Source organism: Acinetobacter higginsii, assembly GCF_000369525.1.
GTDB classification, from domain to species: domain Bacteria; phylum Pseudomonadota; class Gammaproteobacteria; order Pseudomonadales; family Moraxellaceae; genus Acinetobacter; species Acinetobacter higginsii.
Genome location: NZ_KB850073.1, coordinates 115344 through 173014 on the forward strand (window position 1 = coordinate 115344; position 57671 = coordinate 173014).

Below are 57671 nucleotides of genomic sequence, written 5' to 3' on the forward strand. Positions count from 1 at the left end.
CAAGAAGCAAATCAGGACGCTGATAATGGTGATAAACATCCTTGCTCGCATCGCCACGATAAGCACGGTGACCACAAAGATTAAAGCCAGTTCACTATAACCAATAAAATGATCACTCACCGTTGCCGCAATCAATCCCAATAGAACAATCAAAATACTTTCGATCATCTCTCGTGGGTTAAATGCCAAGCCTTGTTCTAACCAAGAAGAATAAGCCCGGTCTGTCTGTGGCTTAGCCTCATTATTGTTTTTAGCTTTTAGGGGTTGAACAAAAGTGATCTCAAATGGATGCTGTTTTTCTAAAAGTTGGTCGGCAATATGGTCTGAAAACAGACGCTGCCAGAGTGACTTTTTAGGACTTTTACCGAGTAAAATATTGGACGCACCATAATCATAAGCTGCTTGTAAAATGGTCGATGCAATATGATTACTATGTAACAAATAGGTATCTGCACCTAGCTTACGTGCCAAATTGAATGCTTTGGTCACGGCTAATGTCTGTGTTGTGGTTTTCTGGCTCTTTTGAATCGAAATCACACTCCAGATTGCATTGCGTCTTTCAGCAATACGATGTGCCCGTCGGACTAAATCTTCCGAAAACTCCGAACCATCAATCGCCAACATCACATGATTCTGGATCGGGATAATCTGCCCTTGTGCAACAAACTTTTCCCGATAATCAATTTCAACTTGCCCTGCAACGGTTTGAATTGCTAAATCACGTAAAGCAGTTAAATGTGCGGGCTTAAAAAAACCTTGCAGTGCATGTGGTGCAACATCGGCTAAATAAATTTTGCCATGGTTCATGCGTTCTAATAATTCAGGAACAGGCAAATCAACCAGACGGATATCTTTCAATCGTTTTAATAATGCATCGGGAACTGTTTCACTGACCCGAATCCCTGTAATTTGATAAACCACATCATTCAGACTTTCTAGATGCTGAATGTTTAAAGTGCTATAAACATCAATGCCTGCATCCAGTAATTCATTGACATCTTGCCAGCGATATTCATGCCGGCTATTCGGAATATTACGATGTGCGAGTTCATCTACCAACACAATTTCAGGCTTTAATTTAAGAATTTGATCAAGATCCATCTCTTCCAAAATACGGCCTTGATACTCCACTGCCTTTCTTGGAATCACATTGAGGCCTTGAATCAAGCGCTCGGTATCAGATCGACCGTGAGTTTCTACGATCCCAACCACCACATGTTGCCCTTGCTGCATCAATTCATGTGCTCGAGTCAGCATGGCATAGGTTTTACCAACCCCCGGTGCTGCACCCAAGAAAATGGTCAAACGTCCAGACTGTTCACGCTGGCTATGTGCCAGCCATGCATCTGCTTTGTGATTACGGTCGATCTGCATAAGTGGACTCTACTAACGAGGTGTAGATGACAATTGGTCTAAGGCTAGATTCAACTGCAGTACATTGACTCGTGCTTGCCCATATAAACTAAGCTGTGCAGGCTGAATCTGTTGTTGCACTAAATCTCGCAATTGCTGCTCTGCTAAATGGCGTTGTTGTGCCACTCGTTTCACTTGTAATAATGCACTCTCAGGTGAAATATCAGGATCAATCCCACTGCCTGATGCCGTAACCATATCGTTCGGTACCTGCTGTTCTGAAATGTGATTATTGTGAGCAAATTGCACTGTTCTTTCCTTCATTTGTTTTTGTAAGTCAGGATTAGAAACCGCCAAATTACTGCCTGCCATCCCATCAACATTGTAACTTACCGCACTGGGGCGGCCATGGAAATATTGTTCAGCAACAAAATTTTGCCCCACCAAACTTGAACCAACAATTCTGCCATCAAGTTGGATTAAGCTACCATTGGCCTGCTTCGGAAAAATTAACTGGGCAATCGATACACTCACAGCAGAATATAAGACACCTGCGACAAGGAAGCCCACCAAGATCAAACCAAGGCTTGGACGTAACATCGAATGTACTGGATTGGATAATGGTAGGTCCTGTTTATTCAATTGCTCATGATTCAATAAAGTATTCATCTCTCACTCCTAAATCCACAATGACACAATAAGGTCAATCAACTTGATCGCAATAAACGGAAAGATCACGCCACCTACACCGTAAATCAGCATATTACGGCGTAACAATTGCAATGCACTGGCGGGTTTGAATTGCACCCCTCTCAATGCCAATGGGATCAACATCGGAATAATCAGTGCATTAAAAATCAAGGCCGAAATTACTGCACTGCTTGGACTACTGAGTTGCAGAATATTCAACGCCCCAAGTTGTGGAATTGCTACTGCAAACAATGCAGGTAAGATCACAAAGTATTTGGAGACATCATTTGCCAAGGAAAAAGTAGTTAAGGCACCACGGGTAATCAATTGTTGCTTCCCAATTTCCACCACATCCAGCAGTTTAGTTGGATCGGAATCCAAGTCCACCATATTGCCTGCTTCTTTTGCGGCTTGAGTACCTGAATTCATGGCTAAGCCAATATCAGCCTGAGCCAATGCAGGTGCATCATTAGTACCGTCACCCACCATTGCCACCAGTTTACCTGCGGCTTGTTCTTTACGGATGCAAGCCAATTTATCTTCAGGTTTGGCCTCTGCAATATAATCATCCACACCCGCTTCTGCGGCAATCGCTGCTGCAGTCAACGGATTGTCTCCTGTAACCATAATGGTTTTAATACCCATCTCACGTAACAGTGCAAAACGTTCTTTAATCCCAGACTTGATTACATCCGAGAGCTCAATCACCCCTAAAATGCTGTGATTCGAAGCCACCACAAGCGGGGTTGCACCTTTTGATGCCACTTGTTCGACACGAGTCTTAAGCTCAACGTTATCCTTGATTTCTTGGTTGGTAAATTTAAGAATCGCGTCCACGGCACCTTTACGAATCTTTTGCCCCGTGACTAAGTCCACCCCAGATAAACGTGTCGAGGCACTAAACTGAATGAATTCGGCATCTTGAGGCTCACGAATGCTCTCTCCCATTTCTTTACCCAAACTCACCACGGATTTACCTTCAGGAGTTGGATCAGCAAAAGAAGTTAGCATGGCTGCTTGGCGCAATTCACTTGGGCTCACGCCCGCCAATGGATAAAAAGCAGTCGCTTGGCGGTCGCCATAGGTGATCGTGCCGGTCTTATCCAACAACAACACATCAATATCACCCGCAACTTCCACGGCTTTCCCTGATTTAGCCAAGACATTGGCTTTTAAAGCACGGTTCATCCCCGCAATCCCAATTGCAGGCAACAGGCCTCCAATCGTGGTTGGAATCAAACATACCAACAGTGCAATCAACAAGACGATGCTGATTTTGATCCCCACCATGGAACCAATAAAAGGTAAGCTTGCCACCACCACAATAAAGGTAATAGTCATGATGTTAAGCAAAATACTCAGTGCGATCTCATTGGGCGTTTTTTGGCGGTTGGCGCCTTCCACCAAGGCAATCATACGGTCCAAAAAGCTATGACCTGCTTCATTACTGACCCGAATAATAATTTCATCGGACAAAACTTTGGTGCCGCCAATCACCCCCGAACGATCGGTATGAGCTTCACGTAATACAGGCGCAGACTCCCCTGTAACAGCTGATTCATTGATGGTGGCAAAGCCTTGAATAATCTCCCCATCCGCTGGGACTATCTCACCTGCTTTAACAACGACAAGATCATCTTTTTTAAGTAGATTGGCAGAAATCGTATTCGGTACCGCATTTAAATCGAGGATACGATTTGCGGTTAAGTTTTCACGGGCCTGACGCAATGATGCTGCTTGTCCTCGACCTTTGGCTTCTGCAACCGCTTCTGCATAATTGGCGAATAAGACCGTCACCAATAGAATCAAGCTCAGTACCAAACCAAAACCTAAACTGGCACTGCCCATCAAGGTTGCAATAATCGTTAAGATTGTTCCCACCCAGACACAGGCCATCACTGGGTTTTTAAAAGCATACTGTGGCAACAGTTTATGAAAGGTTTGTTGAATAATTTCTTTATTCAAAATATCCATTTGTTGTGTCGCATTTGAATGTTTCATTGTGCTTGCTCCACACTTAAACTTTTATAGACAAGTAGTCAGCAATTGGCCCAATCACCAACACTGGCATGAATTGCAATAAGGTGAGAATTAACACGATCCCGATTAAGGTCAGTGCAAATGTCGGTGACTCAATATGTAAAGAACCTTTGCTTTCTGTTGCTTGAGCTTTGGTAGCCAAACTGACTGCAATCAACACAGGGATGATCAGTACGCTGTAACGACCTGCCAATAACGCGACACTGGCACTCAGATTCCACCACAGAGTGTTATCGCCTAAACCTTCAAAACCAGAACCATTGTTGGCATAAGCAGAGACATACTCATAAAACACTTGGCTGATGCCGTGAAATGCTGGATTTGAATTCCCGGTCATGGATGGGAAAGCAATGGCGATGGCTGTTAAGCCAAGAATCACCACAGGCTGTAATAGAATCACCAGTGCTAACAACTTAATTTCAGTCACTTCAATTTTTCGGCCAAATAACTCAGGAGTACGCCCCGTCATCAAGCCCGCGATAAAGACAGCAAGAAACAGGTAAATAAAGAACTGCAATAAGCCACAACCAATCCCGCCCCAAATGGCATTGATCAACATATTGCATAGTTCAACCAATCCTGTCAGTGGTGAGGCAGAATCATGCATCATATTGACCGAACCGTTATTCACTTGCGTGGTCAAACTTCCCCATAATGCAGATGCATCCGCACCGAAACGAAGCTCTTTCCCTTCCATCAACGCGGCATTAACACTTAAAGATGATTTTTCAGTCCACAACGTTAATGAGGTTGAAGCCAATGACATGAGTAGCATGGTGCCAAAAATCATCCACATCAATTTCTTACGTTGGATAAAGCGTCCCACCATAAACACCACAGACAATGGAATCAGTAAAATCGCGATCATCTCGATCACATTGGATAACGGCGTTGGATTTTCTAAAGGCACACTACTATTTGGACCATACCAGCCACCACCATTGCTCCCCAATTGTTTAATCGCCACCATCGGCGCAACAGGACCCAATGGAATATGTTGGTTTTTTACTTCTGTGCTTTGATCCAAGACCTGTGCGGTTGGACCGGCAGATAGTGTTGCAGGCACGCCTTGAAAAGTGAGTAGCAAAGAAAAAATAAGACCTAATGGAATAAAGAATCGAAATAATGGTCGGACGATATCCATCCAGTAATTACCTAAATTAATCGTATTCCAATTTTTTTTATCCGAGCCTTCTTCTCGACCTGATTGCAAAAATAAAGCTCGCAACATTGCCACCAACAAAGCCAGCCCAATAATTGGCGATAAATATTGCAATCCAACAATGACTGTCATTTGCGATAGATAAGACAGTTGAGCCTGTCCTGAATAGTGTTGTTGGTTGGTATTGGTCAGAAATGAAATGCTGGTATGTAAAGCCAGATCCCAATTCATATTTGGAATATGATCAGGGTTGAGTGGTAACCATGCTTGAGTCATTAAAATAGTGACACTTGCAGCGAGCAGTAAAATATTACTGAGCACAAATGCCGTTAAATATTGCCGCCAATTCATTCCACTACGCTTAACGCCCAACACAGCATAAATGGGTTGTTCAATCCATTTAAACAACGCGTCACTTTTCATTGGCTTTGCTTGCATCACATCTGCAAGATAAGCACCGAGCGGATAAGCCAGCAGTAATGAAAGGACAAATACAGAGATAAATTCCCACATAGCATATGCCATTTAAAAATAGGTTAGCGTTAGTATGGAAATGAAGGACGTAAATTCTCTATATTGAAAAAACCAGTAGACGTAAATTCTGCGTAAAATTATTCAACGATGTTCTAATGCGCTGAAATTTTTACCTAAAAAGAAAATATGGAGAAATAAATCTCATTTTTTACAAAAAATCTTTGACCAAATAAAAAACTTTTTTGGGAAAAATGCAAAAAAGAACGATTACTATTTTAAAATAATAATTTATATTTATCATTATTTTACAAATAAAAACACATATGTATATAAATTTTTTAAGATTTATTTTTATCCATTTTCATCTAATCCAGCGTACTGCTTAGTTCATTTAGAACATTTACTCTTATTTTAATTATGGTATTTTTGTTACATGAAGTTATAGCCAATCACGATAGATAACTTTTTTGTTGTCAGATCATAGCTTCTTAACACTTAAGAATCTTGAAGTTCAAGGAAAGATTACAATGAAATTAAAACATCTTAGCACTGCCATGATCTTAGCAACGCTACCTGCAACTGGAGTTTTTGCAGCAGCGTTAGACCGTTCAGGTCAATCTATGTCTGCATTTTTACAGCCGGGTAACTATTTTGAAGCTGGTCTTTCGGTTCTAGACCCAACAGTTAAAGGTCAGGAAGCTGGTACATCATCGACCACTCGTAAAATTGGCGATATGGGTGATGATTATTATTTCCCTAGCGCAGCATTAAAACTGCAACTGACTGACAACATTTCTTTTGGTCTTATTTATGATCAACCATTTGGTGCTGATGCAAAATATACTGGTAACAATGTATTCGTTTCTAGCCCAACTGACGGTGTTTTAAATCAAAAATCTCTAAACGATTTATCAACCAAATCTGTTGGTCAGTTAGTTCAAGCTGCTGGTTCTTCATTCGGACCAGCTCTTCAACAAGTTGCAAAAGACCCAACAAATCCTACTCAACAAGAAATTTTAGGTGCATTACAACGAGTTGCACTAGGTGGTAATGCTGCCGTAGGTGCTGGTCTTCAAAAACTACAACAAACTCAAGCAGCGTTAAATGCAGCAAAAGGCTACCTTGGCTCAAGCACAGGTTCAAATAGCACACAAGTTGAAGTTGATACTCAAAACCTTTCTATGGTTTTTGGATTCCAACCAAATAAAAACCTGAATTTCTATGCGGGTCCAGTGCTTCAAACTGTAAAAGGTAATGTTAGCCTTCGTGGTGAAGCTTACAGCGTTTACAATGGTTATGATGCAAATATTAAAGAAACAACTGGTGTGGGTTGGTTAGCAGGTGCTGCATACCAAATTCCTGAAATTGCGTTAAAAGCTTCTTTAACTTACCGTTCAGAAATCGATCACGATGTGAACATCAAAGAAGATTTATCTTTATTAGCTTTTCCTGGTTTAACAAACGTACTTACAGGTTTAGGTGTTGATCCAACTAAACTTGCAGGATTAAATGCTGATAAGAAAACAAAAATTACGACTCCTCAATCTGTTAACTTAGATTTCCAGACTGGTATCATGGCGAACACTGTTGCATTTGCAAACGTTCGTTGGGTGAACTGGAAAGACTTCTCTATTCAACCATATAAATTTGGCGAGTTATCTAAAGTATTAGGTGGTGCAGGCCTAGTACCAGGTAAAGCAAATGGTTTTAACCTAGTTGAATATTCGGATGACCAATGGTCTGTAAACGCTGGTGTTGGTCGTAAACTGAGTGAACAGTGGGCTGGTAACGTTTCTGTGGGTTGGGATTCTGGCGCAGGTAACCCTGTAACAACTTTAGGCCCAACAGAAGGCTACTGGAACGTTGGTGTTGGTGTTCAATATAGCCCAACCCCTGCTACATTCATCGCTGGTGGTGTAAAATACTTCTGGTTAGGTGATGCTAAGGCACAAACTGGTGCTCAAGCAGGTAGCAATGATTACGTTGCGAAGTTTGAAGACAACAATGCACTCGCATATGGCTTAAAAATTGGTTATAAATTCTAATCAATTTTTAGAAAAGAGAAGGTCATCTTAGGATGACCTTTTTTATTATGTTTTAATCAACAAAATCAAATTAATAGATCAATAAACACACACCCTCTTGTACGTTTAGATGCATCAATAGAAAACATGAATGCTCAAGCATTTTTCGTGACTTTATCAGTTCATTTATTGACATTTGTAAAATATTTAAGCGCATAAAAATTATGATACTTTTCGCGCCATTCTGTTACAAAGTGATTTGAGAGAACATATTAATGAAGCTGAATGCTATTCAAACGGCTCTTCTACTTAGCTTAGTTCCAACAACGACAACATTTGCCGCAGCACTGGATCGCTCAGGTCAATCAATTGCAGCATTTTTACAGCCAAATAACTATTTTGAAGCAGGTCTTACTGTTCTTGATCCCAATGTATCAGGTAAGGACACATCTCAAAACAATACAGGGAATATGGCGAATCATTATTACTCGCCAAATGCTGCCCTAAAAATTCAAGCAACGGATAAATTCTCGATTGGTTTGATCTATGATCAGCCTTATGGGGCGGATGCAGAATACACAGGCAAAAGTAACTTTATCGAAAGCCGCCCTTTACCTTTTAAAGGTGGTACATCAGTTACGGTCGATACTGAAAACTTAAACTTGTTATTCGGTTATCAACCAACACAAAACTGGAACCTTTATGCGGGTGCGGTTTATCAAACTTTAGACAGCACCGTGTTATTACGTGGTCAGAGCTATAGTGCCTATAGTGGTTATGATTTTAAAACAGGCCGTGATGAAGCAGTCGGTTGGTTAGCAGGGGTTGCTTATCAAATTCCTGAAATCGCACTCAAAACCTCTTTGACCTATCGTGCCAAAATCAAGCATGAAATGAATGCTTATGAAACACATGGCATCGCAGGTATGACTGGTAATGCGGGTTTTGATGCGATTTTAAATAAAATCAATCATTCAACAGGCACAACTGAAATCACCACCCCTCAATCGGTTAACCTTGATTTCCAAACAGGGATTATGGAAAACACCGTTGCGTTTGCGAATTTACGCTGGGTGAACTGGAAAGATTTTGCCATTCGTCCATATAAATTTGGTGCTGCTTCAACATTACCTCCAATCGTTGCTTCAACAGGTAAAAAAGACGGTTTTGATCTGGTTGCATATACCGAAGATCAATACTCAATTACCGCAGGCGTTGGTCGTAAACTGAATGATCAATGGGCAGGAAATGTATCTGTGGGTTGGGATTCTGGTGCAGGTAACCCTGTAACTACACTGGGTCCAACTGAAGGTTATTGGAATGTCGGTATCGGTGTTCAATATAGTCCTACACCTGCAACCTTTATTGCGGGTGGCGTGAAATATTTCTGGCTCGGCGATGCCAAAGCTCAATCAGGTTCACAATTCAACACACCTGGTTATGTGGCTGAATTTGAAAATAATGATGCCATCGCTTATGGTTTAAAGATTGGTTATAAATTCTAACTATCGACCCAAGATAAAAGGCGCTATTTAGGCGCCTTTTATCTTTTAATTTTCTCCAACATACTTAAAAGAAAGCTGGAGAAAATTCATTATTCAGGAATATCACGTTGCGATACCGAACGAATCGCCTGTTTTAATGCCTCATAACCATGCAATGGTGGGAACTGTGGAAATTCTGCAATCACATTGGCTGGTGCATCAAATAAGAAACCATGATCAGCTTCACCCAGCATCGTGGTATCGTTATAAGAATCACCTGCTGCAATGACACGGAAGTTCAAACCATGTAATGCTTTTACCGCCTGACGCTTTTGATCAGGTTGACGTAATTTATACGCAGTAATCATGCCATTTTCATCAGTTTCAAGCTTATGACAGAAAATCGTTGGCCATCCCAATTGCTTCATGAGTGGATGCGCAAACTCATAAAAAGTATCAGATAAAATAATCAATTGGAAATGAGTACGTACCCATTCAACAAATTCTTTCGCGCCTTCAAATGGTCCCATATCAGCAATCACAGCTTGAATATCATTCAATCCCAAGCCATGTTGTTTTAAGATATTCAAACGTTGTGTCATCAGTACATCGTAATCTGGAATGTCACGTGTAGTTGCTTCGAGTTCTTTAATCCCTGTTTTTTTTGCAAAGTTAATCCAGATTTCTGGAACTAACACCCCTTCAAGATCTAGGCATACGATTTCCATGAATGCTTCCAATGTTGGTTAAAAATTGCTGTATCATAGCACTAAGATTATTCAATTTTTGCGCTGTTGTTGAATAAAATCATTTTATTCTGCAAGATTAAAATCAATGACAAGCACACTGCTTTGCTTCGATTGATTTACAATTGTGCCCAAGCCTATCGCCAGGAACATCCATGACTGTTATTCCGACTATTGACCTTGTAGATGCGCTCGCTGCTGAATATGCAGATAAATCGCCACGAGAAATTTTAGCACTTGCGTTAAGCCAGCAAGGTGAAATCGCAATTTCATTTTCAGGCGCAGAAGATGTTGTTTTAATTGATATTGCTTCTCGTCTTGGCAAACCCTTCCGTGTTTTTAGTTTGGATACGGGGCGTTTACATGCAGAGACTTACCAATTCATTGAAACTGTTCGTAAGCACTATAAAATCGATATTGAAATTTGCTTCCCTGAGTCTGCTGCTGTTCAGCAATTCGTGACTGAAAAAGGCTTGTTTAGCTTTTTTGAAGATGGACATCAGGAATGTTGTGGAATCCGTAAAGTACAACCTCTGCGCAAGAAACTGGCAACATTGGATGGATGGATTACTGGCCAACGTAAGGATCAAAGTCCAACCCGTAGCGAAGTACCTGTGGTTCAAGCTGATGCTGGTTTTTCGGGTGAAGGCAAGCAATTGATCAAATATAACCCGCTTGCAAATTGGAGCAGTGCCGATGTCTGGAGTTATATCCGCATGATGGAAATTCCATATAACCCATTGCACGAACGCGGTTTTACTTCAATTGGTTGCGAACCATGTACACGTGCGGTGCTGCCAAATCAACATGAACGCGAAGGTCGTTGGTGGTGGGAAGAGGCCACGCATAAAGAATGTGGTTTGCACGCAGGCAACCTAAAAAAATAATCAATTACAGATTTGGTATATTAAAACCACTGATTCGTCAGTGGTTTTATTTTTCCTGACTCGCCTGTCTAAAGTCATATTTTAACCAGAACAAACAGTATATACTGCGCAGAACGGTTCCAATAATTCTAATAAGAGCTCTTCGAGAGTATCTTAGAAAAAATGCGATGAGAGGCTAGATCTGCTATGCGCCCACTACACCCCATTGATTTTATCTTTCTCTCGCTAGAGAAAAGGCAACAGCCTATGCATGTAGGCGGATTGTTTTTATTCGAGCTTCCAGAGAATGCATCACCCACGTTTGTGCACGATCTCGTCAATGAAATTCGCCAATCAAAAAGTATTCCTGTCCCGCCATTTAACAATCAACTGAATGGTTTGTTCTGGGGCGAAGACAGCGAATTTGATCTGGATCACCACTTCCGCCATATTGCGCTGCCAAATCCTGGACGTATCCGTGAATTACTGGTTTATATTTCACAGCAGCATAGCTCCTTGATTGATCGCGCCAAGCCTCTTTGGACCTGCGACATTATTGAAGGCATTGAAGGCAACCGTTTTGCCATGTATTTCAAAATTCACCATGCCATGGTGGACGGCGTCGCAGGTATGCGTCTGATTGAAAAATCACTTTCGCAAGATCCAAATGAAAAGCATGTAGTGCCACTCTGGTGTGTAGAAGGTAAACGAACCAAACGCCTCAAAGCACCAAAGCCGCCGACTGTCAGCAAAATCAAAGGTGTGATGGAAGGGATTAAATCTCAGCTTGAAGTTGCCCCTAAAGTCATGCAAGAGCTGTCGCAAACCATTTTTAAAGAGATGGGCAAAAATCCAGATTATGTCTCAACCTTTCAAGCACCACCTTCTATTCTGAACCAACGCGTGAGTTCTTCACGTCGTTTTGCCGCACAATCCTTTGAACTCGGTCGTTTCCGTCGTATTGCCAAATCTTTGGGTGTAACGCTCAATGACGTGATTCTACCGGTATGTTCAGGTGCTTTACGTGAATACCTAATCAGCCATAACAGCTTGCCAAAGAAACCTTTAATTGCGATGGTTCCTGCATCACTGCGTACCGATGATTCTGATGTCAGCAATCGTATCACCATGATTTTGGCCAATCTTGCGACCCATATTGAAGACCCAATTGAGCGTTTAGAAGTTATTCGCCGTAGCGTACAGAACTCGAAACAGCGTTTTAGCCGTATGACTGCCAATGAGATTTTGAATTATAGTGCAGTTGTGTATGGTCCAGCCGGTTTGAATATTGCATCAGGCATGTTACCTAAGCGTCAAGCCTTTAACCTTGTCATCTCAAACGTACCAGGTCCGCGTGAACCTTTATATTGGAATGGTGCAAAGTTAGATGCGCTCTACCCTGCATCGATTGTGATGGATGGACAGGCTTTGAATATCACCATGACCAGTTATTTAGATAAACTGGAAGTGGGTTTGATTGCATGTCGTAATGCTTTGCCAAAAATGCAAAATTTACTAACCCATTTAGAAGAAGAAATTCAACGCTTTGAGCAAGCGATTCAAGATTTACCACAGAAAGTGGCGAATTAAGGATTGAGAAAAAATTAAGGGGCTTTCAGTAGCCCCTTATTTTTTGATTGTGCGACAACGTTGTAGCAGTTGATGGCAGGCTGAACGAATCATCGCCGTAGTAATCTGAACTTCTTTACCTTGGCTGTCTACCATATAGCATGTATTTACAGGGTTACTGTCTAAAACATGCTTGAAACCGTGGTTCACTAATCTTTCACTCACATTCATCGTTATATACCTCATATTATTTGCTAAGGGACCCAAAAGTACCTATGGCTCATTTTATGGTTCTAGTATTTAAAATTCGTGATAGAAAGTAAAATTTCAGTTGTAACAAGGCTTAAGCGAAATCTTGTTACAACTTTAGGTCAAAATGATATCGTATTGCTCTTGCGTATATAGATTTTCCACTTGGAATTTGATCACACGTTTCACAAAATGTTCTAAATCCGCGACAGCTGGGGCTTCTGCTGTTAATAGCCGATCGATCACAGCTGGATGCGCAACGACAGTAAAGCCACCCTTGGAATCAAATGCACGCGCATAACGCATGATCTCTCGAAATATTTCGTAACATACTGTCTCTGCTGTCTTCACATAGCCCCGCCCTTGACAGGTTGGACATGATTCACAAAGCAAATGCTCCAATGATTCACGGGTCCGTTTACGTGTCATTTCAACTAAGCCCAGCTCCGAAACTTGGGTAATTTTAGTTTTCGCATGATCGCGTTCCAGCATCCGTTCAAACTGGCGCATCACTTCTTCACGATGCTCAGCTTCCTGCATGTCGATAAAATCAATAATCAGAATTCCCCCCAAATTACGCAGACGCAGTTGTCTTGCAATCACTTGAGTTGCTTCCATATTGGTTTTAAATACCGTGTCTTCTAAGCTACGCCCACCCACATATGAGCCGGTATTGACATCAATCGTGGTCATCGCTTCGGTCTGATCTATCATCAGATAGCCGCCAGACTTGAGTGCGACACGGGTCTGCAACGCTTTTTGAATATCTTCTTCGACGTTATACAAATCGAAAAGTGGTTTTTCGCCAGGATAGTGAATTAAGCGATTTTGAATCGTCGGAACAAACTCATCGACAAACTCACTGAGCTTGCCATGAATCTCGCGTGAATCGACATAGATCTTCGCCGTTTCATCACTGGCTAAATCTCTGATGATACGTTGCGGTAAAGGCAATTCTTCAAAGATCAGTTCAGCCGTTGCCGCTTCTTTTTGTTTACGCTGAATAAATTCCCAAAGTTTGCTGAGATAACACATATCTTGTGCAATCGCAGCTTCATCGACACCTTCTGCCGCAGTTCGCACAATCACACTACCCGGCAAATTATGTTCTGCCTGAATATGTTCAATGATACTACGTAGGCGGTCTCGCTCTTCTTCAGACTCAATCCGCTGCGATACACCAATGTGATTGCCATACGGCATGAGTACGAGATAGCGCGATGGAATCGAAAGATCGGTACTTAGACGAGCACCTTTGGTCCCCAACATATCTTTCATGACTTGGACTGTGAGCATCTGCCCCGGATGTAACAGCTCAAAAACGTTTGGGGTAGGCTGCGAACGCGACCACACCATATCGTTAATATGCAAAAAAGCGGTTCGAGACAAACCAATATCAACAAAGGCTGCTTGCATACCTGGTAGCACACGAACCACTTTACCTTTGTAGATATTACCTACTAACCCACGTTTTACAGTTCGCTCAACGAATAATTCATTGACCGTACCATTTTCAATCAATGCCACACGACATTCCATCGGCGTGACGTTAATCAGCAACTCTTCTGCCATAACAAACTCAAAATTTTATAAAAATTCTTATACCCGAAAGTGTCGTTCCCTGTATTGAAATACTTAGGCTTTAACGCTTTCTAATAACTGTGCGATCTCATGCAAAGGCAAACCCACGACATTGCTATAACTGCCTCGAATTTGTGGAATATATTGTGCTGCAATTCCCTGTATCGCATAAGCACCTGCTTTACCAATCGGTTCGCCCGTTGCCCAATATTTTTCCATTTCCGCATGACTGAGTTGCTGTAACTCAACTTGCGTTCTCACCACACGACTCAAAATCTGAGCAGAACTTGCAACACAAATTCCGGAATAGACATCATGCCATTGCCCAGAAAGCATCGACCAGATGGAAAAAGCGTGTTGCTTTGACTCTGGCTTACCAATGATCTGCCCAGCAAAACTTAAACTGGTATCTGCCGCAATCACAATTGCGTCAGTATATTTATTTAAAACGACTTGTGCCTTCTCGCGCGCCAAGCGTTCAACATAATGCTCAACAGTCTCACCCTCATGCACCGCCTCATCGACATCTGGACGATAGATTTCAAAGTCCAAACCCAACTGCTGTAGTAGCTCCTGCCGACGAGGCGAGCTTGATGCGAGAATTATATGCGCCATTTATGTAAGCAATAATAAACCAATGGCCATGCCAGTACACTTGTCACAACAGGTTGCCAATGGCGCGCAATCGAAAAATGTGTACCTGCAATGGTCTGGCTAATCCACAAAAAAGTAATATGTGCAACAATCGCAATCACCGCAATCACCCACGAATTCCCAAAAGTGAGAATACGGCGCTCACGGATTAAATAGCGAATACCGAAACTGATTACAACAAAACTGAGTGCATTTAAGCCAAACGGTGCATCGAGCAGCAGGTCGGCAAACAGGCCCATGCCAAAAGCAAACCAGACACCACACCAAACAGGCTGATAGAGAATCCAGAACAGCATAATCATTAGCATGATGGATGGTCGCCAACCCGAGGCCTCATAGGCCATTGGATAAACCATCAATACAGAACCAATCACGATGGATAGAATAATCATCCATAGCGGATCTTTGCGTTTCTCATAATTGAGCTTAGCGATCGGCATAAGGTTGCTCCTGCGCTAAGGATTCAGAGAACAGCACCACAACATGATGACCACTGGCAAGTTGAGCTGCTGGAGTAACATCAATTTCAGCAAACTCACCTGAAGTATGACGACTGACTTTAGACACAGTTCCCACTAAATAACCTGCTGGGAAATGTTCGCCTAAACCTGAACTAAAGACTTTGTCCCCAACCTGAATATTGGCACTGGTAGGCACATATTCCATTTTGAGTTGACCCAAATCGCCAGTACCCGAAATAATCGCACGCATTCCGGTACGCTCTAAACGCACAGACAATGAATGCTCTTTATCAGACAGCAACATGATACGGGCACTATGTGGATAGACATTAATGATCTGCCCCATAATCCCTTTATCGTCTAGAACAGTTTGTCCCGCACTTAAATGATCCACTGAACCACGGTTAATGATAATAATATGGCGCAATGGGTCTGCATCCGTTCCAATCACTTCCGCAATTTGCATACGTCCATCAATAATCAATGGCGTATCCAAAAGCCCTCTTAAACGGTTATTTTCCGCAGAGAGTTCTGAAAGTTTTTGGAGGCGGACTTGTGCTTGTAGCAGTTCAGCTTGCATTGCGGTGTTTTCACGACGCAATTGCGCTTCAGATTTGGTTTGTTGGTTAAGCCATTCTCGCGACAGTACAGGATAGCTTGCCAGCGCATAAATTGGATTATACGCGGCGTACAAGACATCCCTTGCAGGTTGAATTACATAAGGCATGCGCCAATCAAAGAAAAGCACCACCAAACATGTAATCACCGCAATAACAAATGAGCGAAAAGATGGCGGTTGTCTTGAAAAAAGATTCGGTTGCACCGCCTAGTCCTTATGATTTAACCAACGAAAAGCATGTCGTGGTTTGGATTGTCAAAGAACTCTAATACTTTACCGCCGCCACGAGTGACACAAGTTAAAGGATCATCTGCAACAATTACAGGCAAACCTGTTTCTTGCGCAAGCAATTTATCTAGGTTACGCAATAATGCACCACCACCTGTCAACACAATACCGCGCTCTGCAATATCCGAAGACAATTCAGGTGGCGTTTGTTCTAGTGCAGATTTAACAGCACTCACAATGCTTTGTAACGGATCAGAAATGGCCTGCGTAATTTCATCAGAAGTCACCGTAATCGCGCGAGGTACACCCTCAGCCAAGTTGCGACCGCGAACTTCGATCTCTAGGGTCTTGCCATCAGCAACAGCCATACCCACTTCTTTTTTAATGACTTCGGCTGTCGTTTCCCCGATCACACAACCGTGTGCTTTACGCACATAATTGATGATTTGCTCATCAAATACATCACCACCGATACGTAATGAATCAGCGTAGACACAACCCTGTAATGAAATGATTGCAATTTCAGTGGTACCACCACCAACATCGACCACCATCGAACCACATGCTTGCTCAACAGGCATACCCGCACCAATTGCAGCAGCCATTGGCTCTTCGATTAAACGTACATCACGCGCACCTGCATTAAATACAGCTTCGCGAATCGCACGACGCTCAACCAATGTCGATTTACAAGGTACACAGACCACGACACGCGGTGCTGGCGGGAATAAACGCTTTTCATGCACTTTGCCAATGAACTGATTCAACATGGTCTCAGTGACTTCAAAATCAGCAATCACACCGTCTTTCATCGGACGAATTGCTGAAATATTCGCTGGTGTACGGCCTAACATTTGTTTAGCATCAATACCTACAGCGGCAACAATTTTTTGTGAACCACTATGGCGAATTGCCACAACAGTTGGTTCATTTAATATAATGCCACGGCCTGGTGCATAAATAAGTGTATTTGCAGTACCTAAATCAATGGCTAAATCCGGCGAAAACAAGCCAATTAGTCGTTTTAGAATCACGGGGGCGTTCTCAATTAAACTTTGTGTGAATACAAGGTGGCAACTTTAACTAAATGTGATGATTTGAACAAGTCAATCGCTTATTATAACGCACGATATTTTGAAATTTTTTAATACTGAATTAGGTAAAGTTATGTCTACATCATCAGATGCTCAGCAGACAACTGACTTAAATGCGCAAACGGTCTCGCAAATTGCACACCTTGCACGTTTATCTCTCAATGACACGCAATCTGCTGAATATGCTCAAAGTTTGAATAAAATCCTTGGCATGATGGAAAGCTTGAAAGGCATTAATACCGATGATGTTGAGCCTTTAAAGAGCCCATTTGACAACCCGCAACCCTTACGCGCTGACGTTGTGACTGAAAGCAACCATCGTGATGAATATCAAGCGGTCGCGCCTGCTACAGAAGCAGGTTTGTACCTCGTACCTCGCGTAATTGAATAAGATTTATTCGATTAGTCAATATTTTATATTTAGAATGTAAAGAAATTTTTCATATGACAGATTTACATCGCTTATCAATCCGTGAACTCTCTGAAGGCTTAAAACAAGCCCAATTTTCATCACGCGAATTGACTGAACATTATTTAAAGCGTATTGCCCAAATTGACCCGAAAGTAAAAAGTTATGTGACGGTTACCGCAGAACAGGCACTTGCTGAAGCGAATGCAGCCGATGCTGCACTGAAAGCGGGCAATGCACACGCGCTGGCAGGTATTCCTCTTGCACACAAAGATATTTTTTGTACCCAAGGCATTAAAACCACTGCCGGTTCAAAAATGCTGGATAACTTCATTTCACCTTATGATGCAACGGTTGTTGCAAAAGCCAAAGCTGCGGGTCTCGTGACTTTAGGTAAAGTGAACATGGATGAATTCGCCATGGGTTCAACCTCTGAAAACTCTTATGTCGGTGCAACCTCTAACCCTTGGGCACTGGATCATGTTCCGGGTGGTTCATCAGGTGGTTCTGCAGCAGCTGTCGCGGCTGATCTTGCGCCAATCGCAACAGGTACCGATACAGGTGGCTCAATTCGTCAACCTGCTTCATTCTGCGGCTTAACAGGCTTAAAACCAACCTATGGTCGTGTATCTCGCTTCGGTATGATTGCGTATGCATCATCTCTCGACCAAGGCGGTCCAATGGCACGTTCTGCGGAAGACTGTGCTTATTTGATGAATGTGATTGCCGGTCATGATGCCAAAGACTCAACTTCGATCAACAAAGAAGTGGATGATTATGTTGCTAACCTAAACGGTACGGCAGTGAAAGGTCTACGCATTGGTATTCCAAAGCAATACTTCAATGTGGCAGGTTTAGACGCGGATGTAAAAGCACGCGTTGAAGAATCATTGAAAAAGCTTGAAGAGATGGGTGCGATCTTGGTTGAGATTGATCTCAACATGACTGAAGCGTATGTACCGACTTACTACTTGATCGCGCCTGCGGAAGCTTCTTCGAACCTGTCACGTTTTGACGGTGTACGTTATGGCTACCGTTGTGAAAATCCTGTGGACTTAATGGACTTGTACAAACGCTCACGTTCAGAAGGTTTTGGTGCTGAAGTACAACGTCGTATCTTGATCGGAACTTATGCCCTTTCTGCGGGTTACTATGATGCCTACTATGTCAAAGCACAAAAAGTTCGTCGTTTGATCCAGCAAGATTTCTTGAAAGCATTTGGAAATGTTGACGTGATTGCTGCGCCATCTGCACCAACCACAGCCTATAAGATCGGTGCGAATCTCAGCCCGACTGAAATGTATTTAGGCGATATCTATACCCTTGCTGTGAACTTGGCAGGTCTACCAGCCATCAACGCACCTGTAGGTTTCGATAAAGACAGCTTGCCTGTGGGCTTACAGTTGATTGGTAACTACTGGTCAGAATCACAATTGCTTTCGATTGTGCATCAATATCAACAAAATACAGACTGGCATACCAAACGTGCGGCAATTGCTGAGGAGAATGCATAATGACTGAAGCTCAAAAGTTAAAGCTTATTGACGGTTGGGAAGTCGTTATCGGGATCGAGATCCACACGCAGTTGGCGACCAAGTCTAAAATCTTTTCAGGTTCATCGACTGAATTTGGTCAAGACCCAAATACGCAAGCCAGCCTTGTTGATTTGGCCATGCCGGGTGTGTTGCCAGTATTGAATGCTGAAGTGGTTGATCTTGCAATTCGTTTTGGTTTGGGGATTGATGCCTATATCGACCAAGCCTCTGTGTTTGCACGTAAGAACTATTTCTACCCAGATTCGCCAAAAGGCTACCAGATCAGCCAGATGGACAATCCGATTGTGGGTTTGGGTCATATCGACATCCAACTCGAAGATGGCACTGTGAAGCGCATTGGCGTAACACGTGCCCATCTTGAAGAAGATGCAGGTAAATCGATTCATGACCAGTTCGAAGGTATGTCGGGTATCGACTTAAACCGTGCGGGCACACCATTGCTTGAAATCGTATCTGAGCCGGATATGCGTTCGGTTGAAGAAGCGGTTGCCTATATCAAATCGATTCACACCCTAGTGCGTTGGTTAGGTATTTCTGACGGTAACATGGCAGAAGGTTCATTCCGTGCCGACTGTAATGTGTCACTCCGTCGTCCGGGTCAACCTTTTGGTACACGTTGCGAGTTGAAAAACCTCAACTCATTCCGTTTCATTGAGCAAGCGATCAATGTTGAAATTGAACGCCAAATGGAAATCTTGGAATACGGCGGCGAGATTGATCAGGAAACCCGTTTGTTCGATCCGAACAAGATGGAAACCCGTTCAATGCGTTCGAAAGAAGAAGCGAACGACTATCGCTACTTCCCAGATCCAGACTTGTTGCCAGTAATTATTGCTGACGAACAAATCGAAGCGGCACGTGCTGCCCTTCCAGAACTGCCTAAAGCGCGCCGTGCACGCTTTATCGCTGACTTTGCTGTGACTGAGTACGATGCGCATGTATTGACGCTGTCACGCGAAATGGCGGACTTCTACGAAGCTGTTGTGGCTGCTGCTGGCGGTGCGAAGCAAGGTAAAGTCTCTGCAAACTGGGTAATGGGTGAATTCTCAGGTGCTTTAAACAAAGCGGGCCTAGAATTGGCGGACTCTCCTGTTTCTGCTGAGCAATTAGGTGGCATGATTGCACGTATTGTCGACAATACCATTAACGGTAAAATCGCGAAGCAAGTGTTTGGCTTTATGTGGGAAGCAGAAGGAAAATCTGCGGATGACATTATTGCGGAGAAAGGCTTAAAGCAAGAAACCGATACAGGTGCGATTGAAGCGATTATCAAAGACGTACTTGCAGCCAATGAAAAAATGGTTGAAGAGTACAAGTCTGGTAAAGAAAAAGCCTTTAACGGTCTGGTTGGTCAAGTCATGAAAGCTGCAAAAGGTAAAGCCAACCCAGCTCAAGTGAATGAGTTAATGAAGAAATTGATTGGTTAATACAATGTAATTTCAAAAGAAAACCCGCTTTAGAGCGGGTTTTTTGGTTTTTATAGGATAAAATGCCCGCACAATAAATTTTAAACTAAAACGGACATGATCATTCAACTTATGAAAAATAGATTACTTCTGAGTACCTGTTTGCTTTTGATCAGCAATTCTAATTTTGCACAAACACCTCAAGTCCCTAAAGCGGATACTGATGCTATTTTCAAAGCGGCAGGTTTTACAAAAAGTAAAAAAGGCTGGAAAAGTGATTGTTCAGTCGGTGAAATTACAGCTTATGCCGATTTAAACGGTGATGGGCTGAAAGATGCAATCGTTTCAGATTACGGCACCATGTGTTATGGCAATACAGGGATTGGCTATTATATTGTTTCACAGCAAAAAAATGGAAAATGGAAGCAATTATTTAGTAATTCTGGTATACCAGAATTTCTGAAAATGACAGGAAAAAATGGATGGCCTGACATTGAAAATGGTGGCCCTGGTTTCTGCTTTGCAGTCTATCGTTGGGATGGTCAAGCTTATAAAGTTAACCGCTATGAATATGAAGGCAAGGCTTGTGAGTTGTAACGAGAAAATGCCACTTAGATTAATAAAAAAATAAAGAGTTAAATTCAACCAATAAGAAACCCGCTTCAAAGCGGGTTTTTAAAATCCAATTCAGTAATATGAAACTCATCACTGCCCTCTTAATACACCCAACTTATTCCAAATATCAGGTGTTAAAAAAGTCGTGACCAATTTATTTAAATCAATATAACGCAAGGTGCCTTGCAACTGCTGTCTAACCGCTGGATCTTTAACAATATCCTGCCCTGCACTCTGACCTAACTGCTGAAAAGCCTCTCCAACAGCCTTAATACCTTCAGCCTGAATCACTGCTTTGGTTTGTGTCGAACACTGCTCCACAATCACACGCTGTAGCACCTGCGCCAACTTCTGATCCAACTGAGTTTTCTGCTCAGGTGTAACATTACTAAAAGACTTTAAATCTGGATGTGCAGCTAAAGCCGTAAAAGTCCATTGCAAAACCGTGGTCTTATCCGCTGCCGTTGTGGCTTTCACCAAGCAATCACTCAGTTGATCCACCGTTGGCCCTGCCATTGCCAATTGGGTTGTACCCAACACAGCCGCAGCCATCAACACAGAACGACTCAAATGAGAAAATTTACGGCGGGCAGAAGTATAAACACGAGACATAAGCACAGTTCCAAATTGCAATCTTTCCCTTTGTACCATGCTCTGTCGAGAGCATCTGTTATGAGGCTGTAAATTGCGTAAGTCCTCACCCTTAAAGCTTTGACAAAATGTAAAAGCACCCATGGTTATTAATTCTCAGCCTGCACCTTCATAATCCCATTCTTCTGGAATATTCGGCTGCTCAGGTGCTTTATTTAAATCAATATTCAAGTTACGACTGCCCTTAAATGATTTCTCACCCGAATCTGACGCAGGTGACACATCCAGACTGTAGCGGTAACGGAATTGCCAAAGCATCGGCTTGATCGGACGAATATCTAGACTCAGACTATCTTCATCATGACACTTGCCTTTAGAACTTTCATAATCCTGTTCTGAGAAACAGGCCCGAATCATACGGCTAAAATTAAAAGGATAGTTTTCAATAAAGCGATGCGTTTTACCTGAATCCTTTAACTCATAAAAGCTGGCCCGTTCAATTCCAGCCCCACCACCCGAATACATTTCTGAAAAGGTATCAATCACTGCAACGGCATAACGGCTTTGATTCATAGGAAACAGTTTAGGGAAAATATATTGGCTAGATCGTGCCATTTCTTCCGTAGCCGCCAACTGAATACGCCACTGCTTTAACAATTTAAAACCTGTGCTCGATGTCGCAAACTGGGCAATATTTCCCTCAGATAATAACCATAAAGTTTGATCTGGCGTTTTCAAACTCTGCCATTGTGTTCGCTGCTGGCATAGCTCTTTGACTTGTTCACAAAGTTGCGTCTGTTCCGTTGCACTCAGTTGCCCCTTTTTAAAGTCTAGAATCTGTAAAGGCGCAGCAAAAACAGATGCACTAAAATAGGCGGATGCACCCATTAAAATCATTCCACCTAAACCCATCTTATGTTTAAGCATTGTGTTTCCTTAGGCTATTTTTATATTCACAATATTATTTGACGATTGCTTCAATCTGATCAAGATCCCACACTCCACCTGCGGCAAGGCCTCGACACATCCCTGTCCAGCGATCTAGGGTATGTACAAACTTCTGCCCATCCCAGACCCATTCATCACTCGACCAGCAATCACCAATACCGCGCCCTTTCTGCGAACTGCTGAGAATCCCATTATAAAACTCAGAGGAATGTTCCGTCACAAAAGTGGCTTTATTAGCCAGTGACTCATCCAATACCCATGCACCATAACCTTCGTTATATGCACCTCGCCAACATAGGGTAGCTGCCAAAACTTTTTTATTGGTCAATTTATAGAGATCAATTGCTTGATGTGCTGTTTGCTTACCATCATAAGCCCCTTCACAAAAGCCTTCTTGTTTCGGAATTGGCTGGGCAGCCATCAAGTTTTGATAGAGTGCAGCATAGCGTTTGTCTGTTGGCCGCAAGGTCAGATAAGGCTTACTGGATGTTTTGATCTGCTTGACGGTAAATTGGGGTTGAGCGGCCAATACCTTGGACTCATCTGCCTTGCCCTTTTTAATTAAAGCGCCCACTGTGCCAATTCGTTTTTGAAAATCATCCATTTTCAGTAATACCGCAGTCATCCCCTTATCTGAGATTTGCCAATGTAAATTGGCATTTTTAAACACGATTTCGGTCTTTTTCTTGGATTGCTGTAATAAGGCATTGACTTGATTTGTTGAGAGTTGCCCCATCAGTGGGAATTCTGTTCCATCGACGGACACTTGCCCAAAGTCTTTGCCATTCACATAGAAATGGAGATTTTTAAGCTTTGCTGCGGGCATAGAAGGTTGTTCAAAACGAGCCAATGCAAATTCAACCTGTACAGGCTGTCGTGCGCCTGCCTGACGGGTCAATAACAGCGATGCAGGTTCATCATCACTATATTCATTGTAATAACCTGCTGCTCGGCAAGTCCCTGTATTACTACAGTAAATTTCCCAATCTTCATGCGAGAATGAAATGCCTTTGATATCTTGGGCGAAAGCATTGGAACTCAGAATAATAAGGGAACAGGCTGAAAGAATCTTTTTCATAAGACTTATGCTCTAGGCCGTCTAATTTCAATACTATTATTTTAATCATTATGAATACTGACATGATTACTCATACTATATACGTTTTAACGCTACAGATTAAGCAACTTTACCAAAAAACAAATAAACACAAACAACTGTTTTTCAAATAAAATTTTAATTATTTTTCTTTAAAAAAAATTCAACCACCAATGCAATAGGAGTTGTAATATAAAGCAACATTCTAAGCATCATATACCCAAACAAAAGAAGAACATCACTCACAATGAAATTAGCATCCTCTCTATTAAGTTGAATAAATAATATAGAGACTAGAACGCTAGAGAAAATGATAGAAATAAATGCTCTAAGAGAATAATTTTTAATAAATTTAGTAAAAAAGAAAAATAGATTTGCAATGAAAATAACTAACAAAGTAAAAGCTAAAACATGGTCTACAATAATATGTCTATGAAAATAATCATAAGAATAAGCAAAACCGATGGTCAGTTGTAAATTGAGTAATCCCCACCCTAGATAGCTTGGCTTCATCATGGTTTATTTCTCAATATTTTTATGGGGTTAGTGATTTTATCAAGTTCCTTTTTCAACTTAGATGGTAAGAAAATATCAGGTGGCAAATTCTTAAATACACCGATCCCTGTGATTGCATTGGAGGTACATCTAGAACAGCTCAAAATGCCACTGCAACCCTCTTCATTTAAAATTCTGTCTTCAATCTTTAGGAACTCATCTTTAGAAAGATAAAATGTATAAATATACACTTCACCACCATCGGCTAGTTGATATTCTAAGTAACTTCTATAGACATCCGCTCTCTTCTGCGGTTCATAAATAGGAAACAGTCGTAAACGCCCTTCAGCGATTTCTGGATAATAAAAGCTCCCATTGGGATCAAATATTTCAAACCCTTTCGGACTGATAAGCAACATTCCAGCATGTGTACCGACCATAACATCATTATTATTTACCATAATCGTAATTCTGTAGGAAGTTTTCACCTCAATTTTTACTGGATCTTTTTTATTGTTACCTCCTACGGTCAATGTCTTATTTAAAATTTTCATTAAAAAATCTTTCCAAATCAAAATCATTAATTTCTATTGTTATATTTTCAGCTCTTTCGCTATTCGATATATTATTTGTATATCCATTTTTATCAGTAACACCCTCTTCTATCTCCCCATTTTCTCTATGTATTCGATATGGAATCCCCGAGAGTATATTTCCTGTTTTCTGGTCAACAAGCATAAATTGATCAGAGAAGAATTGACCATTTACATAATCTGTCAGTAGAGGTACGACGTTTACGAATGTATCTTTTCCAGTGCTACTGTTACGGACAGCTAAATCTGAAATTTTTATATACCTTGAACCACAAGTAGAGACATCACCAGCAACAATTGGGTTTCGTCCATTCACTTGTATGAACCCTCTTTCCGTAGCAATCGCTTTTGATAAAACTTTGCATCGAGGACAATAATGAGTCATTCCTTCTAGGTGAATAGCCTTTCCATCGACTAACCATATTTCCTCACCTTCCAGAATTTTTCCACCATGATCAGTGAAGCAACCTCTTGTTATAAATGCTTGCATATCTGACTAGCTCTAATTAAGAAAATATTAGCACTAGATTAGTTGTTTTACTTTTGTTCCTTTAATTTTTTAAAAAAACTAAATTATTTAATTATTATTAATTCATAGTTTTAATAAGGTATGAATTCTAACTAGAAAAGCCTTTATAAACTCTTACCCTATTAATTAGAGCAATGAGAATCTAAGTAGAATCCAGTCAATTTTTTTTATTATGATTCAAATCTGCTTTCCCCCATATCTCAAACAATATGTTAATTTTAACTCAACCCAAAACATCATCTGAAAATGAAAACATTAATCTCTATTCTTACTATTTTATTCGCATTATCAGCCACTTCAATTCATGCAGAGGTCAGCACCTTTAAGCCGATCTTTCCCAAATTTTCAAATACAACGCTAGAGCGAAAAGCCGAAAATCAAATTTATGCCTTGGGTGAAGTGTCCTTTGCCAACGATGTCCGTGTTCCCTATTATGGCGTTACTGCGTTGAATCCTGCCGATGAAGGCTTATTGAAAGGCTTTAAAAACTGTACAGCCAAAAGCTGCCATTTCGATTTTAAGCTAGATACACATCAGGCCAAGCAACTCAAATTAGTTGCGCTCCCTGAAATTGGTGCAGTACTTGTACCCAAAGATTGGTACGATATGGAGGCACATGCGGGCGCAAATGGTACGGGTTCAGCCCTACTGATGAGCACAAATCAAAAACAGGCCATAGAATTATACGATTCATCCTTCTGTGTCGGTTGCGGTATGCCCAATGCCACGCTTTATTTTCCCAACCTATTAAAAGAGAGTATTGAAAATGAGTTTGGCGGCTATAAAGACCCACAAAAATTGGTGACCGTGGTCCATCCATCCAAACAAGTGGCTTTCTTTAGCTATCAAATCCCAAACCTGAATAATAAAACTCATGGCGTCGCGAAATACCATGACGAGGACACCTTCAATTTTAGAGAAATCATCGTAACTCTGGATAAATCACAGCAGCATTTGGTTGGACCAATTTTAAACTTCTATCATTTTAACCATTGAGCCGTATCAAACCGCTTGACTGGCTTTGAGTAGACTCAAGAAATGCTCAACCCGAACACTATTGCCTTTGGCACGGCAAATTGCATAGATCGGGGCGATGCAAGGCTTTTTCGCTTCTAGTGGTTTGTACACAATTTGCTTATTCCAGAAGTCCTGAATTGAGGCAGGAACGATTGATAATCCAATCCCCGCTGCAATCAGATTCAGGCTCGAAGTTAAACGAGGGGCTTCCTGTACAATGTTGGGACTAAACCCGGCCTGATAGCAATTTGCCAAAATATTATCAAACAAGTCTTGCCCCGCAATACGGCGATACAACACAAACTCATACGGCTCTAAATCGAGTAGGCGGATTGATCCCGCTTGCTCAGCCAAAGGATGATTACTCGGCAAAGCCACAATCAAAGGCTCATCCAGTACATGTATGCTTTGTACTTCGGCATGAATCGGTGCAGGTTTGCGCAGAAAAACGATATCCAGTTTTTCATTGATCACTGCATCGGTTAAGGCGGTACTGCTATCTTCTTCCAAATGAATGGCAACAGCAGGAAACTTTTCCCTGAATTGACGCAAGAGTGCAGGTAAAAAAGGATGCAGCCCAGCGGAGTTGGTAAAGCCAATATTGATTTGACCTTCCAAGCCTTGCGCAATGTTTTTGACCCGTTTCGGAATCGACTGAGCGTGCGCCAAAATGGTAATCGCTTCCTGATATAAAGCCTTACCTGCTTCCGTCACCTCTACACCTCGGGGCAAGCGTTTTAACAACGCTGTATCCAATTCTTCTTCCAGACTTTTAATCAATCGAGTCAATGGCGGCTGTTGCATATGCAGCCTAACCGCTGCTTTGGAGATATTGCTTTCTTCCACCACAGCAACAAATGCATTGAGTTTATGAATATCAATCATACATACCCTAAAAGTATAGATAACGGCAAAAATAGCATTTGTGAATATACCACAAATCTTTCATGCTATAGCTCACAAGGTTGAACAGAAAGGTAATCCAATGAAAGCCCAAGCCCTATCAATACAGAATGAGCCTCTCACCACTGCTCCTGATTGTAAGGCACTTTTTACGGGATTTATGAAATTGGGATTGATGGGTTTTGGTGGCGTGCTGCCACTGGCACATCGCATTATCGTTGAAGAACATAAATGGATTGATGCTGGCAAATTTACCGACTTACTTGGCGTGTGCCAGTTATTGCCAGGCGGTAACATCATCAATATGGCCGTTGCTATTGGCATGGAATTCCAAGGCGTGAAAGGTGCGATCAGCTCAGTCCTCGGTTTAATCTCTGCCCCGACTGCAATTGTGCTGATCATCTATCAAGTCTATGAGCATTTTCAGTACCTCCCCGCAGTCAAACACATGATTCAAGGTTTGGCCGCTGCTGCCGCAGGCTTACTATTTGCGACAGGATTTAAGATGCTCAAGCCAATTTTAAAAAGCTATCTGACCATTTTCACCATTGGCCTGACCTTTGTGTTTATGATCTGGATCAAGCTGCCCTTAGCACTGACTTTAGCGATTCTACTGGCGATTAATATGCTGGTTCTAGGAGTAAAAAAATCATGATCTTAGTTACTCTTGCTGTCGTTTTTACTCAGCTTTCGCTACTGGCTTTTGGCGGTGGTAATGCCATTCTCCCTGAAATGCAGCACCAAGTGGTAACCGTACATCAATGGATGAGTGCAGAACAGTTTAGTTCGCTGTTTGCCATGGCTCAGGCTGCCCCGGGTCCCAATATGATGATCGTACCTTTGGTCGGTTGGCATGTCGCAGGTCCAGCAGGACTATTGGTCACTTCTCTCGCGAAGTTTGGTCCATCTTCAATCATCACCATTTATGCACTTAAATTCTGGGAACGTTTTAAAGACAATCCATTACGCGCACGTTTTGAAAAAGCCTTAAAACCGATTACCGTGGGTTTGGTTCTGGTCAGTGCATGGTTGATTGCGGATGCATCTGCACAAAACCTACTTCTGGTCATGATCGTGATTGTCACTGCAATCCTCGGCATGTTTAAAAAAATTCATCCGCTTTGGGTCATGGCCGCAGGCGCAGGGCTTGGAATTGCCTTCCTTTAAAAGGGCAATAAAAAACCTGCTTGATGCAGGTTTTTTATTGAATCTTGAATTACCAGATACTGACCCGTTTTTCAGGCGCTAAATACATTTTATCTCCCGCTTTGATCTTGAAAGCATCATAGAACGGCGCTTGATTGACTAAAGCACCATTGGCGCGAACTTTATCTGGTGCGTGTGGGTCGGTTTTTAAATACACAATCGCTTGTGCTTGACGGGTTTTGGCACGCCAAACTTGCGTCCAGCCCATATAGAAACGCTGCTCACCCGTACGCCCCTCGATCACAGGCGCAGGTTTGCCTGCTAACGAAATTTGATACGCTTTATAAGCAATCGATAGACCCGAATTATCGGCAATATTTTCACCCAAGGTCAGTTCACCATTGACGTGATAGCCTGCAATCGGCTCATAGGCATTATATTGCGCAACCAAAGCCTGTGTTTTGGCTTTAAACTTCTGATGATCTTGCTTGGTCCACCAATTACGCATATTGCCCAATTCATCAAACTGACTGCCCTGATCATCGAAACCATGACTGATCTCATGCCCGATCACACTGCCAATCCCGCCATAGTTCACTGCATCATCCGCATCGATATTAAAGAATGGCGGTTGCAAAATCGCAGCTGGGAATACAATTTCATTTGAGGATGGATTGTAATAAGCATTTACGGTTTGAGGGGTCATAAACCACTCATCACGATCCACAGGTTTACCGAGCTTATCTAAATCATCTTGATGTTCAAATTCTCTGGCCCGAATCACGTTACCAATCAAATCACCATCTTTAATGTCCAGTGCTGAATAATCACGCCATTTCTTTGGATAACCGACTTTAATCGATAAGCTGGCTAATTTCTTTTTAGCCTGGACTTTAGTTTCAGGGCTCATCCAATCCAACTGGCTAATGCTTTGATCATAAGCCTGTATCAAGTTTTGAACCAATCTATCCATGCGTTGTTTTTTCTCTGCAGAGAAATGTTTTTCCACATAGATTTTGCCCAGACCATCGCCCAACACAGCATTCACGGTTTGTACACCACGCTTCCATCGAACTTCTTGTTCTGCAACATCGCGCAAGGTTTTACCATAAAATTCAAAACTTTCATCCACAAACGCCTTATTTAAGAATGGCGCAAAATTACTGATCAAATTCCATTTAAAATAAGCTTTCCATACATTTAAAGGGGTTTTATTGATCACAGGATCAAGTGCTTTGAAATAACTTAATTGATGAACTTGGATGGTCTGGATTTTATCCTTGACGCCAACTGTATTGAGATAATTATCCCAATCAAAGCTACGACTCAACTTATTTAAATCTTTAAGTGAGTAAATATTGTAGCGCTTAGATAAATCACGATTTTGTACATTGCTCCATTGGATCTTTGCCAAGTCTGTTTCGAGCTTGAGAATGTCTTTTGCGTGCTGAGCCGCTTGCTGATCACCTGACAGTTGTAGCATGCGTTCAATATGCTTGAGATATTTGGCACGCGTTTCAACAAACTTCTGATCATCTTTTAAATAATAATCTCGATCTGGTAAACCCAGTCGACGCTGTGCCAAACCGGCAATCATCACATCAGAGCGTTTCATATCTTGATCAATACCGATATCAAACGGCGTTCTAACTCCGATACGAGAGAAATGCCCCATTAATTGAGCAAGGTCTTGTTTATTTTGAATCGCATCCACACCTGCCAATTCTTGCTTTAATGGTGTAATTCCCTGCGCTTCAATTGTTTTTTCATCCATAAAGCTGGCATATAGGCTGGAAACTTTTTGTTCAACCGTTCCTGTTGCCCATTTTTGGGCAGTCAGCGCTCCAACAATAGCATGTAACTGATTGGTGGATAGCTCATGTAATTCGTTGAATGCGCCCCAACGTGATTTATCTGCTGGAATCTCAGTATCTTTTAACCATGTGCCATTTACATAGTTATAAAAATCATCATTGGCAGACACGCTTTGGTCGATATACTGTTGGTCTATGCCTGAAACTTTTTGTGTTGGGGAGGATTGAATTGCTTGATCTGCCCATACAGTTGCAGTAAAGGCAGTCAGTGCAAGCGCCAATGCACTTTTGAGCAATATAGGTTTCATGATTTATCCTATTTATTTAGGTTTTAAGCGATACAAGAGAGAAATGAAAGATCATTAATTTTATCAAGCGACTATAGTGAAGTACTTGGATCAAATAAAGTCATTTTCGTTGCAATATATATTCACTTTTCACATAAAAACCACAAACTCCCTAAAACCTTTGGCAATAAAAAAGCCTTAGCATCGAGCCAAGGCTTTCTTAATCTAAACTGTTCAAACTAATCTAATATTTTTTCAAAAGCTTTAAGACGTTTATGAATCGATAGTAACTCGATGATGGTTTTCCATGAACTAATCAGATATTGGAAAGAATCTCGAACATTACTAAAAACATTCGAGATCTGTTGAAATAAACCAAGGGTTAACAAACCTGCCGAAATAGATGGGAATAAGACAACCAATTTATACAAAATATCAAGTTGCCCATACCAGTTTGCAGTCAAGTTAAAATAAGAATAATGAAAGTATAGGCGAAAGTAGTTTTTTCTTACCCCATTAAATAACTCTTTTAACTTTGCAGGTTGAGCATACTCAATATGATCTTCACCATAAACCAATTCTTTACGGTAAGCAGCCTCGACTTTCTGATTATTAAATTGTAGACCTGGCAATTTTATCCCAACAACCATTAAAAGTATGGTACCAAAGACGGCCCATAACACAGCAGCCCATACTAATGAATATTTAACCTCGCCAAAAATAGGTAATGCAGGTACATGATTTGATAAGATAAAAAGTAATGGTAAAAATGCAATAAGCGTCATAATCGCTTTAATAAACTCTACACCCAAGTCCTCAACAATCGTTGCAAAACGCATAGTATCTTCTTGCACACGTTGTGAAGCACCTTCGATATGTCTCAATTTTTCCCAATTCTCGACATAATATTCATTCATCGCTGTACGCCAACGGAAAACATAATGACTGGTAAAAAAGACATTGATCGTTCCCAAGGTCACATACACCATAGCAATCCATAAAAAAACCGTCAATTCATTATAAAGATCCATAATATTCCCTCCTTTTGCAGAGAGCATACTTTGAACTAAATCCCAAAATGGTACATACCATGCATTAATCGCAACATTCGCTTGTACGGCAAACCAGATATTAAAGATGATAAAGGCGGATCCCCAAATCGACCAAGGTTGCCATTTATTGGCTGAAAATATCCGCCAAAAACCAGCAAATAGTGCTGTTGCGGTAATAAACCAAGAATAGAACCAAAGCGAAGAAGGTGCCCAAAAACGACTAACTCCAATTGGCAACTCTGCATTGGCATAACCTTTGGCAAAACCAAGATATTCGCCCCAACTATGCCCACCGGTGTACCACAGCAACATATTGAGGGATAACCATACGATGACAGAAATAAAAAACAAGCGTGGGTTGGGAAAGAAAGATTTAAACATCTGTTTAACAATCCTTGTTAGGTAGCGACTCATTTGACTAGGTCATCCTATGACCTAAAACTTAAAACTGTCTGATAAAAAAGTTTAATGATTTGTAGTTATTTACCTGTTTTTTCGCCTTTTTAATAGCTTTTTGTAGATGATTTACAATTTGTTTTTGCCCGAATATAAGTTTAGTAAATGGACTCAAGCACTTAAGTCCATCACAACATTCATAAAATAAAGCCTTAACGTGGCGCTGAGGTACTCATTTTTAAGGCAATATCTTGTTGCTCACTTTGCGTTGGGAAGCTTTTGCTTTGAATTGCCCATTGAATTTCGGCGAGTTTTTCATTGGCGGCATCTACACCTGCCTGCATGGTCATCTCACGACCTTTGACATCAAAGATATGTGCTTTTTCACGCAGATCAGGCTGAATTACAATATCAGCCTCTTTAAGTTCCTCTTCTGCCAAACGTCCTTGCATGATATTGATATTCTGATTGAACAAGCCCCAGACATTGCTGGTTTCAGTATGAATCGGTTGTGCCAAGATATCCACGGCGATGACCACATCTGCACCCAGTTCACGTGCAACCTGCACAGGTACAGGGCTGACTAAACCACCATCAACATACTCAACATCATGAATTTTAGTCGGTACAAACATACTTGGAATGGATGCAGAAGCCCGCACTGCCTGCCCGGTATTACCATAATTAAAGACGGTTCGGGTGCCATCTTTTAATTCAGTTGCCACCACATACATTGGGATTTTCATCTTTTCTAATGGCAGGTTATGCACTTGCTCATTGATATAGTCTTCCACTTTTTTACCGTCAAAAAAGCCCTTTAGACTGACATTGACTTCGCGCACATCATTGGCTTTGAGTTTTAACGCAATATCGCGTAATTCGGCAGGACTTTTACCACTGGCATAGATTGAACCAACAATACTGCCTGCACTGGTCCCCACAATAAAATCTGGACGAATGCCTTGCTGCTCTAAGACTTCAATCACACCAATATGGGCATAACCACGCGCGCCACCACTGCCCAACACCAATGCAATCACAGGACGCTTTTGCTGCTGTTTGATAGCATTAAAGGGTTGGCTTACAGCTTGAGCTTGGGCATCTTCAATGACAGGTTTTAAATGTGAGGTACTTTGGCAACCAGCCAAAATTGCCATTGAAAGACCCAACATCCATAATTTAAGCTGTTTCATACGCCGCGATTGCCATATTAACCATATCTCAGATCCGAATTTTAGCGTTTAGCACATCTAAAAACTGTAGCAATTTTTTGTATTTGTCATCAAAAAGACATAAAAAAAAAAGCTCCTCGAAAGGAGCCTTTTTTATGATTTTAGTTTTGCTTTAGATGCATTACCAAATATCAGAATCAACTTTTTTCTTTAATTCTGGATAGTTATCAATCTTAAACTCAGGCTCTTTAATACCTCGTTTAAGTTGAGAGGTGTAGTCTTTCAACAATGTACGTGCCATAGGGGTTAACAACAAGATTGCAATCAAGTTAATCGTTGCCATGATCCCCATGAACAAGTCCGCCATTGACCAAACCAATGGCACACTACCAATCGCACCGAAATACACCATTACCAATACAAAGATTCGGAAGATGAACATCACTTTCGGATTGTTATTGATAAACTGCACATTACTTTCTGCATAGGCATAATTACCAAGTACAGCGGAATAACAGAATAAGAATAACAGCACCGCAAGGAAGTCAGCACCCCAGTGTCCGACTTGAGTCTCTAAAGCACGCTGTGTCAGCTCTACCCCGACAAAGCCCGCATCGTGATAAACACCCGATACCAAGATAATGATCGCAGTACTGGTACACACAATGAACGTATCAACGAATACACCAAGCATTTGCACCAAGCCTTGGTTCACTGGATGTTTCACATCCGATGCTGCTGCAGCGTTTGGTGCAGAACCCATACCCGCTTCGTTAGAGAACAAGCCACGCTTGATCCCTTGCATCATTGCCATCGAAATCATGGCACCGAAGAAACCACCCGCTGCTGCATTAAACTGGAATGCTTCAGTGAAGATCAGTTTGAAGATCCCTGGTAGAAGTTCGTAATTGCTGATCGCAATATACATCGCCACAGCAAGGTAAAGACCTGCTTTGAGTGGTACAAACATTTCTGCAAATTTGGCGATACGTTTAATACCACCGAAAATCGCTAACGCAACCATAACAACCAGTGCAAGGCCTACCCATGAAATTTCGAGATCAACACCACCTAAGTGGGCAACCAGATTGGCTTTGTCCCAACCCCATGCATGTGAAGATGCATTGGCAATCGCATTGATTTGAACTGAGTTGAATACAAAACCATAGGTAAAGATTAGTGCAAGTGCGAAGATCACACCAAAGGTTTTACTGCGTAAGCCTTGCGTAATATAGTAGGCTGGTCCACCGCGGAATTGCTTACTATTGCTATCTCGTACCTTAAATAACTGAGCAAGCGAAGACTCAATAAAAGCCGAGCTCATCCCCAACAATGCAGTAAACCACATCCAGAACACCGCACCTGGTCCACCAATCGCAATCGCGATCGCCACACCTGCAATGTTACCTACCCCAACACGACTGGCTAAGCCCGTTACAAATGCTTGGAAAGGTGTCAATCCGTGTGAATCTTTTTCTTCACCTTTAGTACGACTGCCCTTCATCACCTTGATACTGTGGAAGAACATTCTGATTTGGACAGCTTTCGTTGCAATGGTATAAAAAATACCGACTGCAAGCAGGAAAACAACGAGAAAGTCCCATAAAGGATCATTGAAAAAACTTACCCAAGCCATCAGGGTGTCATTTAATTTTTCATTCATCACTTATTCGCTTTTAAATATTTTATGTACGTCCGTACATATACGATAACAATGGATGAATCAAAAAAGCCCCGCTTGGGGCTTTTGATCCGACTTAGGCAAAGAATTTCAAAATTAATTGAATTACTGTTGCGTTAATTAAATCAACGAAGAACGCACCACAAAGCGGAACAATCAAGAAGGCTTTATGAGATGGTCCATACATATTGGTAATCGCTTGCATGTTTGCAACCGCAGTTGGTGTTGCCCCCATACCAAAACCACAGTGACCTGCTGCCAATACCGCTGCATCGTAGTTTTTACCCATGACGCGGAAGGTAATGAACGCAGCATATAATGCCATCGTAATGGTTTGCGCACCTAAAATAACGACAAGCGGGCCAGCCAAATCTGCCAACTGCCACAATTTCAATGAAAGCAATGCCATTGCAAGATAGAGCGATAATGATGCATTACCAAACACATCAATTGCACGGTCAAAGATATCTACTTTTAATACGCTTTCTAAGACATTACGTAAGATCACACCACCGCCAAGCGCCCAAACGAAAGTTGGTAACTCGAACCAAGTGCCCTTACTGAAACCTGTCATGAATTCTGCAAATGCCAAACACGCAGCAAACATACCCAAAGTCGTAATCGCATTATCAGCCGTAATTAAACGAACCTGATGTGGATTTTCAAATGGTGCCAGCTCGTCAGGATGTTGATCTAAATGCGTATCGCGATTTTTGATTTCAGCTGGGGTCTGTGCTTGAGCAAGGCTATAACGGTTAATCAACAACTTCGCCAATGGACCACCGATAATACCACCGATAATCAGACCGAAAGTTGCACTCGCCATACCTAAAGCCAACGCACCTTGAATCCCATGCTGAGTCTCAAGAATTTCACCCCATGCACCTGCAGTACCATGACCACCAGTCAATGTGATTGAACCTGCAATCAAACCCACCAAAGGATCAATACCTAGCATGGTTGCAAGGCTCATGCCGACAGCGTTCTGTACCACAATAAAAGAGGCGACACAGACCAGGAAGATCACTAAACCAATACCGCCTTCTTTGAGCTTCATGAAGTTAGCACTTAAGCCAATCGAAGCGAAGAAGATCAACATAAAACTGGTTTGTAATTCACTACTAAAAACAATACTGTAACCCCAAAGTGAGTGTACAAGTAGTGAAAGTACCGCTGCAACCAAACCACCAGCCACAGGCTCAGGAATGTTATAGCGTTTTAAGAAGTCAATTTTATTAACGAGCAAACGTCCTAATAACAAGACGATGACCGCCGAAATTAGGGTATAGAAACCATTAAAAGTAAATTCCATATCTTCTTCCGTTTATTTTATTCGCTCTAGCGATGATTTTTTCACCACTTTGGAACGCATAAAATAGTAACTCTCAAAATGAGTGAAAACTCAATCAACTTAATAAAAAGCATACAGTTCTAAGCAAGAACTGAGGCCTGTTTCATTGATCAGTTTTCACGGATGATTTACACCTACAGGATAGATGGCTTAGAAGTTATAGCGAGCCATGGCCCCTACACGATTATCCTTACCTTTTTGTCCATCAAAGGTCTTACGTTCGCCGTAGACATACTCTAGACCAAACGTAATCGGTGTGACTGGTGAATACATGATATTCCACCAACCTTGTTGCAAGGTTTTGTTCTGCGCAGCATCTTTTGCAATCACCGCTTGTTTAGCAAAGTCATTGCTATCATCAGCAAACATTGCACCATAAGCCAAAGTACTACGTAATTTAGGATTAATTTGATAAGTCGCACCGAGTGTCAGCGCATCAAACTCATTCAAATTTAAACCGAAATTATTTGGATTTACGTTATAAGCATTGTTGGTATACAACAAGAATTTGCTGTCACCCTTCACATGCGAGTAATCAATCATCGCCTGCAACGCATCGCTGAACTTATATTTTGCACCAACCGCAACACCCCAGCCTAATTCAGCGTCATTGGCACTGAGCTGTTTGTCATTATTGTAAGCAGCTTTACTGCGGGCTTCGGTAAGTAACACACGTGCAGAACTTGTGCCCTGACCTTCAGCAAAATCATATTTTAATTTTGAAGTTAAAGCAGGCGCTCGGTTATCGTCATTGCCTTTTTCTAAGGCAACAAAATAATGTGTATTTGGATTAAATGCACCGCTATAACGCACCATTGGTGTACGGTAAGTACCAATCCCCAGTGGTGAGTTAAAATCTAGCATTTCTGGCTGTAAATCTGTTGCCAAGAACGTCGATGTGGTTTGACCAAATAACCAGTCATTAAAGGTCATATACGCATGACGGATACGAATGGTGTCATTGTTACTGCCACCACGGAAGTCAACTTCTAATTTACCACCGACTTCAGCACCTTCCACAGGTGCTTTAAAATCCAGCCCTAAGCGGGTAACTGTTGCCGTGCTATAGAAGCGATCGCTATTCTTTTCAGCGCCTTCTAAATCCACTTTATTGATGCGGTTAAAGATCCCGTCACCACCTTTGGCTTGATAAGAAGCATCACCACGCAAGAAACCATGTAATTTAACTTCTGCACCAGAAGCAGTGTTAAATACCAATTGTGATTTCTTTGGAACCGCAGGTGCAACCGCTGCATTTGCAGGGTGATCTGGATGTGTTTCCTTAAAATTAGAATGTTCCTTTACTTGAGCAAGGTCATTTTGTTGTTTTGCTTGGGGAACATATTGCTGTAATAACGCTTTTAATTCCTTCACTTCATCACGAAGTTGCTGAATCTGTTCTTGCTCACTAGCAGCATGCGTGTTGTTCATCATTAAGGCTGCAACTGTAAGTGCTAAACCCTGCATGATAAACGGCTTACGGATGAGAGATAAACTCATGAGAAGCTCCTTGTATATGGTGTATATTTCAACATTTCCCACAGACGTAAAATTGGATAAATTCAATACATCTGTAAATAGAAAATTCCCCCTCACCCAATCAGTAAGGAAAGCCTAATCAATTTTTAAAAAGGGCGTATTATGCATAAATTTCGGATATTGTGTGTACTTTTTATTTAAGGAGTTTTGCCCATTTTCATGGCAATAAAAAAATAATTTTTCGATTTCATTATGTTACTAATAGTTTTCTTTTTCACACAAACGGCACAAAACTTTAAAAATGAGTAACAAGCCACATTAATTCTTTGTCTTTTATGGTTGTTTTTTATACTCAATAAAAATTTCCTGTGAAAATGATCACTAAAGTTTATTTATTGATTTATAGTCTGCGGATACGACAAAACCAATATGATCAGGAGTTTTTATGAACACGGAACAAGTCCGCTATGTAGATGAAGCGATTACGTCTCGCCATTCAGTCCGTGCATTTTTAGACACCCCGATTGAGACGCAAACCATTAAAGATATTTTGGCAGTTGCCAGTCGTGCACCTTCAGGGACCAATGTCCAACCATGGAAAGTTTATGTGGTGACAGGACAAAAACGTGCAGAAATGATTGACCGTGTTTGTCATGCTCAAATTGAATTACTGCAAAAACCCGAACTGGCAGCGCAGTATCAAGAAACCTTTGCCTACTACCCTGCAACGTGGATTTCTCCGTTTATTGATCGTCGCCGCGCCAACGGTTGGGGATTGTATGGCTTACTGGGTATTCAAAAAGGCGAAAAAGAAAAAATGGCCGCACAGCAATTGCGTAACTTTCAATTATTCGATGCCCCTGTTGCTTTATATTTTACCGTGAATAAAGTCATGGGCATCGGCTCCAAAATGGATATTGCCATGATGATTCAAAATGTCATGGTCGCTGCTAAAGCACGTGGCTTAGACACTTGCCCACAGGCGGCATGGAATCATTTCCACCCAATCGTACTGGATATTTTGGGCGCGCCAGAAGATGAAGAACTGGTTTGTGCCGTGGCTTTAGGTCATGCTGACCCTGAGCATATTGTGAATACCTTTATTACGCCGCGTGAACCTGTTGAAAACTTCACGGTGTTTTTAGACTAAACCTGTAAATAAAGCAGTCTCTAAGCTGAGAGACTGCTTTGCTGTTTTCCAACTTTTAAAATGGCAAACAGTCCTGCACTGGTAAACAGTAACATCATGATGCCCATGTTCAAAGATGCCTTCCATACCAAGAAATTCAAGATAATTCCCGCCAGCAAACCACAGGCAAATTGCATACTGCCCATAATGGCACTGGCCGTACCTGCACGAGCCCCTTGCTGAGACATCGCCAAAGCCATGGCATTCGGCCCTGTTAAACCAATTCCTGATACCACCAAGAATAAGCCTGACATTAGCAGAAATAGCGGTGCATCCGCCATCAATCCAGCAGTCAGTACAATCAATGCCCCAAAACATTGGATTAAACCACCCAAACGTAGGCGTTGGAAAATTCCCATGCGAGTATTCAAATGTTTATTCAGCGAAGACATCAACATGATCCCTGCGGCATTTAAGGCAAAAGCATAGGAGAAATGCTGCTGCGACAATCCATATTGCCCCATAAACACTTCTGAAGCTGAGCTGATATAGCAAAACAAAGCTGCGCCAGTTAAGCAGCCCGCAAACATTGGTACTCTAAAGCTCTCATCTTTGAGAATAGCTGCATAGAGTGTGGTGACTTGATAAGCCGATAATTTTAAACGGCGTTCAACAGGCAGTGACTCTTTAAAGAAGAAATGTACACAGAGCCAACACACGACCCCAATCATCGACAAGACGATAAAAATTGCCTGCCAAGGGAAGAAGGTCAAAATCCATGCCCCAAAGATGGGTGCAAGAATCGGAGCCAGCCCCATCACAATCATCATGCTGGAAAATGCCTGTGCAGACCCCTGCATATCCAGACGGTCACGAATGGTCGCCCGTGCCATCACCACACCGACACACCCTCCCAAGGCCTGGAAAATACGTGCGGCGATTAAGGCCCACTCATTGCTTGCAAACACACAGGCCAAACTGGCAATTGCATACAATGCCAAGCCAAAATATAATGGCTTTTTACGTCCAATACGGTCACTGACAGGCCCATAAATCAACTGTCCAATCGCCAATCCCAAAAAATAAGCGGGTAAGGTATTGGCAACCATTTGTGTACTGACCCCGAACTCATCTGCCATTTGCGGCAAAGCGGGTAAATACATATCGATCGACAACGGCCCTAATGCGGTTAACAAAGCAAGCAACAAAATCCATGCTGTTGAATATTGACGCTGATTGGTTTGCTCTGCCTGCATAATGCTCTACTTTTCATGTTAATCACCATTCTAAGCTTAGCATCCTCAACATATTTGTGCATAATAAGAATCAGAAAATTGATTGCAGAATACAAAAAGGACAAACTTTGAATCCTTGGTTCGGACGTTTAAGACAAGCAACCTATAACACCACGTTTATGTATAACGTGCGTATGTTAATCGCCTTTACGGGGACTGCTTTTGTTCCCTATCTTTTAGATTATCAATTGGCAACGATTCCCTTAACACTCGGTGTCGTTGCCGCGGCCATTAGTGATATTGATGACCGCTTTTCTGTGCGCATCATGAACCTGATTTATACCTATATCGGGTTCTTCATTACAGCGGCTTCGGTTCAACTGTTATTCCCCTATCCAATCGCCTTTGCAATTGGATTAATCGCCTCTTGTATCGGCTGGATCTTATTGGGTTCTTTAGGTCGTCGCTATGCCACCATTGCCTATGGTTGTCTGGTCATTTCGGTCTATTCCATGTTGGGCGTACATTTATTTGAACAATGGTATCTGCAACCTGCTCTGCTTGTTGTCGGTGCGGCTTGGTATGGTTTACTTTCTACTATCAGCTTTCTATTGTTCCCTGTACGTAAAGTTCAAGATCAACTGGCTGCGTCCTATACTGCCTTAGGGAGTTTCTTATTCGCAAAATCAAACTTATTTGATGTGGATATGACCCCCTCTAGCTATCAACAAAGCATGATTGATATCGCCATGGAAAATGGCAAGTTGGTCGCGATCTTTAACGATATGCGGATGTCGCTGTTGACACGGTTAAAAGGTGACCGTGGACAAAAAGGAACTCGACGCAGTCTGCAATACTATTTTGTCGCTCAAGATATTCATGAGCGCGCCGATTCAGCACATATCGACTATCAAAAACTGGCCAAAGTGTTTCAACATAGTGATATTTTATTTCGCTTCCAAAGGATTTTATCTATTCAAGGCAAAGCCTGTCAGGATTTGGCTCAATCTATTTTAAGTCGTACCCGTTATGTGCATAACAAGCGCTTTAAGCATAGTTTTGAGAACTTGCGTCTATCATTAGAGAAACTGCGCAAAGATGGACACTATGATCAAGTCAGAATTAATGCCTTATTTGCACTTTATCAAAACCTCAAATCGATTGATGCACAATTACAAAACCTAGAAACAGAACGAAACCTGCAAAAGATCAATGCACAGCATACCGAAAGCCAGTTAAAAGATGATGATCTAAAAGGCTGGAATGACATCATGGTACGAGTGAAACAACATCTCACACCTGAGTCGGTATTGTTCCGTCATGCGGTACGTTTGTCGATCGTATTGTTTATTGGCTATCTATTTATTCAGCTTACTAATATTGCATATGGTTACTGGATTCTGCTCACCGCATTATTTGTATGCCAACCCAACTTCAATGCCACTAAACGACGTTTATATTTACGTATCGTCGGAACATTGGTCGGTATTATCGTTGGACTTGCCATCATCTATTTTATTCCTTCAATCGAAGGTCAATTGGTGATGTTGATTCTGAGCGGTGTGCTGTTTCTGGAGCTGCGTAGTAAGCAATATGCGCAAGCCACTGCATTCATTACCATCCTTGCGTTAATCAACTTTAATCTGGATGGCTCTGCATTCGCAGCGGGTCTACCCCGTTTTATTGATACTGTGATTGGATGTGCTTTGGCATGGTTTGGTGTCAGTTTTATTTGGCCAGACTGGAAGTTCCGCAGATTACCGCGCTCAATTCAGCGCTCTCTACAGGCACAATGTAAATATCTTGCCGAGGTGGTGGAACAATATCATCAGGGTCGTAATAATGCCTTGAATTATCGTGTAGTTCGACGTGCCGCACACAATACCGATGCTGAAGTGGCTTCCCTGATTTCCACTATTGCAACTGAACCGAATATTGATGTGAATCAAAAAAGTTTAGCGTTTGAGTTTTTATGCCTGAGCCATACTTTTTTAAGCTACATCGCAGCATTAGGTGCGCATCGAGAGCAAATCCAAGATCAGGAAGTATTAGGCTTACTCGATCAGGCTTTAGATGATATTCAAGGGGCACTCCTCAGAGATGAAGTTCCTGATTTATCAGCACAAAATCTGATGCAAACCATTCGTGACCGTCTCAGCCGCAATGAAGATAATGATCCAAAATCGCTGATCATTTTGCAGCAGCTTTCACTCATGCTCAGTGTGTTAACACGCTTAAGTATGCTGAAACAAAGTCTGAGCCATGAACCGAATGAAGATGGTACCGAATTTGCTTCACTTTAATGGCTGTTGTGATTGCAATAGCCTCCCATGATTCGCCATTGGCATAATATCTTTGCATGCTAATAGATGTTAAACTAAACCCAGTTATATACTCATTTTTTATACTATGACCGCCAAAACGCTATACGCTTATACGCTACAACCTGTTCCTTACGAAGTTTCTGAAGCTGAACAACGTCAAGCTCAACTGATGATTTGGCGTAGTACCAACAAATTCAGCCGCAAAGCATGGATGATTATGATTGCACTGGTTGTGCTCTCATTGGTTGCTGCAGGACTTATTAAATATTATTCAACCTACTCAACTGTGATTTGTTGGGTCGTGATTGTGAGTGTGGTGCTGTTCTATTTGATCAAACGTTTTGGTCTGGAGTGGTACGTTAAACGCAAGATGACTGAATTCCCTGTACAGGAAATTAAAGGTCTACGTTTAGGCGTACAACCACACGGTATCGTGATGCGCCAAAAAATGGGTCTGCAAGAAGGTACTGCAACCATTGGTTGGAAAGACATTTACGAATGGTATAGTTCACCTGACTTTATTTTGGTGAACTTCAAGGTAAAAACAAAAGGCGAAGAACAACAAGGTGCCTATATTTTACCAAAGCGTATGGACTCGAAAAATTTCTCGTTCAATACCGTACGTAGACACCTCAATGAAACAGTTGGTGCACCTAAATCAATTTAAGTTTTAGTCTCTGACGTAAAAGACCTCCCTACATGGGAGGTTTTTTAATACCCACTAAATAAATGAGAATCAAAATCAATATTACCTGCAAAATCCATATTATGTACTTATTCTTAGGTTATAATTTTTTACATGAATTTCATTATCTTTCCATTTTTTGACCATGTTTAAAAAAGTTTTCTTCCAAATCCATTGGTTTTTAGGGATTACCGCGGGACTCATTCTCTCTTTAATGGGAGTCACTGGTGCAATCTACTCATACGAACCACAGATTCTAAAATGGATCAACCAAGACAGTTATGTGGTAGAGGTTGCTCAAACACCAAAACTCACCCCTGCCGAGCTGTATCAACATTTCAATCAACAACAACCCGAGATTGAAATTAACAGCATCACCATCGCTACTGATCCAACCGAATCGTCAACTGTCAATATTAAAAAAGAAGGTGCGCGTCGTGGTTATAACATGATGGTAAACCCCTATACAGCGGCAGTCTTACCTGAAGTTAAAGGTCGCGATACACTGCAATTTATTCAGCGTTTACACCGTAATTTAACCGCTGGTGAGTTTGGCGCACAGATTACTGGGGCATCGACCCTGATGCTGATTTTCTTTGTATTAAGTGGCATCTATCTACGCTTTCCAAAGAAACATAGCTTTAAACAATGGTTGTTTATTAAACCTAAACTAAAAGGTCGTAATTTTATTTGGGATCTACATGCAGTGGTGGGAACCTGGGTGGTTGTGTTCTACCTACTGTTTGCATGTACAGGTTTATATTGGTCTTATGACTGGTGGCGTGCTGGCATGTTCAAAGTCATGGGCGTTGAACAACCACAACGTAATCAACAAAATGAACGTGGTAAAGATAAACAACCAGAGCTAGAAAAAACGCAGATCAATACCATTCTGACGCAAACATGGACAGGCGTAAATGCACAGATTGGCCGTGAATATTCTAGCCTCACCTTAAATATTCCTAAACGTGATGATGCCAAGGTTGAACTTTCATTTGTCGATGCTATTCCACAACATGAGCGTGCACGCAACCAAGCGGTTTATAACTATCAAAACAATAAATTCGAAAAATTCGAACTCTATGAAGATAAAAAGCTCAATGAAAAAATCATGAGCAGCATGCTGCCGGTACACCGCGGTAGCTTCTTTGGTTCAACCTATCAATTTATTGCCATGTTGGCTTCATTAGCAATGCCACTGTTCTTTGTAACGGGTTGGATGCTGTATCTAAAACGTCGTAAACAGAAGAAATTAACTCAAGCGGCACGTCAGTCACTCAGTGCACAGCCGATTGATCCAAATGCCAAGCCTTGGCTGATTACTTATGCAACGCAAACTGGTGTGGCTGAACAATTGGCTTGGCGTACTGCGACCAGCTTGCAAGAAGCACAACAGCCAACTACGGTTAAACCAATTCAGCAACTGACTGAGCAAGACCTGCAACACGCAGCACAGGTTTTATTTGTGATCAGTACCTATGGTACAGGTGAGGCACCTGATCTTGCCGCAAGTTTCAGCAAGAAACTGATGCAACAACAGCTTGATCTTGGCCAAATGCAATATGCTGTACTGGCACTGGGTTCAAAAGAATACCCTGACAGCTATTGCAGCTTCGGCTATGCAGTAGATGCATGGTTAAAACAATGCAAAGCACAGCCGCTGTTTGACTTGATTGAAGTGGATAATGCCAATAGCAACGATATTCAACGTTGGAATCAGGGCTTGTCTGCGGTAACCCAGCATGAACTACATGCGATGAATATTGAGAAAGTATTTGATCAATGGACGCTAAGCGAACGCACCCTACTCAACCCAGATAGCTTAGGGCAGGCAGCTTATAATATCGAGCTGACCTCAGCATCTGACATAACATGGCATGCGGGTGATATTGCAGAAATTCAACCTGCCAACAGTTTGACTGATATTCAGAATTTCTTGATCAAGTATCAAACCCCTGCACATAGTATCGTTGAATCATTGAAGCAAAATATTGAACATGCACTGTGGAATAAAAATCTGCGGGTTGAGATCCAGCCGTTTGGTACGCTTGAAGACTTACTGGAACAGTTACCCACCCTACCCGCACGTGAATATTCGATTGCCAGTATTCCATCTCAACAAGTACTAAGACTAGTGGTTCGCCAAAAACGTGATGAAAATGATCAACTCGGTCTTGGTTCTGGCTGGTTAACCGAATTTGCGCAACCCAAACAAAACATCGCCCTGCGTATTCGAACCAATGAATCATTCCATTTAATTGATGACAACCGCCCAATTATCTGTATTGGTAATGGTACTGGTATCGCAGGTCTCATGAGCTTGTTACAGCAACGTAATCGCCAAAATTACACGGCCAACTGGCTGATCTTTGGTGAACGTCAACGCGAACATGATTTCTTCTATCAAGAAACCATTCAAGCCTGGTTAAACATGGGAACACTACAGCGTCTGGATTTGGCTTTTTCTCGTGATCAAGAACAACGTGTCTATGTGCAGGATATATTACGCAACAATGCAGATGAACTGATCAAATGGGTTGAGCAAGGTGCGGTGATTTATGTCTGTGGTAGCATTGAAGGTATGGCTTCTGGTGTCGATCAGGCATTGATGGAAATTCTTAGCGAAGAAAAACTGGATGAGTTAAGACAAGCTGGTCGTTATCGCCGAGACGTTTATTAATTCTTCTCTATAAAAAAAACGAGTGCTAGCCACTCGTTTTTTTATAAGACAATAAGAGGATTTGCCTTTCTCTGAATTTTGCATACACTTAGCACGGTTCAAATCGACACAATTAAGATTATGCAAATAAGTTCATGGGTTCGTATTATTTTAGCCCTTATCGGTTCAGTTCTGTTCTTAGATGGCGCAATTCTGATCGCTTTTAAAAAGATTCATATCGGAACCGTACTGCCGCTGCTACTTGGACTATTTTTCTGTCTCTATGCTTATTTCTATTATCATATTGAACGTTTCTTTTTCTATCATTTCCGCTTGCATTCAATCTGGCGCTTTGGCTGGCTCTGTTTCTGGATTTGGTTAGTTAGCTTAGGCTATTTCTTTGATTATCTGTCCGATAACAATGATAAAACTCAACATATCCCTGCGGTTAAAGCGATTATCGTACTAGGTAGTGGTGTAGAGAAAGGACAACCATCTGCAACACTCGCAAAACGTTTAGACCGTGCCGCCCCAATTGCTTTAGCTCAGCCTCAAGCAAAATTAGTCATGACAGGTGGTATTGATTTTGGTGAAACTGATAGCGAAGCCGTGGTGATGTCACGTTACGTACAACAACACTATCACATTCCTGCATCACAAATCATTTTGGAAGATAAAAGCACCAGCACTGAGCTAAATCTTAAAAATAGCCAACAGCTCTTGCAGGCACAACAGATTAGCATTCAACAACCAATTGCAATTGTGACCAGTGACTTTCATACCTTGCGTGCTGCTGCCATTGCTAAGAAACAAGGCTATACGGATATTACCCTACTCGGTGCGACTACACCTCTAAGCACACGCTACAATGCATGGTTAAGAGAATACTTTGCCTATGCGAGTGGTTGGATCTTAAATGAGTATTGATTGAGAGATTACCCTCTCAATTAGGATGAAGCTGAGTTATGCAACCGAATATCACGTGGTAAAGGTAGTTTTAACTCAGCAAAGACATCTGGACGTTGTAAATATATTTGGTATAAAAAATTCTTAATATCCAATAACAAAGAATCAGGGGAAACCAATAAATTGTTTCCCTCTGGGGTTAAATCTAGAGATAAGATCGTATTATTTTCTTTTAAAAATGGAATCAATTTTTCAATAAAAGCCAGTAATGGTACTTCCTGAATTTCGTATTGCGCCCAATTGTCTTTAATCAGCAGTTTTGCCAAACTTTTATTCTGCCACACGGATAATGCATGCTGTCCAGATGGTGTTGAGCATAAGGCCCAACCATCGTGATACAGTGCAATCACATGACGTTGCATAACAATATTTTGAATGAACTGACGGTAAGCGTCTTTGAGTGAAGAACCAGAAGGTGTAGTTTGAGATTTCGACGCAGCCTTGCGTTGATAAGGGTTTCTCATAAAGTACTTCAATATTAGAATCATTATTGACGCTAATCATAGAATAACTTTGTATGGATTACAATGATATGAGATTTAGGGAAGATATATGGTGGGCGCTGACGGGATCGAACCGCCGACATTCTGCTTGTAAGGCAGACGCTCTACCAACTGAGCTAAGCGCCCTGAGCGAGGATAAACAAAGCAAAGCTTTGTCTGAGCGCAAGAGAAAAATCCTTGATTTTTCTAATGGCATCTCGAATCAGAGATCAAGTATAAAGATACTTGTTAAAACTAACATTCTCTTAAATTGATATCAAGAGAATGGCGCAGCGGACGGGGCTCGAACCCGCGACCCTCGGCGTGACAGGCCGATATTCTAACCAACTGAACTACCGCTGCACTGTATTACTTCTATTGAGAAGTAAATGTCACAAATTATGGTGGGCGCTGACGGGATCGAACCGCCGACATTCTGCTTGTAAGGCAGACGCTCTACCAACTGAGCTAAGCGCCCTAAGGAATAAAAACTGATTAACTATCAATCTTTATGACGCAAGATAAAATTATCATCTTGTATCCCAAGGTGTTCATTCTTGCAAATTTAAGTGGCGCAGCGGACGGGGCTCGAACCCGCGACCCTCGGCGTGACAGGCCGATATTCTAACCAACTGAACTACCGCTGCACGATAATTTTGCAATCATGACAAACAATTATTAAAACTTAAGTGGCGCAGCGGACGGGGCTCGAACCCGCGACCCTCGGCGTGACAGGCCGATATTCTAACCAACTGAACTACCGCTGCACTTGAGTTTTAACGTAAAGGCTTGGTGGGCGCTGACGGGATCGAACCGCCGACATTCTGCTTGTAAGGCAGACGCTCTACCAACTGAGCTAAGCGCCCTTAACGTCTTCATCGTTTGTGAGGTGCATTATAGAGAATCTTTACAGCCTGTCAAACGCTTTTGCCACTCTTTTCCGAAAAAACCGTACGAATGATTAAAAAATAAGTCATTCCATCAAAAAAATGATATTTTCGTATTTTATTTAAGCACTTATTTGCATTTTCACGCTTTATTTTCTAAGGCTTGTTCAGAAATATAAACCACAGCTTGCTCAGAAACGAGTTCAAACAGTTCAAGAATTTCATCATTCTTCATACGAATGCAACCATGTGACATTGGAATGCCCATCGGTTCTGTATCAGGAGTACCATGAATATAGATATAACGCTTAAAGGTATCGTGCCCTTCCCCATGGTTAAAGCCTTCTTCTAAACCATCCAACCATAAAATACGCGACAATATCCAATCTCGTTGTGGAAATTGTTGCGCTAATTGCTGGTCATACACTTCACCCGTGGGTTGGCGTGCAATAAATACGGCATTTTTAGGTGCATCACCACCAATCTTTTGAGCAACCTGATGCCAACCTCTTGGCGTCTTGCCACTATTTTCTTGCTCACCAATACCGTTCTTACCAGAAGAGATCACATAGAATTTATTATGTTTTGGCAAACTTAAGGTCTGTTGTGCCAAGTCAATGACAATGTCTGCCTGATCTAAGGTGTAGCTCATTTTTATCTCGATAACTGATAGAACATCTTTATTTCAACATAGACTATCGGCTTTTTCTTGTACTTTTCAGTAGTTTTAATTATCTGTTGGTTTTAAATATAAAAAACAAAACAGCATGATTTATCTTTGAGATAAGCTAAAAGCAGTGCTTTAAGTTTATTTATCCTCGCCACTCACAGCATATGAGCCATATTTGGCGCAAGGTCTTGCGCATGAGGAATATATTCCGCAAGAGCGTTGCTTTTCTTAACGCTGCTCAGGCTCGGGGCGTAACCACAGCCACACAGCCACGATAAACATAGTGACATCGGTAAAAACTTTTACCCAAAATGGCGCATTAGTAAATAGCATTAAGATACCGCTGATCAACATCATGATACTGGCAATCCATTTCGCCTTGCGCGGAACTGTGCCATGCTCACGCCAATTTCGTAAGGTCGGTCCATACTTCGGATGATTCAATAACCATGCATCCATTTCAGGCCAGCCTTTTGAAGCAGCCCATGCTGCTAAAATCAGAAAGACAGTGGTTGGCATCCCCGGTAGAATTGCCCCAATAATTCCTAACGTAATAAAAATCACGACTAAACTACGCCAGAATAATGTTTTCATTGAGCAATTAACCAACACCGATTTACAACCGTGCTAGTATAAAGTGTTTTTATCGTTCTTTCTTAAACTTCACTTATTATTTCAATGATTGAGTTAATTCATGCCTAACCTGATTACCACTTCCAGTTATTTTGAACCGTGGTTACAGTTTAATAACCCAATCGTACGACATTTAGCATTTTGTATTGCCAGCCCGAGTATATTGGCTCAGATTCCCAATGAGCTTAATGTAAAACATCATTTTGAGCTTCATCATGATTCGATTTGGCTCACTCATTATCAAAACTATGAACAGCGATTAAAGCAGCTCGATCAACAGCCTCAGCCACTGATTGATTTTCTGGCACAACTCAAAAGTACCCGTCTCGGTTTACGTTTTGAGAATTTACTCTGGTTCTGGTTATTGGATGATGACTATCATCCCTACCAACTGTTGGGACATAGTATTCAAAAAATTGCAGGTGCAGTCACCTTAGGTGAACTCGATTTTGTTGTACTCAATACACGAACAAATGAAATTGAACATTGGGAAGTCGCCTTAAAATATTATCTGGGTGAAAACGAATTAGATTTAGCACAATGGTACGGCCTAAACCGCGAAGATACCTTGCACCGAAAGTTAAAACATTTTACTGAACGTCAATTTCAGTTTTCAGAAGCCAATCTGTATCAAATTCAAAGAAAGTTTGCAGTGATGAAAGGCCAACTCTATCTACCCCAAGAGCAAAATAACTTAAATCTACCGTCTTGGATCAATACATCACGACGTTTAGGGCATTGGGGAACCCAGATCCCACAAACGCCCTATTACCGCCTACAACGGCATGAATGGCTTTGCCCTGATTTAGAGCCTTCATCACAAACTGCAGTCTGGTGGAGCAATGGTTTGTATTATCAGGATCAGCCAACACATTCTTATTATATGTTTCGCCAACCTTCACTTTTATTTATGAAATAAAGTGAATTATTATTCTACAAATTAACATTTTATAACATATCTACCATCAAACCCACATGGTCATTTTCTGTTAACTTTTTTAGCCTCTTAAGTACATCATAATTAAATTGAAATGGAGACGATGATGAAAAAAATTTTAGTTGCTTCAATCATGACTGCTTTTGTTTTAACTGGCTGTAATACATTTAAAGGTATTGGTAAAGATGTGTCTAAGGCAGGTGATAAAGTCACACAAACTGCGGAGAAAACACAAGATAAAATGTAATCCCTGAAAGCAACTTACCAAAACCTTATCTAAACCTAGATAAGGTTTATTTTCCCATACCTTTCTGCTGCATATTCCCCTATTATATCGGTTCACATTTCACCAGATTTAGCTACATCTCGCATGAACCATTCCGATACGCTTGAACTTAGTTTACAACTCCTTCGCCAACCTTCTGTCACACCTGTTGACCATGATTGCCAAAATATCATGGCTGAACGCTTATCGAAGATTGGCTTTAATATCGAAAACATGCGTTTTGAAGATGTTGATAATTTATGGGCACGCCGCGGTACTGAAAATCCAGTATTCTGTTTTGCAGGACATACCGATGTTGTACCCACAGGTCATTTAGACGCATGGAATTCAGATCCATTTTTACCAAGTATTCGTGATGGTAAGTTATATGGGCGTGGTTCTGCGGACATGAAGACCGCATTGGCTGCGATGGTGGTTGCTTCTGAACGTTTTGTTGCAAAACATCCAAATCATAAAGGTTCTATTGCCTTCCTGATTACTTCAGACGAAGAAGGTCCATCAATTAACGGTACAGTTAAAGTCGTTGAAACATTAGAAGCGCGTAATGAAAAAATGACGTGGTGCTTAGTTGGCGAACCATCAAGCACAAATCAACTGGGCGATATCGTCAAGAATGGCCGTCGTGGCTCTCTAAATGCTGTACTGACTGTTCATGGCAAGCAAGGTCATGTTGCCTATCCACATCTCGCTGAGAATCCAATTCATTCTGCTTCTAAAGCCATCAATGAATTGTGCGAAACAGTTTGGGACAACGGCAATGAATACTTTCCTGCAACCTCATTCCAGATTTCAAATATCCAAGCAGGTACTGGCGCAACCAATGTGATTCCAGGCACATTAAAAGTGACCTTTAACTTCCGTTACTCGACTGAAGTCACGGCCGATATCCTGAAACAGCGTGTGCTTGAGACTTTAGATCAACATAAGCTCAATTACGACATTCAATGGACTTTATCAGGCTTGCCTTTCCTTACCCCAGTCGGTGAGTTAGTCAATGCTGCAAAAACCGCGATTAAAAATGTCACAGGTGTCGATACCGTGCTTTCAACCAGTGGCGGTACTTCAGATGGTCGCTTTATTGCCCCTACAGGTGCACAAGTACTTGAACTCGGTGTGTTGAATGCAACCATTCACCAGATTAATGAGCATGTCAATGTGGCTGAGCTTGAACCATTGGCTGAAATCTATGAACAGATTTTAATCGAGTTGCTTGCCTAAAAAAATAAAAACAGATCAATAAAAAAGGAACTCAAATGAGTTCCTTTTTTATTACAACCCAAGCTGGGTTTGTATATTTTGCAAATGAGGAACATAGAATTCATGCTCTCCCATTTTTACATATTTAAAGACTTTGTCGTCATCGGTTTCGCGCTCTTCATCCACAATCTCTGAAATACGCACACGAATCGATTCAGGCATTTCATCGCAGACCAAAGCAAATCGTTCAGAAACGTCATCCCCTTCAATCACCAATGCAACGCCTTGTTTCTGCTTCGGATCATTCACAGCATAGACTGGAAGTTTTAAATCATGCCATTCGATATGATCAACATTGGTTTGGGTATCCATTGCTGATAACACAATATTTTGTGGTAACAGCATCGGTACTTTTTGATGACATTGAATAATATATGCATCAATAAATCCGGTTGAGACCGTAATTAAATGTTGTAACTCTTGCTGGTCAATCTGTCCCAGTGCTGAGTTTGCGCTTTTCTTAGCCATTATTTTTCACCTCTTAGCGCACCGCAAGTAAGCTTTCAATATTTTCCAAGAGCGCCTCTTCTTGGAATGGTTTACCCATATACTGGTTTACACCCAATGATAATGCACGTTCACGATGCTTCTCACCGGTACGTGATGTAATCATGATAATTGGTAAGTCACGATGAATTTCATGATGTCGGACTAAGTTAGACACTTCGAAACCATCCATACGAGGCATTTCAATATCCAGTAACATCAAGTCAGGCTTCACTGTCTCAAGCTGTTCAATTGCATCGACACCATCTTTCGCGGTTACAACATCATAGCCTTGACGCTCTAATAGACGTGAAGTCACCTTACGTACTGTCACCGAGTCATCGACAATCATAATCAAGCGACGTTCGTCATAACGCTGCTTGGTATAGGTCTCATCTGCCTGCTTACTACGTGCAGTTGATTGCGCTTGTCGAGCAATGTTTTGACCATCCAAGATCAAACAAACCTGACCATCACCGAGAATGGTCGCTCCTGCAATCACGCCAATACTTGAGAACTGTTGTCCCACTGGTTTGACCACAATTTGTCCACGCGAGCCAATCAACTGATCAACCAGTAATGCCGTGGTTTGACCTTGCGCACCTTTAATTAACAGCACAGGTAAGGAATGCACTACCCCACTTAAACGCGGAATTGGCTGTCCAGCAACGAACTCAGACAAGTAACGTAAACGATAACGTTCTTGGTCAATGCTGAAGTAATCATCCTGACTTTCAAAGTACTGTTCTAAGGCCATTGGTGAGATACGTACAATACGATCGATCTGTGCCAATGGGAACGCGAACTGTTGATCGCCTGCTTTTACCATCAAGGCATCGCTCACCGCTACGGTAGTTGGTACGCGAATGGTAAAGGTGGTGCCCTGGCCTAAGCTTGAATCGACACTGACGTGACCACCTAAGGCTTTAATATCACTTTGTACAACATCCAGACCTACACCACGTCCAGAAATTTGAGTGACTTGAGCTGCGGTACTAAAGCCTGGATGGAAGATAAATTGTAGAATTTCTTCCTGATCAAGCTTTTGGTCTTTGGTCATTAAACCAGTCTGTAATGCTTTTTCTTTAATGCGGTTAACATCAATCCCTTTACCATCATCACTAAAGGTCACCACTACATCCGTGCCTTGACGACCAATGTTCAACACAATATGTCCAGTCTCTGGCTTTTGTGCCTGTAGACGTTGTTCGCGGTCTTCAATCCCGTGGTCAATCGCGTTACGTAACATATGTTCAAACGGCGCAACCAAACGCTCAAGAATACTGCGGTCTAATTCACCTTCGGTATTATTCACCACTAGTTCTGTTGGACGGTTTAAGGTCGATGCTGTTTGACGCACAATACGTTGCAAACGCGGCAATAAACGAGAGAATGGTACCAAGCGAGTACGCATCAAGCTTTCTTGGATTTCTGCTTGGATACGAGACTGTTGTAACAGCAAGCCTTCAGTATCACGAATCTTTTCAGACAGCGTAGTTTTGAAATCAACCAAATCCGATGCTGACTCGGCCAAGGATTTAGACAATTGGTTCAGCGAAGAGTATTGGTCCATTTCCAGTGGGTCAAAGTCGGCATAACGCGAGTTTTCACCACCATGTCGTGCAATAATCTGACTTTCTAACTCACCTTCCATTCGGCGTAACTGATCCGCCAAACGTTTGATTGCCAGTTCCATTTCCGTCAAGGTACCGCCCAATTGACCTAAGTCCATCTCGATACGTGAACGGTTGATCGCATTCTCCCCTGACAAATCAATCATCTTCTCGATGACGTCAGCAGAAACACGGATCATTTCATTATTCTGTTCAATGCGTTCAGCGGTTTCCCATTCACCTAGCATTGACGGCGGCTCAGTGCCATCCCCTTGAACAAACTCCATCGTATATTCAGGCGTAAAGATGTCTTTGGCAGAGAGTTTCTGTGGAAGTTGTGCCGAAACATCGACAAATTCCATCTTCTCCAAGCTTTGTTTTAAGCCATCAAAGTTTGCATATTGGCGTTTAGAGATCGCATCCTCAAGCCATGCAAATGCAGTGTTGAGTAGGTTGTCATACACATTCGAGTTGAAATGATGTAAACCAAATTGCTCAAATGCATTTTCTAAGTGGTAGGCAATAATGGCAATCGCATCCATTTCTGCCATACGTGCACCACCTTTAAGACTGTGGGCATTACGCTGTAACTGCAACAGTAAACTACGGTTACTGCGTTGATCAAACCATTGTTTTAATAAGCCTTGTGCCTGCTCTATTAATTCTTCTGCTTCTTCAAGGAACGTTTGTTCAACCAGAGAACGGACATCGTCATCAGCCGACACGTTCTCTGTCTCAACGGTTTGAGCTGCTGAAGTATCTTCCAACACTTCTTCTTCGACTTCAACAATGCCAACTTGCTCTTCAAGTGCTATTGGCTGCACGTCAATTTCAGCTTCGACAAGTTCAAGTACGTCTGCCTGAGTATCAACACGCTCAGTTTCTTTGACTTCATCTACAGACGTATTAGCCTCAACAACTGGTTCAATCGTTGCAGGAGCAACTGTTTGATCTGCTTGTTGCAGTAACTGCACCACATGCGTCGACGGATAATCTGTTTGCTGATCGCGAATGGTTTGAATACGATCTGCAACATCATCTTGGACTAAACGAATGATCGCAATCAGTTGTGGTGTTGCCTGAATCTGTTGGTTAATCAGTTTTTCATAAATCGTTTCCAACTCATGCGCAATCAAACCAATATGACGTGCTTGAATCATATTTGAACCACCTTTTAAGGTGTGCAAATAACGCATCAAGTTCTTTAAAGCATTAATATTTTGGTGATCGGCAGTCCACGTAATTAGATCAGCATCAATCCCCCCCATCAACTCATCTGCTTCTTCAAGGAAGATATCCAACAAGTCAGGATCAAAGTCGCGGTTTGCATCACTTGATTGTAACTGTTGCTTATCCAGAGCCAACTGAGCAGCGAATGCGGTGACATCAATGGTTGCTGACACAGACTCAGTTTTGACTGGCGCAACCGTCATAATTGCATCTGATGACTCAGCAATATCTTCAATGATTGCTGATGGATCTTGTAGTGTTGTTGGTACCGATTCAGTTTCAACTGGATCTGCCACAGCAGCTGTTTTCGACAAATCGGCCAATACAATCAAAGTGTGTGTCGATGGATAATCTATCTGCTGATCACGAATGGTTTGAATACGATCAGCAATATCATCTTGCACTGAACGAATCGCAGTAATCAACTGTGGCGTTGCTTGAATCTGTTGGTTGATCAACTTCTCGTAGATGGTTTCTAATTCATGCGCAATTAAGCCAATATGACGCGCTTGAATCATATTTGAACCACCCTTTAAGGTGTGCAAATAGCGCATCAGATTCTTTAAGGCATTGACGTTTTGATGATCCGCAGCCCATGTATTCAGGTCAGTATCAATCCCACCCAGTAATTCGTCGGCTTCTTCAAGGAAGATATCCAATACGTCAGAATCAAAATCTCGATTCGCTTCATCTGACTGTAACTGCTGCTTATCTAAAGCAAATTGCGCGGCTAGATCAGTGCTCGCAATAACAGGCGTAGTTGCCTCTTGGAGTTCGACTGTATTTGTCTCTTCAACGGCCTCAGTCACCTCAACAACAGGTGTTTCCAGAGACTCAACATTTTGCTGAGTGAAGGAACTTAATTCATTTAAAACAAGCTCATGCGCTTTGCTTAAGGTAACACGCTGTCCTGCAGCCAAAGTATCAAACAGTTGGATAAACTGTTGATGGACTTGGTGATAAAGCTCAAATGCATAATCAAGATTCAGCAGACTTGGTTTAAAGAGAATATCTTGATAGCTAGAACGCAACTGACTGGTGTATTGATACATGCCAATGGTTGCATGGTGATGAGTATGCTGTAACAAGGTTTCAGCTTGCTGGCTGAGTAACTGAATATATTTCGGGAACTCATGACGTGCACGTTTTTCAAAATCAAACTCAACGTCTAAGAGATCATTAATATTGAGTTCAAGTAACTCAGAGACTAAACCTTGTGGTCGAACGGTGTTCCCATTCTTTTCTTCAAGTTGGAAATCGTAGCTATCCCAAGCAACATTGAAGGTCTGGTAAATTTCATCAAATTTCTGCTGTGGAGCTTGCTGTTTCAAAGTGTGTAAATAATCACGTACAAATTGAGCATAATGTGTCAACAGAGCCGTTTCATCTGAGCTTGAATCCAGCTCTTCTTGTAATAATGTTTTAAACAAATTCTCAACTTTTGAGCTGGCCTCAAACACATGATCAACCTGCGCCATGGCAGAGCTACCACGTAAGGTATGTAATGCTCGAATCAGCGTATTATAGTGATCATTACTTGGACGATCATTCACCAAGAATTGATCAATCGTGGCGAGATGCTCTTCTGCTTCTTCCAAGAAGATGGCCAAAGTTTCCTTCGCAAGAACCTCATCATCGGTATGAACTGTTGTCTCAGCTGAAAGAAATTCGACTGCGATAGTTTCAGGAACTGTTTCTTCAACTGCTTCGACATCTGCCCATTCAAGCCCCGTCACGACATCATCATGCGTCAGATCAGTAGCAAGCTTAAACAACTCAGCCAATGCTGGCTCAGGACTTTGCTGTTGTTGTAATTGTTGTCCTAATAAAACCAGCGGTCTGAAGTCGATCAGATGACTTTGAACTGCTTTAAAATCATGAATCAGTTTAAAACGGTAAAGATTGAAAACTGCTTGTATATAGCGTTGGATATCGGTATTTAAGCTAATGGTACCCGCAATCACACGATTTAAAGTATCTTCAACCGTCCATGCCAACTCTCCAGACGACTTCGCCCCCACCATTCTTCCAGAGCCTTTCAGCGTATGGAAATGGCGACGAATATCGGTGAGCACATCTTGCTGATGTGGTTGTTCCGTCCATTGAACTAATAATGGTTCTAACTCAACAAAGATCTCATCTAATTCTTCAATAAAAATTTCAAGAATCTCTGCATCTTGTTCAAGATAACTGTCTTCAGGAAGCGTCATCGTTTCAACTAACGTTTTTAATATTTGTTTCATAGCTGCTTCTTTCGTTTTTATCCACCAACGTGGGTAAAAATTACGTCTATCTATCACACAAGATGTAGTTACATTTCGCCATCACCTTGTTGAGATATCCAACATCTCTAAAAATGGAA

The 57671-nt window shown here is 41.7% G+C and carries 49 protein-coding genes and 6 tRNA genes (1 of these 55 only partly in view); 19 read left to right on the top strand and 36 right to left on the bottom strand.

Annotated features, from left to right (window positions below):
• The 4 genes in view from F902_RS18995 to kdpA are tightly spaced (at most 16 nt apart) and all read right to left on the bottom strand, a layout consistent with a single transcriptional unit that may run on beyond the window.
• Nucleotides 1–1374, bottom strand: the 5' portion of a protein-coding gene (locus F902_RS18995; RefSeq protein ID WP_005206002.1) for a sensor histidine kinase. It extends 1278 nt beyond the left edge of the window; 1374 of the gene's 2652 nt are visible here — the first part of the coding sequence; it begins with the start codon at nt 1372–1374; its stop codon lies beyond the left edge, outside the window.
• A 12-nt stretch (nt 1375–1386) separates the two neighbouring features.
• Nucleotides 1387–2022 (bottom strand): potassium-transporting ATPase subunit KdpC, encoded by a 636-nt coding sequence (gene kdpC / locus F902_RS19000; RefSeq protein ID WP_005206003.1) that lies wholly within the window; start codon nt 2020–2022, stop codon nt 1387–1389.
• Nucleotides 2023–2031: 9 nt separating this feature from the next.
• The gene (kdpB, locus tag F902_RS19005; RefSeq protein WP_005206005.1) at nt 2032–4044 is read right to left on the bottom strand and encodes a potassium-transporting ATPase subunit KdpB; all 2013 of its coding nucleotides are present in this window, start codon (nt 4042–4044) and stop codon (nt 2032–2034) included.
• A gap of 16 nt (nt 4045–4060) precedes the next feature.
• Nucleotides 4061–5758, bottom strand: a complete 1698-nt coding sequence (gene kdpA / locus F902_RS19010; RefSeq protein ID WP_017402223.1) for a potassium-transporting ATPase subunit KdpA — start codon at nt 5756–5758, stop codon at nt 4061–4063.
• Nucleotides 5759–6246: 488 nt separating this feature from the next.
• Between kdpA and F902_RS19015 the strand changes: the two genes are divergently transcribed.
• The gene (locus tag F902_RS19015) at nt 6247–7764 is read left to right on the top strand and encodes an outer membrane protein transport protein (protein ID WP_005206009.1); all 1518 of its coding nucleotides are present in this window, start codon (nt 6247–6249) and stop codon (nt 7762–7764) included.
• 254 nt (nt 7765–8018) lie between these two features.
• A complete protein-coding gene (locus F902_RS19020; RefSeq protein WP_004803000.1) occupies nt 8019–9248 on the top strand; it encodes an OmpP1/FadL family transporter in 1230 nt (409 codons plus the stop codon).
• 89 nt (nt 9249–9337) lie between these two features.
• On the opposite strand, the gene thrH is transcribed toward F902_RS19020, so the two are convergent.
• Nucleotides 9338–9955 (bottom strand): bifunctional phosphoserine phosphatase/homoserine phosphotransferase ThrH, encoded by a 618-nt coding sequence (gene thrH, locus F902_RS19025; RefSeq protein ID WP_004652299.1) that lies wholly within the window; start codon nt 9953–9955, stop codon nt 9338–9340.
• Nucleotides 9956–10128: 173 nt separating this feature from the next.
• On the opposite strand from thrH, the gene F902_RS19030 reads away from it, so the two are divergent.
• Complete coding sequence (locus F902_RS19030; RefSeq protein ID WP_005206012.1) at nt 10129–10860, top strand: phosphoadenylyl-sulfate reductase; 732 nt, start codon at nt 10129–10131, stop codon at nt 10858–10860.
• A gap of 186 nt (nt 10861–11046) precedes the next feature.
• Complete coding sequence (locus F902_RS19035) at nt 11047–12429, top strand: WS/DGAT/MGAT family O-acyltransferase (RefSeq protein ID WP_005206014.1); 1383 nt, start codon at nt 11047–11049, stop codon at nt 12427–12429.
• A gap of 36 nt (nt 12430–12465) precedes the next feature.
• Here F902_RS19035 and F902_RS22310 read toward each other — a convergent pair whose 3' ends face one another.
• The 6 genes from F902_RS22310 to F902_RS19060 all read right to left on the bottom strand — a co-directional run bounded on the left by F902_RS22310 (nt 12466) and on the right by F902_RS19060 (nt 17234).
• Complete coding sequence (locus F902_RS22310) at nt 12466–12639, bottom strand: PA1571 family protein (RefSeq protein WP_004775299.1); 174 nt, start codon at nt 12637–12639, stop codon at nt 12466–12468.
• A 135-nt stretch (nt 12640–12774) separates the two neighbouring features.
• Nucleotides 12775–14229 carry a ribonuclease G gene (rng, locus tag F902_RS19040; protein ID WP_005206016.1) on the bottom strand — a complete coding sequence of 485 codons (1455 nt, stop codon included), beginning with the start codon at nt 14227–14229 and terminating at the stop codon, nt 12775–12777.
• A 63-nt stretch (nt 14230–14292) separates the two neighbouring features.
• Entirely contained in the window at nt 14293–14853 is a 561-nt protein-coding gene (locus F902_RS19045) for a Maf-like protein (RefSeq protein ID WP_005206018.1), read from the bottom strand.
• On the bottom strand, nt 14841–15332 hold the full coding sequence (gene mreD, locus F902_RS19050) for a rod shape-determining protein MreD (RefSeq protein ID WP_005206019.1): 492 nt from the start codon (nt 15330–15332) through the stop codon (nt 14841–14843). Before mreD ends, F902_RS19045 begins: the two co-directional genes overlap by 13 nt.
• Entirely contained in the window at nt 15319–16176 is an 858-nt protein-coding gene (gene mreC, locus F902_RS19055) for a rod shape-determining protein MreC (protein WP_004802987.1), read from the bottom strand. The genes mreD and mreC overlap by 14 nt, the downstream gene beginning before the upstream one ends.
• A gap of 17 nt (nt 16177–16193) precedes the next feature.
• The gene (locus tag F902_RS19060; protein WP_004652309.1) at nt 16194–17234 is read right to left on the bottom strand and encodes a rod shape-determining protein; all 1041 of its coding nucleotides are present in this window, start codon (nt 17232–17234) and stop codon (nt 16194–16196) included.
• Between the two features lie 133 nt (nt 17235–17367).
• Here F902_RS19060 and gatC point away from each other — a divergent pair, with 133 nt between their 5' ends.
• The 4 genes from gatC to F902_RS19080 all read left to right on the top strand — a co-directional run bounded on the left by gatC (nt 17368) and on the right by F902_RS19080 (nt 21262).
• Nucleotides 17368–17685, top strand: a complete 318-nt coding sequence (gene gatC / locus F902_RS19065; RefSeq protein WP_004652310.1) for an Asp-tRNA(Asn)/Glu-tRNA(Gln) amidotransferase subunit GatC — start codon at nt 17368–17370, stop codon at nt 17683–17685.
• Nucleotides 17686–17738: 53 nt separating this feature from the next.
• On the top strand, nt 17739–19217 hold the full coding sequence (gene gatA, locus F902_RS19070) for an Asp-tRNA(Asn)/Glu-tRNA(Gln) amidotransferase subunit GatA (protein ID WP_005206020.1): 1479 nt from the start codon (nt 17739–17741) through the stop codon (nt 19215–19217).
• On the top strand, nt 19217–20686 hold the full coding sequence (gatB, locus tag F902_RS19075; protein WP_005206021.1) for an Asp-tRNA(Asn)/Glu-tRNA(Gln) amidotransferase subunit GatB: 1470 nt from the start codon (nt 19217–19219) through the stop codon (nt 20684–20686). Before gatA ends, gatB begins: the two co-directional genes overlap by 1 nt.
• Nucleotides 20687–20782: 96 nt before the next feature.
• On the top strand, nt 20783–21262 hold the full coding sequence (locus tag F902_RS19080) for a hypothetical protein (protein ID WP_005206022.1): 480 nt from the start codon (nt 20783–20785) through the stop codon (nt 21260–21262).
• 108 nt (nt 21263–21370) lie between these two features.
• On the opposite strand, the gene F902_RS19085 is transcribed toward F902_RS19080, so the two are convergent.
• The 6 genes from F902_RS19085 to F902_RS19110 all read right to left on the bottom strand — a co-directional run bounded on the left by F902_RS19085 (nt 21371) and on the right by F902_RS19110 (nt 25493).
• Entirely contained in the window at nt 21371–21892 is a 522-nt protein-coding gene (locus tag F902_RS19085) for a hypothetical protein (RefSeq protein ID WP_005206027.1), read from the bottom strand.
• Between the two features lie 135 nt (nt 21893–22027).
• Complete coding sequence (locus F902_RS19090; RefSeq protein WP_005206029.1) at nt 22028–22798, bottom strand: hypothetical protein; 771 nt, start codon at nt 22796–22798, stop codon at nt 22028–22030.
• 34 nt (nt 22799–22832) lie between these two features.
• Nucleotides 22833–23897 (bottom strand): DUF1176 domain-containing protein, encoded by a 1065-nt coding sequence (locus F902_RS19095; protein WP_005206030.1) that lies wholly within the window; start codon nt 23895–23897, stop codon nt 22833–22835.
• Nucleotides 23898–24053: 156 nt separating this feature from the next.
• Complete coding sequence (locus F902_RS19100) at nt 24054–24431, bottom strand: hypothetical protein (protein ID WP_005206032.1); 378 nt, start codon at nt 24429–24431, stop codon at nt 24054–24056.
• Nucleotides 24428–24964 carry a cupredoxin domain-containing protein gene (locus tag F902_RS19105; protein WP_005206035.1) on the bottom strand — a complete coding sequence of 179 codons (537 nt, stop codon included), beginning with the start codon at nt 24962–24964 and terminating at the stop codon, nt 24428–24430. The genes F902_RS19100 and F902_RS19105 overlap by 4 nt, the downstream gene beginning before the upstream one ends.
• Nucleotides 24948–25493 carry a PAAR domain-containing protein gene (locus F902_RS19110; protein WP_005206037.1) on the bottom strand — a complete coding sequence of 182 codons (546 nt, stop codon included), beginning with the start codon at nt 25491–25493 and terminating at the stop codon, nt 24948–24950. The genes F902_RS19105 and F902_RS19110 overlap by 17 nt, the downstream gene beginning before the upstream one ends.
• A 285-nt stretch (nt 25494–25778) precedes the next feature.
• Here F902_RS19110 and F902_RS19115 point away from each other — a divergent pair, with 285 nt between their 5' ends.
• A complete protein-coding gene (locus F902_RS19115; RefSeq protein WP_005206039.1) occupies nt 25779–26528 on the top strand; it encodes a DUF4850 domain-containing protein in 750 nt (249 codons plus the stop codon).
• 6 nt (nt 26529–26534) lie between these two features.
• On the opposite strand, the gene F902_RS19120 is transcribed toward F902_RS19115, so the two are convergent.
• Nucleotides 26535–27434 (bottom strand): LysR family transcriptional regulator, encoded by a 900-nt coding sequence (locus tag F902_RS19120; RefSeq protein WP_004802973.1) that lies wholly within the window; start codon nt 27432–27434, stop codon nt 26535–26537.
• A gap of 100 nt (nt 27435–27534) precedes the next feature.
• Here F902_RS19120 and F902_RS19125 point away from each other — a divergent pair, with 100 nt between their 5' ends.
• Entirely contained in the window at nt 27535–28107 is a 573-nt protein-coding gene (locus tag F902_RS19125; protein WP_005206040.1) for a chromate transporter, read from the top strand.
• Complete coding sequence (locus tag F902_RS19130; RefSeq protein WP_005206042.1) at nt 28104–28619, top strand: chromate transporter; 516 nt, start codon at nt 28104–28106, stop codon at nt 28617–28619. The genes F902_RS19125 and F902_RS19130 overlap by 4 nt, the downstream gene beginning before the upstream one ends.
• Before the next feature lie 49 nt (nt 28620–28668).
• On the opposite strand, the gene F902_RS19135 is transcribed toward F902_RS19130, so the two are convergent.
• The 6 genes from F902_RS19135 to F902_RS19160 all read right to left on the bottom strand — a co-directional run bounded on the left by F902_RS19135 (nt 28669) and on the right by F902_RS19160 (nt 37851).
• On the bottom strand, nt 28669–30720 hold the full coding sequence (locus tag F902_RS19135) for a M13 family metallopeptidase (protein ID WP_005206044.1): 2052 nt from the start codon (nt 30718–30720) through the stop codon (nt 28669–28671).
• Between the two features lie 218 nt (nt 30721–30938).
• The gene (sbmA, locus tag F902_RS19140; protein ID WP_005206046.1) at nt 30939–32132 is read right to left on the bottom strand and encodes a peptide antibiotic transporter SbmA; all 1194 of its coding nucleotides are present in this window, start codon (nt 32130–32132) and stop codon (nt 30939–30941) included.
• Nucleotides 32133–32359: 227 nt separating this feature from the next.
• On the bottom strand, nt 32360–33340 hold the full coding sequence (locus F902_RS19145; RefSeq protein ID WP_005206048.1) for a patatin-like phospholipase family protein: 981 nt from the start codon (nt 33338–33340) through the stop codon (nt 32360–32362).
• Between the two features lie 160 nt (nt 33341–33500).
• The gene (locus F902_RS19150) at nt 33501–34982 is read right to left on the bottom strand and encodes an alanine/glycine:cation symporter family protein (protein ID WP_005206050.1); all 1482 of its coding nucleotides are present in this window, start codon (nt 34980–34982) and stop codon (nt 33501–33503) included.
• A 94-nt stretch (nt 34983–35076) separates the two neighbouring features.
• Nucleotides 35077–36312 (bottom strand): sodium/glutamate symporter, encoded by a 1236-nt coding sequence (gene gltS, locus F902_RS19155; protein ID WP_004652335.1) that lies wholly within the window; start codon nt 36310–36312, stop codon nt 35077–35079.
• 189 nt (nt 36313–36501) lie between these two features.
• The gene (locus F902_RS19160; protein ID WP_005206052.1) at nt 36502–37851 is read right to left on the bottom strand and encodes a DcaP family trimeric outer membrane transporter; all 1350 of its coding nucleotides are present in this window, start codon (nt 37849–37851) and stop codon (nt 36502–36504) included.
• 424 nt (nt 37852–38275) lie between these two features.
• On the opposite strand from F902_RS19160, the gene F902_RS19165 reads away from it, so the two are divergent.
• Nucleotides 38276–38980: a nitroreductase gene (locus tag F902_RS19165; protein ID WP_005206053.1), complete on the top strand. Its 705-nt coding sequence runs from the start codon at nt 38276–38278 to the stop codon at nt 38978–38980.
• A 20-nt stretch (nt 38981–39000) separates the two neighbouring features.
• On the opposite strand, the gene F902_RS19170 is transcribed toward F902_RS19165, so the two are convergent.
• Nucleotides 39001–40215, bottom strand: a complete 1215-nt coding sequence (locus F902_RS19170; protein ID WP_005206054.1) for a multidrug effflux MFS transporter — start codon at nt 40213–40215, stop codon at nt 39001–39003.
• 107 nt (nt 40216–40322) lie between these two features.
• On the opposite strand from F902_RS19170, the gene yccS reads away from it, so the two are divergent.
• The 4 genes from yccS to F902_RS19190 all read left to right on the top strand — a co-directional run bounded on the left by yccS (nt 40323) and on the right by F902_RS19190 (nt 46789).
• Nucleotides 40323–42497 carry a YccS family putative transporter gene (yccS, locus tag F902_RS19175; protein ID WP_005206055.1) on the top strand — a complete coding sequence of 725 codons (2175 nt, stop codon included), beginning with the start codon at nt 40323–40325 and terminating at the stop codon, nt 42495–42497.
• A 106-nt stretch (nt 42498–42603) separates the two neighbouring features.
• On the top strand, nt 42604–43185 hold the full coding sequence (locus F902_RS19180; protein WP_004802952.1) for a YcxB family protein: 582 nt from the start codon (nt 42604–42606) through the stop codon (nt 43183–43185).
• A gap of 163 nt (nt 43186–43348) precedes the next feature.
• Nucleotides 43349–45883 (top strand): PepSY domain-containing protein, encoded by a 2535-nt coding sequence (locus F902_RS19185; RefSeq protein WP_005206056.1) that lies wholly within the window; start codon nt 43349–43351, stop codon nt 45881–45883.
• 120 nt (nt 45884–46003) lie between these two features.
• On the top strand, nt 46004–46789 hold the full coding sequence (locus tag F902_RS19190) for a YdcF family protein (RefSeq protein ID WP_004802948.1): 786 nt from the start codon (nt 46004–46006) through the stop codon (nt 46787–46789).
• Nucleotides 46790–46809: 20 nt separating this feature from the next.
• On the opposite strand, the gene F902_RS19195 is transcribed toward F902_RS19190, so the two are convergent.
• From F902_RS19195 to F902_RS19235, 9 genes are all read right to left on the bottom strand, one after another.
• A complete protein-coding gene (locus F902_RS19195; RefSeq protein WP_004802944.1) occupies nt 46810–47292 on the bottom strand; it encodes a DUF2750 domain-containing protein in 483 nt (160 codons plus the stop codon).
• Between the two features lie 89 nt (nt 47293–47381).
• Nucleotides 47382–47457 (bottom strand) — tRNA-Val (locus F902_RS19200).
• 139 nt (nt 47458–47596) lie between these two features.
• Nucleotides 47597–47673, bottom strand: a tRNA-Asp gene (locus F902_RS19205).
• 39 nt (nt 47674–47712) lie between these two features.
• Nucleotides 47713–47788: transfer RNA gene (locus F902_RS19210), tRNA-Val, on the bottom strand.
• Between the two features lie 92 nt (nt 47789–47880).
• Nucleotides 47881–47957, bottom strand: a tRNA-Asp gene (locus tag F902_RS19215).
• Between the two features lie 43 nt (nt 47958–48000).
• Nucleotides 48001–48077, bottom strand: a tRNA-Asp gene (locus F902_RS19220).
• Between the two features lie 23 nt (nt 48078–48100).
• Nucleotides 48101–48176 (bottom strand) — tRNA-Val (locus F902_RS19225).
• Between the two features lie 163 nt (nt 48177–48339).
• Complete coding sequence (gene elsL, locus F902_RS19230) at nt 48340–48849, bottom strand: cell wall-recycling L,D-carboxypeptidase ElsL (protein WP_004802943.1); 510 nt, start codon at nt 48847–48849, stop codon at nt 48340–48342.
• 246 nt (nt 48850–49095) lie between these two features.
• On the bottom strand, nt 49096–49461 hold the full coding sequence (locus tag F902_RS19235) for a YbaN family protein (RefSeq protein WP_004802942.1): 366 nt from the start codon (nt 49459–49461) through the stop codon (nt 49096–49098).
• A 100-nt stretch (nt 49462–49561) separates the two neighbouring features.
• Here F902_RS19235 and F902_RS19240 point away from each other — a divergent pair, with 100 nt between their 5' ends.
• From F902_RS19240 to dapE, 3 genes are all read left to right on the top strand, one after another.
• Nucleotides 49562–50419, top strand: coding sequence for a DUF1853 family protein (locus tag F902_RS19240; protein WP_004802940.1), 858 nt, complete (start codon nt 49562–49564; stop codon nt 50417–50419).
• A gap of 121 nt (nt 50420–50540) precedes the next feature.
• Nucleotides 50541–50684 (top strand): entericidin A/B family lipoprotein, encoded by a 144-nt coding sequence (locus F902_RS19245; protein ID WP_016541456.1) that lies wholly within the window; start codon nt 50541–50543, stop codon nt 50682–50684.
• Between the two features lie 123 nt (nt 50685–50807).
• Nucleotides 50808–51941, top strand: a complete 1134-nt coding sequence (dapE, locus tag F902_RS19250; RefSeq protein ID WP_005206058.1) for a succinyl-diaminopimelate desuccinylase — start codon at nt 50808–50810, stop codon at nt 51939–51941.
• A gap of 51 nt (nt 51942–51992) precedes the next feature.
• Here the strand turns inward: dapE and F902_RS19255 are convergent, their stop codons facing one another.
• Nucleotides 51993–52448: a hypothetical protein gene (locus F902_RS19255; RefSeq protein ID WP_005206060.1), complete on the bottom strand. Its 456-nt coding sequence runs from the start codon at nt 52446–52448 to the stop codon at nt 51993–51995.
• Nucleotides 52449–52461: 13 nt separating this feature from the next.
• Nucleotides 52462–57552 (bottom strand): Hpt domain-containing protein, encoded by a 5091-nt coding sequence (locus F902_RS19260; protein WP_005206061.1) that lies wholly within the window; start codon nt 57550–57552, stop codon nt 52462–52464.
• Nucleotides 57553–57671: the final 119 nt, after the last annotated feature.

What these genes read in the sequence shown, in the direction of transcription:
- kdpC (WP_005206003.1), bottom strand. Translation starts at nt 2,022, where the DNA reads ATGAATACTTTATTGAATCATGAGCAATTGAATAAACAGGACCTACCA.
- kdpB (WP_005206005.1), bottom strand. Translation starts at nt 4,044, where the DNA reads ATGAAACATTCAAATGCGACACAACAAATGGATATTTTGAATAAAGAA.
- kdpA (WP_017402223.1), bottom strand. Translation starts at nt 5,758, where the DNA reads ATGTGGGAATTTATCTCTGTATTTGTCCTTTCATTACTGCTGGCTTAT.
- F902_RS19015 (WP_005206009.1), top strand. Translation starts at nt 6,247, where the DNA reads ATGAAATTAAAACATCTTAGCACTGCCATGATCTTAGCAACGCTACCT.
- F902_RS19020 (WP_004803000.1), top strand. Translation starts at nt 8,019, where the DNA reads ATGAAGCTGAATGCTATTCAAACGGCTCTTCTACTTAGCTTAGTTCCA.
- thrH (WP_004652299.1), bottom strand. Translation starts at nt 9,955, where the DNA reads ATGGAAATCGTATGCCTAGATCTTGAAGGGGTGTTAGTTCCAGAAATC.
- F902_RS19030 (WP_005206012.1), top strand. Translation starts at nt 10,129, where the DNA reads ATGACTGTTATTCCGACTATTGACCTTGTAGATGCGCTCGCTGCTGAA.
- F902_RS19035 (WP_005206014.1), top strand. Translation starts at nt 11,047, where the DNA reads ATGCGCCCACTACACCCCATTGATTTTATCTTTCTCTCGCTAGAGAAA.
- F902_RS22310 (WP_004775299.1), bottom strand. Translation starts at nt 12,639, where the DNA reads ATGAATGTGAGTGAAAGATTAGTGAACCACGGTTTCAAGCATGTTTTA.
- rng (WP_005206016.1), bottom strand. Translation starts at nt 14,229, where the DNA reads ATGGCAGAAGAGTTGCTGATTAACGTCACGCCGATGGAATGTCGTGTG.
- F902_RS19045 (WP_005206018.1), bottom strand. Translation starts at nt 14,853, where the DNA reads ATGGCGCATATAATTCTCGCATCAAGCTCGCCTCGTCGGCAGGAGCTA.
- mreD (WP_005206019.1), bottom strand. Translation starts at nt 15,332, where the DNA reads ATGCCGATCGCTAAGCTCAATTATGAGAAACGCAAAGATCCGCTATGG.
- gatC (WP_004652310.1), top strand. Translation starts at nt 17,368, where the DNA reads ATGTCTACATCATCAGATGCTCAGCAGACAACTGACTTAAATGCGCAA.
- gatA (WP_005206020.1), top strand. Translation starts at nt 17,739, where the DNA reads ATGACAGATTTACATCGCTTATCAATCCGTGAACTCTCTGAAGGCTTA.
- gatB (WP_005206021.1), top strand. Translation starts at nt 19,217, where the DNA reads ATGACTGAAGCTCAAAAGTTAAAGCTTATTGACGGTTGGGAAGTCGTT.
- F902_RS19080 (WP_005206022.1), top strand. Translation starts at nt 20,783, where the DNA reads ATGATCATTCAACTTATGAAAAATAGATTACTTCTGAGTACCTGTTTG.
- F902_RS19085 (WP_005206027.1), bottom strand. Translation starts at nt 21,892, where the DNA reads ATGTCTCGTGTTTATACTTCTGCCCGCCGTAAATTTTCTCATTTGAGT.
- F902_RS19090 (WP_005206029.1), bottom strand. Translation starts at nt 22,798, where the DNA reads ATGCTTAAACATAAGATGGGTTTAGGTGGAATGATTTTAATGGGTGCA.
- F902_RS19095 (WP_005206030.1), bottom strand. Translation starts at nt 23,897, where the DNA reads ATGAAAAAGATTCTTTCAGCCTGTTCCCTTATTATTCTGAGTTCCAAT.
- F902_RS19100 (WP_005206032.1), bottom strand. Translation starts at nt 24,431, where the DNA reads ATGATGAAGCCAAGCTATCTAGGGTGGGGATTACTCAATTTACAACTG.
- F902_RS19105 (WP_005206035.1), bottom strand. Translation starts at nt 24,964, where the DNA reads ATGAAAATTTTAAATAAGACATTGACCGTAGGAGGTAACAATAAAAAA.
- F902_RS19110 (WP_005206037.1), bottom strand. Translation starts at nt 25,493, where the DNA reads ATGCAAGCATTTATAACAAGAGGTTGCTTCACTGATCATGGTGGAAAA.
- F902_RS19115 (WP_005206039.1), top strand. Translation starts at nt 25,779, where the DNA reads ATGAAAACATTAATCTCTATTCTTACTATTTTATTCGCATTATCAGCC.
- F902_RS19120 (WP_004802973.1), bottom strand. Translation starts at nt 27,434, where the DNA reads ATGATTGATATTCATAAACTCAATGCATTTGTTGCTGTGGTGGAAGAA.
- F902_RS19125 (WP_005206040.1), top strand. Translation starts at nt 27,535, where the DNA reads ATGAAAGCCCAAGCCCTATCAATACAGAATGAGCCTCTCACCACTGCT.
- F902_RS19130 (WP_005206042.1), top strand. Translation starts at nt 28,104, where the DNA reads ATGATCTTAGTTACTCTTGCTGTCGTTTTTACTCAGCTTTCGCTACTG.
- F902_RS19135 (WP_005206044.1), bottom strand. Translation starts at nt 30,720, where the DNA reads ATGAAACCTATATTGCTCAAAAGTGCATTGGCGCTTGCACTGACTGCC.
- sbmA (WP_005206046.1), bottom strand. Translation starts at nt 32,132, where the DNA reads ATGTTTAAATCTTTCTTTCCCAACCCACGCTTGTTTTTTATTTCTGTC.
- F902_RS19145 (WP_005206048.1), bottom strand. Translation starts at nt 33,340, where the DNA reads ATGAAACAGCTTAAATTATGGATGTTGGGTCTTTCAATGGCAATTTTG.
- F902_RS19150 (WP_005206050.1), bottom strand. Translation starts at nt 34,982, where the DNA reads ATGAATGAAAAATTAAATGACACCCTGATGGCTTGGGTAAGTTTTTTC.
- gltS (WP_004652335.1), bottom strand. Translation starts at nt 36,312, where the DNA reads ATGGAATTTACTTTTAATGGTTTCTATACCCTAATTTCGGCGGTCATC.
- F902_RS19160 (WP_005206052.1), bottom strand. Translation starts at nt 37,851, where the DNA reads ATGAGTTTATCTCTCATCCGTAAGCCGTTTATCATGCAGGGTTTAGCA.
- F902_RS19165 (WP_005206053.1), top strand. Translation starts at nt 38,276, where the DNA reads ATGAACACGGAACAAGTCCGCTATGTAGATGAAGCGATTACGTCTCGC.
- F902_RS19170 (WP_005206054.1), bottom strand. Translation starts at nt 40,215, where the DNA reads ATGCAGGCAGAGCAAACCAATCAGCGTCAATATTCAACAGCATGGATT.
- F902_RS19180 (WP_004802952.1), top strand. Translation starts at nt 42,604, where the DNA reads ATGACCGCCAAAACGCTATACGCTTATACGCTACAACCTGTTCCTTAC.
- F902_RS19185 (WP_005206056.1), top strand. Translation starts at nt 43,349, where the DNA reads ATGTTTAAAAAAGTTTTCTTCCAAATCCATTGGTTTTTAGGGATTACC.
- F902_RS19190 (WP_004802948.1), top strand. Translation starts at nt 46,004, where the DNA reads ATGCAAATAAGTTCATGGGTTCGTATTATTTTAGCCCTTATCGGTTCA.
- F902_RS19195 (WP_004802944.1), bottom strand. Translation starts at nt 47,292, where the DNA reads ATGAGAAACCCTTATCAACGCAAGGCTGCGTCGAAATCTCAAACTACA.
- elsL (WP_004802943.1), bottom strand. Translation starts at nt 48,849, where the DNA reads ATGAGCTACACCTTAGATCAGGCAGACATTGTCATTGACTTGGCACAA.
- F902_RS19235 (WP_004802942.1), bottom strand. Translation starts at nt 49,461, where the DNA reads ATGAAAACATTATTCTGGCGTAGTTTAGTCGTGATTTTTATTACGTTA.
- F902_RS19240 (WP_004802940.1), top strand. Translation starts at nt 49,562, where the DNA reads ATGCCTAACCTGATTACCACTTCCAGTTATTTTGAACCGTGGTTACAG.
- F902_RS19245 (WP_016541456.1), top strand. Translation starts at nt 50,541, where the DNA reads ATGATGAAAAAAATTTTAGTTGCTTCAATCATGACTGCTTTTGTTTTA.
- dapE (WP_005206058.1), top strand. Translation starts at nt 50,808, where the DNA reads ATGAACCATTCCGATACGCTTGAACTTAGTTTACAACTCCTTCGCCAA.
- F902_RS19255 (WP_005206060.1), bottom strand. Translation starts at nt 52,448, where the DNA reads ATGGCTAAGAAAAGCGCAAACTCAGCACTGGGACAGATTGACCAGCAA.
- F902_RS19260 (WP_005206061.1), bottom strand. Translation starts at nt 57,552, where the DNA reads ATGAAACAAATATTAAAAACGTTAGTTGAAACGATGACGCTTCCTGAA.